The sequence below is a fragment of the Phreatobacter oligotrophus genome, assembly GCF_003046185.1.
Taxonomy (GTDB): Bacteria; Pseudomonadota; Alphaproteobacteria; order Rhizobiales; family Phreatobacteraceae; genus Phreatobacter; species Phreatobacter oligotrophus.
The window spans coordinates 1-54953 of record NZ_PZZL01000011.1 but is presented as its reverse complement, the minus strand read 5'-3'; the positions used below and the strand labels follow the sequence as shown (position 1 = coordinate 54953).

The window sequence follows — 54953 nt, the reverse complement described above, 5'->3', positions numbered from 1 at the left end:
CTCTCCGGCGTGTCCCGGGCCATGATCTCGCGCATCGAGCGGGCCGAGGCCAGCGCCACGGCCGTGCTGCTCGTGAAGCTCGGCGCGGCCCTCGGCGTCACCCTCGGCACCCTGTTCGAGAAACCGCAGCCCAAGCCCGATCCGGTGCGCCGCGCCGCCACGACCGCGGTTCGCACCGATCCCGAGACCGGCTATACCCGCCGCAACGTCGCGCCGCCCAATGCCTCCGGCACCGACATCGTCGAGGTGATGCTTCCCGCGGGCAAGCGCGTCGCCTATGACAATATCGTCGTCATCCCCGTCGAGCAGTTCGTCTGGGTGCTCGAGGGGACGCTCACCCTCTCCTATGACGGGCTCGTCACTGACCTCGGCCCCGGCGACTGCCGGGTGATGCGCCTCGACTACCCCCTCGTTTTCGAGAACCGCACCGAACGGCCGGCGCGCTACTGCGTTGTCCTCGTGCCCAACACCTCCGGAGGGCTGCGCCGATGATCACCATCGACACCCTGGGTCCCGAGGCCGCTGCCCGCCACGTGCCAGGTCTTGCCGCGGTTCTGGTCGATTGCGTCACCAAGGGCGCCTCGGTCAGCTTCATGAACCCCTACACGGTGGCGGATGGCGAGGCCTATTTCCGCAAAGTGGCCACCAGCGTCGCCGCGGGTGACACGGTGCTCCTCGCCGCCTTTCTCGGCGACCGCATCATCGGCACCGCCCAGCTCGGCCTCGACATGCCGCCGAACCAGCCACACCGCGCCGAGGTGAAGAAGATGCTGGTGCACAGCGACGGCCGCCGCCAGGGCATTGCCGGCTCGCTGCTGCGCCGCGTGGAGGAGGAGGCGTTGGCGCATGGCCGCACGCTGCTGATCCTCGACACCGGCAGCGAGGAGGCCCGGCGCGTCTACGAGCGCGGCGGCTGGTCCCGCTTCGGTTTCGTACCCGATTTCGCGCTCTGGCCGGATGGCGGGTTCTGCGACACGACCTTCTACCTGAAGGACCTGACACCGCCGCGCAACGCACCGCCCAGCGGCGCCGTCATCCGCGACGCGGGCGAGGAGGACCTGCCGGCCATCCTCGAGATCATCAACGACGCCATCGTGGCCAGCACCGCCGTCTGGTCCGACGAGCCGGTGGACCTCGACGAGCGCCGCGCCTGGCTCGCAGCCCGCAAGGCCGCCGGCAATCCGGTGCTGGTGGCCGAGGATAGCGGCCGCGTCGTCGGTTTCGGCTCCTACATCCAGTTCCGCGCCTGGTCGGGCTACCGCAACGCCGTGGAGCACTCGATCTACGTGTCCGGCGAGGCGCGCGGCCGCGGCATCGGCCTCACCCTCGTCGAGGCGCTTACAGCGCGCGCGAAGGCGGCTGGCAAGCATGTCATTGTCGGCGGCGTCGAGGGCAGCAACACGCCGTCGCTGAAGCTCCACCGCCGCGCCGGCTTCATCGAGGTCGGTCGGATGCCGGGGATCGGCGAGAAGTTCGGCCGCCGCCTCGACCTCGTCTTCCTGCAGAAGCAGCTCGCCTGAGACGTCAGCCTTCGTAGCGGTGCAGGTTGGCGCCATGCGCCCGCAGCCAGGCCTTGGCCGGCTCCATGCCCGGGCAGAGCTCCTTGACGATGCGCCAGAACCGCGGCGAGTGGTTCATCTCCTTGAGATGTGCCACCTCGTGGGCCGCGAGATAGTCCAGCACGAAGGGCGGCGCGAGAATGAGCCGCCAGGAATAGTTGATCGCGCCGGTCGACGAGGCCGAGCCCCAGCGGCTCGCCTGGTCGCGGATGCCGACGCGGGTCACCTTCACGCCGAGCCGCTCGGCATAGCGGCGCGTCGCCGCCTCCAGGTCCTTGCGCGCCTCACGCTTGAGGAAGTCCCTGACACGCCGCGAGACGAACTCGGCCTCGCCGGCGACCAGGATCGACCCGTTCTCGACCCAGACCGTGCCGCGCCGGTCCGGCCGGTGGGAGATGGCATGCGGCACGCCGCGCAGCGGCACCGATGCGCCGGGCAGGAAGGCGAGGCGCTCGGGAATGCGGTTGAGCCGGGTGGCGATCCAGGCGCCATGGCGCTCGGCAAAGCCGATCGCATCGGCGATGCGCGCCCGCGCCGGCATTGACAGCACGGCGTCGCGGCTGGTCGAGCGCACGCGCAGCGTGAAGCGCCTCGCCTGGCCGAGGCGGCGGATGGCAACCGTGTAGGCGACCCCCTCGTGGGAGACCGTGATGGTCTCCGGGTCGGGTTCTCGCTGGAAGAGCCGACGGATGATGGACATGGCTGGAGAATAGCGAGTCGCGGGCGAGGGGGCCACTGCGGCAGCGCGGCGGAAAGCCGCCCTGCTGCCCGCTGCTGCCATCGATGGAGGTATCTGGATGTGGATCAGCGGCCGCCGCGGATCATCTTCAGGACGGCCGACTTCGCGGAAGGCTTCTCGGCTGCCGGCTTTGCCGCGGTCTTGCCACCCTGCGCCTTGCGATAGGCATGGGTGCGCATGAAATCCATCACGCGCGGAGCAATGTCAGCGCGGAAGCGCGAGCCGTTGAACACGCCATAATGGCCGACCGCCGGCTGCAGATGGTGATGGCGCATGTCCTCGGGGATCGAGGTGGCAAGGCCATGGGCCGCCAGGGTCTGGCCGCCGCCGGTGATGTCGTCCTTCTCGCCCTCGACGGTCAGCAGCGCCACGCGGCGGATCGCCTTCGGGTCCACCGGCCGGTCGCGATGCATCATGATCCCGCGCGGCAGGTGGTGCTCGACGAAGACACGCTCGATGGTCTGCAGGTAGAACTCGGCGGTAAGGTCCATGACCGCCAGATACTCGTCATAGAACTCGCGGTGCTTCTGGGCGCCGTCGCCGTCACCCTTGACGAGATTGCGGAACAGTTCGCGATGGGCGTCGACATGCCGGTCGAGGTTCATCGACATGAAGCCGTTGATCTGCAGGAAGCCCGGATAGACCGGCCGCATCATGCCCGGATGCGGGAAGGGCACGGTGGTGATGACATTGCGGCGGAACCACTCGGTGCCGCGCTCTTCCGCCAGCTTGTTGACGGCCGTGGGGTTCGATCGCGTGTCGATCGGCCCGCCCATGAGGGTCAGCGTCGTCGGGACGTAGGGATCGTCCTCCGCTTCCATGCGGGCAACGGCGGCGAAGACCGGCACGGCCGGCTGGCAGACGGCCATGACATGGGTGTCGGGGCCGAGGAAATGCAGCATCGAGACGACGTAGTCGACATAGTCGTCGAGGTCGAAGCGACCCTCTGCCATCGGCACCATCCGGGCGTCCGCCCAGTCGGTGATGAAGACCTCGTGGTTCGGGAGGAAGCTCTCGACCGTGCCGCGCAGCAGCGTCGCGTAGTGGCCCGACATCGGCGCCACGATCAGCACCTTGGGGTCGGCCTTGCGGCCGCGCGGCAGGGCGCGCTGGAAATGGATGAGATCGCAGAAGGGCCGTTTCCAGACCACCTGCTCGGTCACTGCCACCCGCTCGCCGCCGACGAGCGCGGTCGGCAGGTTGAAGCCGGGCTTGCCGTAACGCCGCGTCGCCCGCTCGAAGAGTTCGGCGGCGGCGGCCATCTGCTTGGCCATGGGCAGGTGGGCGAAGGGATTGACCGGGTTGTTCAGCGCCAGCTTGGTCGCATCGGCCATCGCCCGGTAGGGCGAGAGCATCGCATGGGTGGCTTCATACCAGTGATAGAGCACGCAATGCCTCCGAAGGGTGGGCCTGCGATGGCGTCGACCGGGTCCGGCGGGATCCCGGGCCTTCAGAGCGGAGACGCGTCACCGGCACGCGAGGTTCCCGTGATGCTGCACTGCCGAAATTTGTAACCTGCTGATGACAGCTTGGGCAATCCCCAGCCTGTGGGACACCGGGTTAACCGGCGCTTAACGTGCCTTCAGGGGCACATCAGCCGAAAGTCGAAGCCGGCCAACGATCGGCGGCTCACTCGCCGCTGGAGAGCAGCGAACCGGCCTCGCGCGCCTTCTCCAGGAGCGCGGCGAAGGCGTAGGCCGCGACGCCGATCCACAGGATGTTGAGGACGGTCGCATAGGCGAGGAGGTCGAGGCGCAGCACGCCCTGCGACAGCACCGCGCGCATCCCCTCGAACACATGGGTCGGCGGCAGGGCAAGGGCCAGCGGCTGCATCCAGCCAGGCAGGACGCTCAAGGGGTAATAGACGCAGCAGAGCGGCCAGAACACGAACATGATGGTCCAGGCGAGGCTTTCCGCCCCGAGGCCATGGCGCAGGATGAGGCCGCAGACGACGAGGCCCACCGCCCATCCCGTGATGACCAGCAGGGCGAAGAAGGCGGCAAAGCCGATGCCGAGCCGCGCGAGGTCGAAGCCGAAGAAGGCCACCGCGAGGATCACCGTCGGGATCATGCCGACGGCAAGGCGCAGCAGGCTCATGGTCATCAGTGCCGCGACGAACTCGATGGGCCGCAACGGGCTCATCAGGATATTGCCGAGATTGCGCGACCAGACCTCCTCGAGAAACGACACCGAGAAGCCGATCTGGCCGCGGAACAGCACCTCCCAGAGCAGAAGCCCGGAGACCAGCGCGCCGCCGACGAACAGCGTCTGGTTGGTCGAGCCCATCGCGTAGGTCTGCAGGAAGCCCCAGGTGAGCAGGTTGAGGATCGGCCAGTAGATGAGTTCGAGCAGCCGCGGCCAGCTCGATGCGAGGAGATAGAGGTAGCGCAGGCAGAGCGCTGCGACGCGGTTCACCGAGAAGGTCATGCGGAGGCCACGGCCGCCATGAAGGCGGCGAGCTTGTCGGCGTCGAGCCGCCCGCCCGTGCGCACGCCGGAGCACAGGTCGACGCCGAAGGGGCGCACGGTGCGGATCGCCTCGCCGATATTGGCCGGCGTCAGCCCGCCGGCGAGGAAAACCGGCCGCGAGGAGCGCGCGACGAATTCGCGACTCACGTCCCAGTCATGGGTGCGGCCGGTGCCGCCGAGTTCGGTCATCGTGCCGCCCGACTTGCCGGAATCGAGCAGGAAGGCGTGCACGTAGGGCTCGTAGCGCGGGATCAGGTCGAGGACCTGCGGGCCCTCCACATGGATGACCTGGACGCGGCGGACCAGCGGGGCCGCGACAGCCACCACGGCGAGTTCGGAGGGATCGACATGGTCGACCACCTGGATCGTGTTGATGCCGCAATGGCGGGCATGATCGGCCATCGCCGCACCGGTGAGGTGAGCGGAAAGCAGGAACGTGGCAATCGGCGGCGGCACCTCACTGACGATGGCGCGGATAGCCGCATCGTCGACGAAACCGGGGCCCGACTGCCGTGCGGCGACGAAGCCGAGGGCGTCGGCGCCGGCATCGATCGCCATGCGGGCCTCGTCCGGCGACGAGATGCAGCAGATCTTCACGCGGGTGCGGCGGGCAGGCCGGCTCATGCCGCGGCCTCCTTCCGGCCGCGCGCGACGTCGAGGAAGACCTCCTCGAGATTGCTGCGGCCATACCGGCGGACGAGTTCGCCCGGCGCGGCATCGTCCTCGATCCGCCCCTGCTTCAGCATGATGACGCGGTCGCAGAGCCGCTCGACCTCGCCCATATTGTGGGAGGCGAGCAGGATCGTCGCGCCGCGTGTCGCCCGGTAGCGTTCGAGATGCGAGCGGATCCAGTCAGCCGTGTCCGGGTCGAGCGAGGCCGTCGGCTCGTCGAGCAGCATGACCTCCGGCTCGTTGATCAGGGCCTTGGCAAGGGCCACGCGGGTCTTCTGCCCGGCCGAGAGCTTGCCCGAGGGCCGGTCGAGCAGGTCGGTCAGCTCCAGCGCGGCGGCGAGCGCAACGATCCGCCCGCGAATGTCCCCGACGCCGTAGAGCATCCCGAACACCGTCAGGTTCTGCCGCACGGTGAGCCGGTGCGGCATGTCCACATAGGGGCTCTCGAAGTTCATGCGGTGCAGCACGTCGTGCCGGCGGCGGGCCATGTCCGTGCCCAGCACCGTGACCGTGCCGGAAGTCGGCTTCACCAGGCCCATGATCATGCCGATCGTCGTCGACTTGCCGGCGCCGTTGCCGCCGAGCAGCGCCGTGGTCGAACCGGGGCGCACGGCGAAGGAGATGCCGTCCACGGCGCGGACGGGGCCGTAGTCCTTCACGAGCGCATCGACGGCGATGGTGGCGGGGGTTGTCATGCCGTTCAGATGGAGCGCCTTGGCGTGAAGGGCAAATGAAAACCGCGCAGGGGTCGCATCCCCGCGCAGGGCCGCCCCGCCCCTCCGCGTCTTGACCGGCAGGCAATGGCCGCGCAAGCGTGAGGCTCCTGCCCGCGCTCCTCCTCCATGATCATCGTCTTCGGCTCCATCAACATCGATCTGGTCGCGCGCGTGGGTCGCCTGCCGCGCGCCGGTGAGACTGTTCTGGGGCCCGGTTACGATGTCATCCCCGGCGGCAAGGGAGCCAACCAGGCGCTGGCCGCCCGCCGCGCCGGCGCGGACGTCGTCATGGTCGGCGCGGTGGGTCGCGACGGCTTCGCCGCTGCTGCGCTCGCCGAGCTTGCCGCCGCCGGCATCGACCTCTCCCACGTGTCCCGCGTCGATGCCCCCACCGGCGCCGCCTTCATCGCGGTCGATGCGGCCGGCGAGAACCAGATCATCGTCGCCTCCGGCGCCAATGCCGCTGTCCGGGCCACAGCCCTTGATGCTCTGTCGCCAGCGCCCCGCGATATCCTGATGCTCCAATGGGAGGTGCCGGAGGCCGAGATCCTCGCCGCCGCCCGCTGGGGCCGCGCCCGCGACCTGCGCATTATGCTCAACCGCGCTCCCGCCGGGCCGATCTCGGCCGAGCTCGCCGATCTTCTCGACATGGTCGTGGTCAACGAGCACGAGGTCCTGGCGCTTGGCGCCGGCCTTGGCGTCACCGGCGAGCCCGATGCGGTCGCCGCTGTCCTCTCCGAACGCCACGGCCTCGCCGTCGCCGTGACGCTGGGCCCGGCCGGTGCGCTCTGCTGGGCCGATGGCATCCGCCACGAATCCCCCGCCTATCCCGTCGAGGTGGCCGACACCACGGCGGCCGGCGACACATTCTGCGGCGCGCTTGCCGCCGCCCTCGACCGCCGCCGCGGCTACGAGACCGCGGTGGAATTCGCCGCCGCCGCCGGCTCGCTCGCCTGCACCGCCTTCGGCGCCCAGCCGAGCATCCCCCATCGGTCCGCCATCGAAGCGGCGGCCCAGGTCCTTGCGGACCAGCGCAATCCTGACCACCGGAGACTGACAGAATGATCCGCAACCGCATCAAGCGCCGTGCCCGCGCCGGTGAGAAGCTCCTCGGCGCCTGGGTGTTCACCGGCTCTCCAGCGGCCTGCGAGATCTATGCCCTGGCGGGCTATGACATCGTCCTCATCGACAGCGAGCACACGCCGATCGATGTCAAGGACGTGCTGGAATGCGTGCGGGCTGTGGAGGCTGGCGGCGGCGATGCCATGGTGCGCGTGCCGGGCCATGATTCCAGCCATTTCAAGCGCCTGCTCGATGCCGGCATCCACTCCTTCATGGTTCCCATGGTCGACACGGTCGATCAGGCCCATGCGATCGTGCGCTCCTGCCTCTATCCGCCGCGCGGCCGCCGCGGCTTTGCCGCCACCGCCGCCCGATCCGGCCTTTACGGCTTTCACGAGGACTATGCCGCCGTTGCCCACGACGAGACGTTCCTCGCCCTGCAGGTGGAGAGCGTCGAGGCGGCGCGCGATGCCCATGCCATCGCCTCCATCGACGGGGTCGACTGCCTCTTCATCGGTCCGAACGACCTCGCCGGTTCGATGAACAAGCTCGGCCAGCTCACCGATCCCGCGCTGCTCTCGGTGATCGACGATACGGTCGCGGCCGTCACCAAGGCCGGCAAGGTCACCGGCATCATCCCGCTGCCGACGCGCGACGCCTCCGACTGCGCCGCACGCGGCTTCGGCATCGTCATTGGCGAATGCGACGTGCCCACCCTGAAGGCCGGCGCCATGGCGGACCTTGCCCGCCACCGCAAGGCCTTCCCCGGCCGGCGCTGACCTCAGGCCCTGAGGGCGGCGAGGGCCGTGGCGACGATCTCCTCCGGGGGAGCGTCGATCGACACGGTGATCGCCGCCTCGTCGGGCCCCGGCGGCTCCAGCGTCGCGAACTGGCTCGCCAGAAGGCTCGGCGGCATGAAATGGTTGACGCGCGCCGTCATCCGCGCGTCGATCAGCTCATAGCTCCCGGCGAGATGAACGAAGCGGATGCGCGCGCCGCTGGCGCGCAGCCGGTCGCGATAGGCCCGCTTCAGCGCCGAGCAGGCAATGACGACATGGCCGCCGGCCGCCTCCAGATCCGCTGCATGGGTGGCGATCGCATCGAGCCAGGGCCAGCGATCGTCATCCGTCAGCGGCGCACCGGAGCGCATCTTCGCGACATTGGCGGCGGGGTGGAAAGCATCGCCGTCACGGAAGTCCCAGCCAAGGCAGCTTGCCAGCGCCTGGCCCACCGTGGACTTGCCGCAGCCCGATACGCCCATGACGATGACGGCGGTCGGCATCGGGGCCGCCGCCCGGGATGCAACGCTGGTCATTTCGATTCCTGATGGCCGCCGAAGCCCTTGCGCATGGCGGACAGCACCTTCTCGGCGAAGGTGTGGTCCTGCCGCGACCGGAAGCGGGTATAGAGCGCCGAGGTCAGCACTTCTGCCGGCGTCGCCTGTTCGATGGCGGCCTCGACCGTCCAGCGGCCTTCGCCGGAATCCGACACATGGCCTGAGAATTCGGCGAGCGCCGGATCCTTAGCCAGCGCCTCGGCGGTGAGATCCAGCAGCCACGAGGTCACCACCGACCCGCGCCGCCAGACCTCGGCGACCTCGGCCACGTCGAGGGTGAGCCGCTCCTCTTCGGAAAGGCGCGGCGAGGCGGCATTGCGCAGGATGTCGAAGCCCTCGGCGAAGGCCTGCATCATTCCGTACTCGATGCCGTTGTGGATCATCTTGACGTAGTGGCCGGCCCCGCTCGGTCCGCAGTGGAGATAGCCCTCCTCGGCGGTCGAGGCACGGCCTTCGCGATGGCGCGTCTCGGGGATGTCGCCGCGGCCGGGGGCAAGCGCCCGGAAGATCGGGTCGAGCCGCTCGACGGTCGCCTTGTCGCCGCCGATCATCAGGCAATAGCCGCGCTCCAGCCCCCAAACGCCGCCCGAGGTGCCGACATCGAGATAGGTGAGGCCGCGCTCGGCGAGCGCCTTCGACCTGCGGATGTCGTCCTTCCAGAAGGTATTGCCGCCATCGATCACCGTGTCGCCGGCCGCGAGATGCCCGGCGATTGCGGCGATGGCCGTCTCGGTCACTTGGCCCGCCGGGAGCATGACCCACACCGTACGGGGCGCGGCGAGCTTGCCGCAGAGATCGGCGAGCGACGACGCGCCCTCCGCCCCTTCCGCCGCCAGTTTCGCCGTGGTGGCCGCATCCGCGTCGAAAACCACGCAGGAATGTCCTGCCCGCGTCAGGCGGCGGACGATGTTCGCCCCCATCCGCCCAAGGCCCACCACGCCGATCTGCATTGGACGTCCCTCCTGTGTGGTCTTGTCTTTGGCGTCTTCTCGTTCCGTCCGAACCAACCGAAACGCGCCGATAAGTCAATGGCGCGGCGTTGCCGAAGGCGGTGCCAGCGTGTAGAGGGCCGGCAATCCCTTTCGCCACCAGTGAGCCCTCCATGTCCCAGCCCCGCTACGACGTCGCCGGCATCGGCAACGCCATCGTCGACGTCCTCGCCCGCACCGAGGACGACGTGCTCGCGAAGCTCGGCGTGCCGAAGGGCGGCATGATGCTGATCGATGAGGCGCGTGCCGAAGCGATCTACGCCGCCATGGCCCAGACCGTGGAGATGTCGGGCGGCTCGGCCGCCAACACCATTGCCGGCATCGGCATGCTCGGCCTGAAGCCCGCCTTCATCGGCAAGGTGCGCAACGACCAGCCCGGCGCCTCCTTCACCCATGGCATGAAGGCGGCCGGCATCCACTTCCCGACCGCCGCAGCCACCGAGGGCCCAACGACGGCGCGGTCCTTCATCCTGGTGACGCCGGACGGCGAGCGCACGATGAACACCTATCTCGGCGCGGCGCAGAACCTTGCCCCTGCCGATGTCGATGCCGACACCATCGCCTCGGCCGGCATCACCTATCTCGAGGGCTATCTCTGGGATCCGCCGGAGGCCAAGAAGGCCTTCCTCAAGGCCTCCGAGATCGCCCATGGCGCAGGCCGCAAGGTCGCGCTCACCCTCTCCGACGCCTTCTGCGTCGACCGCTACCGCGACGAGTTCATCGGTCTCATCCGCGCCAAGACCGTCGACATCGTCTTCGCCAACGAGGGCGAGCTGAAGTCGCTCTACCAGACCGCTGATTTCGCCACCGCGCTCGACGCGCTGCGCGCCGATGCGGCTCTCGCGGTCGTCACGCGCTCCGAGCAGGGCGCCATCGCGGTGGAGGGCACGGCGCTCGTTTCCGCCCCGGCCTTCCCGGTCGACAAGGTGGTGGACACGACCGGTGCGGGCGACCTCTTCGCCGCCGGCTTCCTGTCGGGTCTTGCCCGCGGCATGCCGCACGAGACCTCGCTGCGCCTCGGCGCGCTCTGCGCCGCCGAGATCATCAGCCATATGGGCGCCCGCCCCGAGGCGAACCTCAAGGCGCTCGCCGCCGAGAACGGCTTCGTGCTCTGATCTGAGGCCTCAGCCGCCGAGCAGCTTCACCGTCGCGGGATCGGGCGCGCCGCCATAGAAGGCGTCGATCACCGCGACGAAGGGCTCCGGATCGGCGGCAGCCACCGCGAACAGCGTCATGGACGAGTGGAGCTTGGCCGCGTCGATGGCGCCGAGGATCGTCTCGGCGCTCTTCGGCCGCGCGGCCATGACCAGCGACATGACCATCAGCAGCCGCGGGCCGAGAACGGGATGGGCGAGATAGGCCTCCGCCTCCTCGATGCCCGACAGGGCGTAGCGCTGCGACATCGCGCTGGTGCCGAGGCCGGCGAGTTGCGGGAAGACGAACCACATCCAGTGCGAGGTCTTCGCGCCGTTGGCGAGCTCGGCGATGACATCCTCGAAGACCGGGTCCTGCGCCGTGACGAAGCGTTCAAGGTCGAAGGTCATCCCTAGCGCTCCCAGGCCATCTTGCCGCCATAGGCCATCATGATGACGCCGGTACCGATGGCGAGGAGCCGGCCTGCGGCGCCCGGCCGGCGCGCGAAGGGCAGGGTGCGCAGCGCAATGCCGAGGGTGACGTAGTACAGCATGGACATGGCGACCATGATCGCCACACCGGCGAAGCCGATGGTGAGCGGCTGTTCGGCGAGCCGCGTCACGGCGAAGAGCGAGGAGACGAAGACGAGGCTCTTCGGATTGCCCAGCGCTGTCGCGAGCCCGGTCAGGAACGCGCGCCGGGGCGTCAGCATCGCCGCCGGCTCGCGCACCGCTTCCGGCGGCGGAGCGACGTTGCGCCGGATCAGGCTGAGCCCCATCCAGGCGAGGTAGAGCCCGCCGGCGACCTTCACCGCCGCGGCCGCCGCGGGGAACAGCTCGAACAGCCAGAACAGGCCGAAGAGGCCGGCGAGGCCCCAGCAGAGGGCGCCGAGGAGGATGGCGGCCGCCGTCGCGATCACCGACGAGGCCGGCGAGGACAGTCCCACGGCCATGAACAGGATCATGTTCGGCCCGGGGGTCAGGACGGCGATGAACCAGAGGCCGGCGAGAGCGAGCAGCGTGTCCGCGGGGTTCATGTCCCGGCCGCGCTCAGACTGCGATTCCGTCCATGCGCACCGGCAGGCCGGCCGTCTGCATGTGCCGTTTCACCTCGCCGATCGTGAAGGTGCCGAAATGGAAGACCGAGGCCGCCAGCACGCCGGTCGCGCCGCCATCGCGCACGCCCTCGACGAAATGGTCGAGCGTGCCGACGCCGCCCGAGGCGATCACCGGCACTGGCACCGAATCGGCGATGGCGCGTGTGAGCTTCAGGTCGAAACCGGACTTGGTGCCGTCGCGGTCCATGGAGGTGAGCAGGATCTCGCCCGCCCCCAGCGCCACCACCTCGCGCGCGTAGGCGACCGCGTCGATGCCGGTCGGCTTGCGGCCGCCATGGGTGAAGATCTCCCAGCGATCCGCCTCGCCCTCGCCGGACACCTTCTTGGCGTCGATGGCGACGACGATGCACTGGTCGCCGAACTTGTCGGCGGCGCGGCCGACAAAGGCGCGGTCATTCACCGCCGCGGTATTGATCGACACCTTGTCCGCGCCCGACTGCAGCAGGGCGCGGATGTCCTCGACAGTGCGCACGCCGCCGCCGACGGTGAGCGGCATGAAGCAGGCCTCCGCCGTGCGCGTCACCACGTCGAACATGGTGCGGCGATCATCGGAACTCGCGGTGATGTCGAGAAAGGTGAGCTCGTCGGCGCCCGCCGCGTCATAGGCCTTGGCGGCCTCGACCGGATCGCCGGCGTCGATCAGGTCGACGAACTGCACGCCCTTGACGACCCGGCCGTCCTTCACGTCGAGGCAGGGGATGATGCGGATCTTGAAGGTCATGCTGAAGGGGCGTCCGGAATGCCGGCGAAGATGTCCGCCATGGGGAGGGAAAGGGCGAGGGCTGGCACCTCGACCGAGGCCGCGCGGCCCTCGATCATGACAGGGCTCGCCGGGAAGCGGCCATCCTCGCGGAGGAAGAGCCAGGCGCGCGGCTCGTCCTGCGCGCAGATGAGATAGGCCTGGAGGGTACCGATCTGGAGGTATTCGTCCCGTTTCTCGATCATGTCGGTCGCGATCGACGAGGGAGACAGGACCTCGGCAATGAAGATCGGCTCGCGCGCGGCGTAGTCCTTGCCGTTGCCGACGCCGGCATCGACGAGAATGTCGGGATAGCGGATCCCGTGTTCGGTGCGGACACCGAAATCAGCCGTGGTGAGCAGGTGGATCGTCCGGTCAAACTTTTGCAGTAGGACGGCAAGCAGATTGGTGCAAATCCGCGCATGGGCCTGGGATACCTGCACCATCATCATGGTCACCTCCCCATGGGCGAGTTCGACCTTGAAGCCCTCGAGCGCCGGCGTGTTCGCCGCCCATGCGAGGAACCTGTCCGGATCGCGGGGCGCGCCTTCGGCGAGACGCAGGGCAAGGGGTGGCAGGGCGTTCATGGCCCCATGATAGCCGAAAGGCGCCGCTTCCGTCACGCCGCGCGGGCGCCGCGCACCAGCGCGATGGCCTCGGCCGGATCAAGGCGGCCGTCATAGAGCGCCTTGCCGGTGATGGCGCCTTCAAGCTTGCGCGCCCGCGGCGACAGGAGCTGGCGCACGTCGTCGAGCGAGGCGAGGCCGCCCGAGGCGATGACGGGAATGGAGACGGCGTCGGCGAGGGCGATGGTGCCGTCCCAGTCGATGCCGGTCAGCATGCCGTCGCGGGCGATGTTGGTGTAGACGATGGCGGCAACCCCGGCATCCTCGAAGCGGCGGGCGAGATCATGGGCGGCAAGGCTCGACGTCTCGGCCCAGCCCTCCACCGCCACCCAGCCGTCGCGGGCATCGATGCCGACCGCCACCTGGCCGGGGAAGGCCCTGGCCGCGGATTTCACGAAATCCGGATCGCGCACCGCCGCCGTGCCGATGATGACGCGCGACACGCCCTTGCCCAGCCAGCCTTCGACCGTCCGCATGTCCCGGATGCCGCCGCCGAGCTGGACGGGGAAGGAGGTCGCGGCGCGGATCGCCTCCACCGCCGCGGCATTCACCGGCTTGCCGGCAAAGGCGCCGTCAAGGTCGACCACGTGCAGATAGTCGAAGCCCTGAGTCTCGAAAGCGCGCGCCTGGGCGGCCGGATCGTCGGCATAGACGGTCGCCTGGGCCATGTCGCCCTGGCGCAGGCGGACGCAGCGGCCCTCCTTGAGGTCGATGGCGGGAAAGAGCCTCACGGGCGCCACTCCAGGAAATTGCCGATGAGAGACAGGCCGATGGTCTGGCTCTTCTCGGGATGGAACTGCGTGCCGACCATCGTGTCGCGGGCGATCATCGCGGTGACGCGCGTGCCGTAAGCGGCCTCCGCCAGCACCACGTCGGCGGCGGTCGCGGTCAGGTGGTAGGAATGGACGAAATAGGCGTGCAGGCCCTTCGGCCCGGTCGGAATGCCGGCCAGCACGGGGTGGTCGCGCGTCACGTCCAGCGTGTTCCAGCCCATATGCGGGATCTTCAGCGCCGGATCGGCCGGGCGGATCAGGTCGATGTCGCCGGGCACCCAGCCGAGGCCGGCGGAGGTCTCCTTCTCGAGCCCGCGCCCTGCCATGAGTTGCATGCCGACGCAGATGCCGAGGAAGGGCCGGCCACGGCCGCGCACCGCCTCGGTCATGGCCTCGACCATGCCGGGAACGCCGACGAGGCCGCGCTTGCAGTCGGCGAATGCGCCGACGCCGGGCAGGACGATGCGGTCGGCCTTGCGCACCACATCGGGATCGGCAGTGACGAGGACGGGCGCGTTCAGGCCGCGCTCGCGCGCCATCCGCTCGAAGGCCTTCTGCGCGGAATGCAGGTTGCCCGAGCCGTAATCGACGATGGCGACGCTCACCGCGCGCCCCTTGCGGAGGGGTCCGCATCGGGGAAGAGGCCGATGATCGGCAGCGGCGCGGAAGGGGCGGCAGCCGACGTTGCCGGGCGCGTTGCGGCCAGTGCCAGCGACGAGGGGGCGACAGGCGTGTCGCGCTCGGCGAAATAGCGGCGCTCGGCCTCCTCGCGGGAGGCAGCGACAACGACGGCTACCTCGCGCCAGCCCCGGCGGCGGAGCGTCCAGCGCTTCAGGTTGGTGGCCTCGAGCCCGATGAGCAGGCTCAGCGCCGAGGTGATCAGCGTCTGCATCAGCGACGGCAGGCCACTGAATGACAGCGCTACGACAACAGCGACCATGGCGACGAGATAGGCGATGGTCACCAGCCACAGGCGGTGGAAAGGGAACCATGCCCAGGGTGCGACGAAGGCGATGGGCGCGAAGCTGTCCGGAACGAACTGGGCGCCCTCATCGCTGCCCGTCGGCGGGAGGTGAACGGTGTAGCTGGTCTGGCGCGCCATGTCAGAGCACCCCCTTGGTCGAGGGGATCTCGTCGGCGCGGCGCGGGTCGATGGCAAAGGCCGCTCGCAGCGCCCGCGCAAGCCCCTTGAAGCAGCTCTCGGCGACGTGGTGGGCGTTGTCGCCGTAGAGCGTCTCGACATGCAGGGTGATGCCGGCATTCATGGCAAATGCCTGGAAGAACTCGCGCACCAGCTCGGTGTCGAAGGTGCCGATCTTGTGCCGGTCGAATGTCGTGCGGAAGACCAGGAAGGGCCGGCCCGACACGTCGATGCAGACGCGGGTCAGCGTGCCGTCCATCGGCAGGTGCACGTCGGCATAACGGGTGATGCCCTTCAGGTCGCCGAGCGCCTGGCGCACCGCCTGGCCCAGCGCGATGCCGACATCCTCCACCGTGTGATGGTCGTCGATATGCAGGTCGCCCTTGGCCTTCACCGTCAGGTCGATCATGCCGTGACGGGCGATCTGGTCGAGCATGTGGTCGAAGAAGCCGACCCCGGTCGCGACATCGGCGCGGCCCTTGCCGTCGATGTCGACGGCGACCGTGATGTCGGTTTCCCTGGTGGTGCGGGTGATCTGGCCCTTGCGCATGGCACTCTCCGGCGAATGGCCGGTCTTCTATCAGCCGGCCACGGGTTTTGGAAAGGCGAAGCGCGCGGCATGGTTGGGGCGCTGCTTGCGTCCGGCGAGCCACCGCTTACATCTCGTGCTTTCCGGAGGTTCCATGTCCCCTCAGAACGACGCCTTTCCCGGCTGGCACGCCACCACGATCTGCTCCGTCCGCAAGAACGGCAAGGTGGTGATCGGCGGCGACGGGCAGGTCAGCCTCGGCCAGACCGTCATCAAGGCCAATGCCCGCAAGGTCCGCCGCCTCGGCCGCGGCGATGTCATCGCCGGTTTTGCGGGCGCCACCGCCGACGCCTTCACGCTGTTCGAGCGGCTGGAGGCGAAGCTCGAGCAGTTTCCCGGCCAGCTGACCCGCGCTGCGGTGGAGCTCGCCAAGGACTGGCGCACCGACCGCTACCTGCGCCGACTCGAGGCCATGATGATCGTCGCCGACAAGGACGTCTCGCTCATCCTCACCGGCACGGGCGACGTGCTGGAGCCGGAGAAGGGCATCGCCGCCATCGGCTCGGGCGGCAACTACGCCCTGGCCGCGGCCAAGGCACTCGCCGATACCGACCAGGACGCGGAGGCCATCGTCCGCAAGGCCATGGGCATCGCCGCGGAAATCTGCGTCTACACCAACGGCAATCTGGTCATCGAAAGCATCGGCTGAGGCCGGTCCGGGGCGGGGGCCGTCACGGAGACACGCTATGCCGGATTACGCCTTTCGCCCGCTGACACCCGCCGACCTGCCGCTGGTGCGCCACTGGATCCTCCAGCCCCATGTCGCCCGCTGGTGGGGCGACACGGACGAAGAAATGGCGGCGATCGCCACCATTTTCGACGACCCGCATGTCGAGGCCTTCGTCATGCTCCTCGACGGTGCGCCTGTCGGCTATTTCCAGGCCTATGACCCGAATGCCGAGGACGGTCATCCCTTCGCGGGCGAACCCGTCGGCACGCTCGGCCTCGACCTGTCCATCGGCGATCCGGGGCTGGTCGGCCGCGGTCACGGCTCCGCCTTCATCCGCGCCTTTGCGGTCTCTGCCTTCGCCCGCGGCGTGCCACGGCTCGTCACCGATCCGCATCCCGACAATCCCGCCTCGATCCGCGCCTTCGAGAAGGCCGGCTTCGTGCGCCGCGAGGTCCGCGACGTGCCCCAATTCGGCCGCTTCCTCTTCATGACTTGCGACGCTGCCCCGGCTAAACTCGCACCATGGCCATGACATCCAGCCCCTTCCAGCCGATCTCCCCCGTCACCGGTTCCGTCTATCGCGGCGGTGGCGGCGGCGATGGCGGCAGCCGCTGGGGCCTCGCCGTCTGGCAGGCCCTGCCCATCCTCTTGCTGTTGCTCGCCGTCCAGGCCGGCGTGCTCTACGCCATGGGCCGCGTGCCGATCTGCCCCTGCGGCACGGTGAAGCTCTGGCAAGGCGTCGTGCAAAGCTCGGAAAATTCCCAGCACCTCACCGACTGGTACACGCTGAGCCATGTCCTCCACGGCTTCATCTTCTACCTTGTCGCCTGGATCGTCATGCCCCGCTCGTCCATCTGGACGCGGCTCGTCTTCGCCGTGGTGCTGGAGGGGGCCTGGGAGATCGCCGAGAACACGCCGATGATCATCGAGCGGTACCGCATTATCCCGGCATCCTATCAATATACCGGCGATTCCATCCTCAATTCCATCGGCGACACCCTGGCCATGGCGGTCGGTTTCCTCCTGGCGGCGATCCTGCCGGCCTGGGCGACGCTTGGCATCGCCATCGCCGTCGAGGTTGGGCTTGCCGCGGTCATCCGCGACAACCTGACCCTCAACATCATCATGCTGGTCCACCCGGTGGATGCCATCAGGCTGTGGCAGCAGGGCGGGGGCTGATCCCGCTCCTCCCCAGTCCTTGAACGGCGGGCGGCAATCGCCATCTACCGGCACTTCGTCCCGTGTTTTCCAGGGTCCCGATGACCGACTTCTCCCCCCGCGAAATCGTCTCCGAACTCGACCGCCACATCATCGGCCAGAAGGACGCCAAGCGCGCCGTGGCCATCGCGCTCCGCAACCGCTGGCGTCGCCTGCAGCTCGACGAGAGCCTGCGCGAGGAGGTGCTGCCGAAGAACATCCTGATGATCGGCCCGACCGGCGTCGGCAAGACGGAGATCTCGCGCCGCCTCGCCAAGCTCGCCAATGCGCCCTTCCTCAAGGTGGAGGCGACCAAGTTCACCGAGGTCGGCTATGTCGGCCGCGATGTCGAGCAGATCATCCGCGACCTCGTCGAGGTCGGCATCGGCCTGGTGCGCGAGACCAAGCGCAAGGAGGTCCAGGCCAAGGCCCATCTGGCCGCGGAGGAGCGCGTCCTCGACGCCCTCGTCGGCAAGACCGCCTCGCCTGCCACCCGCGAGAGCTTCCGCAAGAAGCTGCGCGACGGCGAGATGGACGACAAGGAAATCGACATCGAGGTGACGGCGGCGCCGCCGCAGGCCATGCCGATGATGGACATTCCCGGCGGCCAGATCGGCATCGCCAACCTCAACGACATGCTCGGCAAGATGATGGGCGGGCGCACCAAGCAGCGCCGCACCACCGTCAAGGAGGCCTATGAGCCGCTGGTGCAGGAGGAGGCCGACAAGCTCGTCGACCAGGACAACCTCGTGCAGGAGGCCATCCGCCTCGTCGAGAACAACGGCATCGTCTTTCTCGACGAGATCGACAAGATCTGCGCCCGCGAAGGCGCGCGTGGCGGCGAGGTCTCCCGCGAGGGCGTGCAGCGCGACCTGCTGCCGTTGATCGAGGGCACGACGGTCGCGACCAAGCATGGGCCGGTGAAGTCGGACCACGTCCTGTTCATCGCCTCAGGCGCCTTTCACGTGGCCAAGCCCTCGGACCTCCTGCCGGAACTCCAGGGCCGCCTGCCGATCCGCGTCGAACTGAAGCCGCTGACCCGCGAGGACTTCCGCTCGATCCTCACCGAGACCGAGGCGAGCCTGACCCGCCAGTCCATCGCCATGATGAAGACGGAAGGCGTCGACCTCGTCCTGACCGAGGACGCCGTGGACGCCATCGCCGACCTCGCCGTGGAGGTGAACGCCTCGGTCGAGAACATCGGTGCACGGCGGCTGCAGACCATCATCGAGCGGGTGCTCGATGACATCTCCTTCACCGCGCCCGACCGGGCAGGCGAGACCGTGACCATCGACGGCGCCTATGTGCGCAAGACGGTCGGCGACCTCGCCCGCAATGCCGACCTCAGCCGGTTCATCCTCTGACGCCCTGAAACGCGAAACGCCGCCGCCCCGAGAGGCGACGGCGTTGTGTTGATGCGGAGATGAGCGCCTCAGCGCGCCGCGTGGGTCGCCTGCGACAGGTGGCCGGCGCCGTTCGAGGCACGGACCGGCACGCGCGTGCCGGCTTCATGGGCGGTGATGAAGGTGGCGATCGCCTGGGTGCGGCGCTCGACGCCGAGCTTCCTGAGGATCGACGAGACGTGCGACTTCACCGTGCCCTCGGAGATGCCGAGGTCATAGGCGATCTGCTTGTTGAGGCGGCCGCGGCTCATCAGGTCCAGAACCTTGAACTGCTGGCCGGACAGGGCGTCCAGCTTGCGCGACGAGGACAGGTCACCCTCCGGATCGGCCGAGGTGATGACCGGCCACCAGGCGCGGCCGGCGGCGACCGCAGCCAGCGCAGCGCGCAGGTGATCGGCCGGCAGATCCAGCGGCAGGGCGCCCACGGCGCCGCGGCTGCGGGCCTCCTGCACCGGGCGGCGGTCGGCATGGTCGATCAGCACGGCGACGCGGGCGTCCGGCGACAGGTCGAGGCCGTCGAGATCGGACAGCGCGGCGATGACGAGCCCGGCCTTGCCGGGGTCGGTGGCGAGCGCACCCGGAAGGGCGGCGCGGACCAGCGCCTCGATCGTCTCGGCGACGATCGGGAACGGGTGGCGGACGGAGAAGGTGAGGGTGTCGCGGACGGCGGTCTGGTCAGTCATGGCCGTTTCCTCCAAAGAGCCAGTGGCGCGTCGATTGATCGATCTTGCTTGGGAGTGGACGCTAGCACCGGAACCCGCCGCGTCAAATTGCGAAAGGTCATGCTGCGAAATTGCAAAATTTTTGCACTTCCTCCATATGACAGAGGCAGTTTAGGCTAGGTCGAAAGGCGAGCCTCCGCCGGTCGGGAGAACCGCATGTCACGCAAGGTCTTCGTCGGGCCCTCGCTGCGCCGTCTGCGCGAGGAAACGCGGCTGACCCAGACCGCCTTCGCCCAGCGCCTCGGGCTGTCCGTCTCCTATCTGAACCAGATCGAGAACAACCAGCGCCCGGTCACCGCGGGCGTGCTCGTGGCGCTCGGCCAGACCTTCGGCGTCGATCTCGCGACCTTTGCCACCGACGATACGGATCGCCTTGTCACCGACCTGCGCGAGGCCTCCGCCGATCCGCTCCTCGCCGATACGGCGCCGAGCCTGCAGGAGCTGAAGCGCGTGGCCTCCGACAGCCCTGCCTTTGCACGGGCTTTCCTGCGCCTGCACCAGACCGCGCGCCGCTTCGGCGAGCGATTGCAGGCGGCCGGCGACACACCGATCCTGCCGCCCTCGGGCGAGGAAACCGCCGGCGCGCTGCTGCCCTACGAGGAGGTGCGCGACTATTTCCACTACGTCGACAATTACGTCGACGACCTCGACCGGGCCGCCGAGGACCTCGCCGAGCGCCTGGGTCTCGCCGCCGCCAGCGACCGCCTGCAGGTGCTCGCCGGCTATCTCGCCGCCCGCCACGGGCTCAACGTCGATGCCAACGCCAATCTCGGCGACGATGTTCTTGAGCGCTACGAGTCGGGCCCGAACGTCATCGCTCTCGACGGTGCGCTGGATTCCTCCACCCGCGCCTTCCTCCTCGCCAACCGCATCGCCCGCCTCGAACAGGCCGACACGCTGGCCACCATCGTGTCCGGCGCCGGCTTCCGCTCGCGGGCGGCGGGCGACATCGCCCGCGTGGCCCTGGCCAACTATTTCGCTGGCGCGCTGCTGCTGCCCTATCGCCGCTTCCTCGCCGCCGCCAAGGACACCCGCCACGACCTCGACCGCCTCGGCCGCATCTTCGGGGCGAGCCTCGAGCAGGTCTGCCACCGCCTGTCGACGCTCCAGCGTCCGGGCCAGCGCGGCATCCCCTTCTACTTCGTCAAGGTCGACCGCGCCGGCAACGTCATCAAGCGCCACTCGGCGACACGCTTCCAGTTTGCCCGCTTTGGCGGTGCCTGCCCGCTCTGGAACGTCCACGAGGCCTTCGAGCAGGCTGGCCGCACCTTCGTCCAGGTGGCCGAGATGCCCGACGGCATCCGCTACCTCTCGCTCGCCCGCGCCGTTACCAAGGGCTCGGCGCACTGGCGCGCGCCGGTTCGCCGCTATGCCTTTGGCCTGGGGTGCGAGATCTCCTATGCCGGCGAGATCGTCTATTCCGAGGGCATCGACCTCAAGGCTGATGCCAACGTGGCGAAGATCGGCGTGTCCTGCCGCATCTGCGAGCGCGCCAATTGCCACCAGCGCGCCGTGCCGCCCATCGATCGGGAGATCCGGGTGCCGGGCGATCGCCGCAAGGTGGTGCCGTTCGATCTGAGCTGAGGAGGCAGGGGGCGGCCGGCCCGTCGCCTTGCCGCACCCTCTCCGCGTCATGCCCGGCCTTGTGCGAGACTTGCATCACGCAACTGCGTCCTGCGAGCCTCCGGAGATGCGTCAGCATCGACCGGTGGCGAGCCTCGAAGGACGCACTCGCGTCGTGCAGGGCATCACCTCAAGCGGCAGCCTCACCGCCGCGTCAGGGTCCGCTCCACAGCATCCTTCCAGCGTGCGAGCTTCAGCCGCCGCGTCTCGCCATCCATCGCCGGCGTGAAACGGTGGTCCAGCGCCCAGCCCTTGGCAAAAACCTCCGGCTCCGGGCAGACGCCTTGCGATAGACCCGCGAGATAGGCCGCGCCCAGCGCTGTCGTCTCCAGCACCTTCGGCCGATCGACCGGCGCGTCGAGCAGGTCGGCGAGGCGCTGCATGGTCCAGTCGGAGGCGACCATGCCGCCATCGACCCGCAACACGGTGCCCGCACCACCCGCTCCCGGCCAGTCCGCCATCATGGCACCGAGGAGGTCGGCGGTCTGGAAGCAGACGCTCTCCAGCGCCGCGCGCGCCATTTCCTTCGGGCCGGTGCCGCGGGTGAGGCCGAAAATGGCGCCGCGGCAGTCGGCGTCCCAGTAGGGTGCGCCGAGACCGACAAAGGCGGGCACCAGGATCACCTCCTGGTTCGGGTCGGAGGCCGCCGCCAGCGCTCCCGTCTCGCCGGCCAGCTTGACGATGCCGAGCCCGTCCCGAAGCCACTGAACGGCTGCGCCGGCGACGAAGATCGACCCCTCCAGCGCATAGGTCCGCTTGCCGCCGAGCTGGTAGGCGATGGTCGTGAGCAGCTTGTTGCGCGAGGCGACGGCCTCGGAGCCGGTATTGAGCAGCGCGAAGCACCCGGTTCCGTAGGTGGATTTCATCATGCCCGGCCGGAAGCAGGCCTGCCCGACGGTCGCCGCCTGCTGGTCGCCGGCCATGCCGCCGATGGTGATGGCGCCGCCGAACAGCGCCGGGTCCGTCGTGCCGAAGGCGCAGGCGCTGTCCTTCACCTCCGGCAGGATCGCCATGGGCACGCGAAGCAGCCGGCAAAGCTCCTCGTCCCAGGCGCCGCGATGGATGTCGAAGAGCATGGTGCGCGAGGCATTGGTCGCATCCGTCGCGTGGACCTTGCTGCCGGTGAGCCGCCACAGCAGGAAGGCGTCGATCGTGCCGAAGGCGAGCTCCCCCGCCTCGGCGCGGGCTCGGGCGCCGGGAACCTCGTCAAGGATCCAGGCGAGCTTGGTCCCCGAGAAATACGGATCGATGACGAGGCCCGTCCGCGCCTGGACCAGCGCCTCGTGGCCCTCCTCGCGCAGCCGCGCACAGGTCGCCGATGTCCGTCGGTCCTGCCAGACGATGGCCCGGTGGATCGGCTTGCCGCTCGCACGATCCCAGACCACCACCGTCTCGCGCTGGTTGGTGATGCCGATGCCGGCGACCTCGGCCGCCGTGCGCCCGGCCTTGGCCAACGCCTCGCGGACCGTCGTGACGACGCCCGTCCAGATGTCCTCCGGGTCGTGCTCCACCCAGCCGGATGCGGGGAAGTGCTGCGGGAATTCCTGCTGGGCCACTGCCAGCACCGCCATGTCGGGAGAGAAGACGATGGCGCGGGAGGAGGTCGTCCCCTGGTCGATCGCGACGATCACCGTCTTGTGTCCAGTCCCGGCCATGCGCGTTGTCCCCATGCGATGCGCGGCGGCGGTGCCGCTCTTTGCCCCTATCATGGCATCGCCCGCCCTTGCGGCGGAAGGCAAAAGGCGTCAGACGGGGGCCTTGACGCGGACAGCGCGGGGAAGGGCATGACGGAGCGGGAATTCGACCTCTTCGTGGTCGGCGGCGGCATCAACGGCGCGGGCATCGCGCGCGATGCCGCGGGGCGGGGCGCATCCGTCATGCTGGTCGAGCAGGACGACCTCGCGAGCGCGACCTCCTCCTGGTCGACCAAGCTCATCCATGGCGGCCTGCGCTATCTCGAATACTACGAGTTCCGCCTCGTCCGCGAGGCGCTGATCGAGCGCGAAGTCCTCTGGGGCATCGCACCCCACATCATCCGGCCGCTGCGCTTCGTCCTGCCGCACCACGAGGGCCTGCGACCTGCATGGATGCTGCGCCTCGGCCTCTTCCTCTACGACCATCTCGGTGGTCGCAAGCGGCTCTGGCCGACCAAGACCCTCGATCTCACCACGGATGTGGCGGGCCGGCCGCTGAAAGCCGGCTATGGAAAGGCCTTCGAGTATTCCGACTGCCGCGTCGACGATGCCCGCCTCGTGGTGCTGAACGCCCGTGATGCCGCCGAGCGTGGCGCCGTCATCCGCACCCGGACCCGCGCGATTGCCGCCGAGCGTGACGGCGCCCGCTGGCGCGTCACGGTGGAGCATGTCCGCACCGGCCTGCGTGAAACCGTCGTCGCAAAGGCGTTGGTCAATGCCGCCGGCCCCTGGGTCGAGAGCTTCCTCACCGGAGCCACGAAGACCACCCCGCCCGCCCGCGTGCGCCTCGTCCAGGGCTCGCACATCGTGGTCCCGAAGCTCTACGACCATGACCGCGCCTATATCTTCCAGAACGCCGACAACCGCATCATTTTCGCCATCCCCTACGAGCGGGAATTCACGCTGATCGGGACGACGGACCAGGACTACCAGGGCGATCCCGGCGCGGTGCGGATCACGCCGTCCGAGATCGACTATCTTTGCGCTGCCGCGAGCGAGTATTTCCGCGCCCCCATCGCCCCCTCTGACGTGGTCTGGACCTATTCGGGCGTGCGGCCGCTGTATGACGACGGCGCCTCGGCCGCGCAGGAGGCGACCCGCGACTACGTGCTGCACAAGGATGGTGGTGGCGCCGTGCCGCCGCTGCTCTCGGTCTTCGGCGGCAAGATCACCACCTATCGCCGGCTCGCCATCAGCGCCCTGGAAGAGCTTGCCACGGACCTTCCGGTGCTCGCGGCCAAGACGAACTGGACGGCCACCGCGCCGCTGCCGGGGGGTGACTTCTCACCGGACGGGCCGGTCTCGCTCGCCGAGAGCCTGTGGCGCAGCCACCCCTTCCTGACGCCGGAACTGGCGGCCCGGCTCGCCGCTGCCTACGGCACCCATGCGCGCCGCATCCTCGACGGCGCCGCCACCATGGCCGATCTCGGCCACGAGTTCGGTGGCGGGCTCACGGAAGCCGAGATCGCCTGGCTGCGCCGGGAGGAATGGGCCGAGACGGCGGAGGACGTTCTCTGGCGCCGATCCAAGCTCGGCCTGCATCTGACGGAGGCGGAGCGCGCAGCCGTCGCCGCCCATCTCGGCGCATGACCGATCGGCCACGCGTCGTCATCGCCGGTGCCGGTCCCGCGGGACTTTTCGCCGCGGACCTGCTGGCGGCGGCGGGCGCCGCGGTCACGGTCTATGACCGCATGCCCTCGCCGGCCCGCAAGCTGCTGCTCGCCGGCCGCGGCGGCCTAAACCTCACCCACAGCGAGCCGCGCCAGGCCTTCCTCTCCCGCTATCCCGACCTGCCGTCCCAGGTGCGCGGGGCCATCGACGCCTTTCCGCCCTCCGCACTCCGGGCATTCGCGGCAGCGCTGGGGCAGCCGACCTTAGTGGGCTCCTCGGGTAGGGTCTTCCCCGAGGCCTTCAAGGCCTCGCCTCTGCTGCGGGCCTGGCTCGCGCGTTTGGCGGGCCTCGGCGTGACGTTGCGCAGCCAGCACCGCCTTGTGGGTTTCGCCGATGACGGCCGTCTGGTCTTCGAAGGTCCCGAAGGGCGCGTCGTCCCGCCCCATGACGTTGCGCTGCTGGCGCTGGGCGGGGCGAGCTGGCCGCGCATGGGTTCGGACGGCGCCTGGAGCGTCATTCTGGCAAAGCGAGGCGTTCCCGTTCGTCCGCTCGTCGCCTCCAACAGCGGCATCGACATCGCCTGGTCGGCGGGCTTTGCCGAGCGTTTCGCCGGCACGCCGCTCAAGGCGATCGCCCTGTCGTTCGGCAAGAACGCCGTGCGGGGCGAGGCCATGGTCACCGCCACCGGGCTCGAGGGCGGCGCCATCTATGCGCTGTCGGCGGCCCTGCGCGACGCGGTCGCGGCCGGTGGCGCGTCCTTGACTGTCGATCTGAAGCCGGACGTTTCGGTGGCCGACCTGGCGGCGCGGCTCGGCCGGGCGCGGTCGGGTGATTCCCTCTCCAATGTCCTGAAGAAGCAGGCGGGACTCGCCCCCGTAGCGGCCGCCATTCTGCGCGAGGGAACCGGCGGCCCGCCGGTGCGGGAGCCCGCCAGGCTCGCCGCGGCGATCAAGAGTCTCGTCCTGCCGGTTGCCGCGATGCGCCCGCTGGAGCGGGCGATCTCCTCCGCCGGTGGCATCGACCGTTCGGCACTCTCCGATACCTTCGAGATTTCCGGCCATCCGGGTCTCTTCGCCGCCGGCGAGATGCTGGACTGGGATGCGCCGACCGGCGGCTACCTGTTGCAGGCGACCTTCGCGACCGCCGCCGCCGCGGCCCGCGGCATGGCGGCCCGGCTCGGCCTGACGCTGCCGGAAGCGCCGTCGCAGGACTGGTAGGTCAGATGCAGGTGGCGCCCTGCTTCGGCGTCCGGCTCACGGTCTCGCCGATGCGCGGACGGGTATAGAGCCGGTCGGACAGCAGCAGCGAACCGGAAATCAGATAGGCGACCGTCGGGGTGTAGCTGTACTTCACCTCGGCGAGCACAAGGAAACCCGTCGTGCCAAGGGTTGGCTTCAGCTCGTTCGGGATGGTCATCACCTGGCCGCAGCTGTAGCGCGTGGCATTGCGCGCATCGCTCCACACGGCGCGGGAGACGCCGAGGATGTCGGTCTGGATACCCGTCACCACCATCTGGGCATTCGACACGTTGAACGGAGCGATGACGTCGGCCGTCGCGTCGAGGATGTTGCTCATGTCCGCATCGGCGATGGTCGTGGCCTGAGAGGCGAGGTCGGACAGGGCGCGTGCGGCGAGCGACACCTTGCGGTCGGCCTGCAGGCCCTGGGTCGTCTCGACGGTGGCGAGGAACAGCGTCACCATCAGCGGCAGGACAAGGGCGAACTCGACGGCGGAGACGCCGCGCTTGTCGTGGGCGAGGACCCGGGCAGCGCGTACCGGGCGAATCGCCAGGTCGATCAGGCGTCGTGCGAAACCCATGCGATCCCCCCTCAGAACGGCTCGTTGCGGAAGGCGGCCGTCGCCATGAGGAGGCGCTTGCCGTTGGACAGGTCGCCGATGGTGAGGCCGAAAGTCGGCATCAGCACCGGCCATTCGTAGACAGCGCGCACCACGACGATGTCGCCGCCCGCGCCCTGGCTGTAGGTCATGCCGGAATAGTTCACCGCGCCGGACGAGACCGGCTTGGAGGCGGAAGCCGAACCGAAGCTGGTGTAGGTGCGCACGTCGACGGCAATGCCGGCGCAGTTCATCAGCGCGCTCGCCTTGGTGCAGATCTCGTTCTTGAAAGCTGCCTGGTCGAAGTTCCGCGTTTGGGCCTGACCGGTCATGATAAGGCGCGAGGCACTGGCGGTGGCCGTCTCCAGCACCTGGCTGGCGAAGAACACCATGGCGAATTCGATGATGGCGAAGAGCAGGAAGAGGAACGGGCCCGCCACCAGCGCGAATTCGACCGCGGCGACGCCATCCTCGTTCTTGCGGAAGCGTGGCAGGATCGTCAGGCGGCGGACACGCGGCCGGGGTGTCACCACCTGCCGCTGCTCAGCTTCACCCGTCCCCGAACCCTCGACACAGCCGGACATGGCCAACTCCGTTCGCGCCGGGCGCAGATGCGCGGCCCCGCAGAAGCCTTTCTATGCGTAAACCCGTTGACGAACCCTTGCGGGAGCTGCGGCGATTTGCCCGATAAACGCGACTACCGGGGCGTAGCTGTACCGGCCGATGCGGCGCCGTCGCGCGAGCGGGAATTGCCGAGGGCCGTCTCGAAGAAGGCCTTGGCGTCGCCCACCGCGATGGTGCGCTCGCAGGTTGGCGAGCAGGAATAGGTCTCGCGATCGACGCCGCGATAGACCTGCACGACGGAGTCGTTCTGCGCGCGCACGCGAACCTGCAGGGTGAGCAGCTGCTCGCCGCGCCCGTCCAGGGCGATGAGGTTGGTCGAGCCGACGCTCTTGCCCGTCAGAACCATGATGCCGCCGCGCTGCACGGTGGCGTCGGCGATGAGCGGATTGCCGATGACCAGCGTTGCAACGTGCGCGGGCAGGCGCATAACGCGGGCCTGATCCATGGTGATGGTCATGCCCTGCGCCATGGCGGCAGCAAGATCGGCCGGGGCACCGGCGAGCTGCGTTTCGGCCGCAGCGGAGACCGGCGCTGCGATCAGGGCCATGGCGGCAAACGCTGCGGCGAGGCGCGGCGCGGGTATCCAGCCCTGGAACCTGTGAGGCGTTGTCATCGAAGCTCTCGCACGGGAGACGAACCTGTCTTCCCTGCACTCCACCAGAAAATGGTGAACGAATTGCCAATTTCCGGCTGGCGCCCCGGCGACCTCCGCTCCCTGGAGATCAAACGCGAACTGGCGAAAAGTCGGAACAAGTTATCGGAAAGATGTGGGTGAAAATGGAGACGAATTGAATGACGCTACGTAATTAGTCCGCAAGATGTTGCCGCTAGGAAAGGAGCGTCAAGGGCGTGACGGGATCGGCCTGCGACGCGGCGCGAAACGCCGCTTCTTCCTTGTTACCAGGAGCTGTTGGATGAAGAGCCTCATTGCCCGCTTCGCCCAGGATCGGTCGGGCGCCACTGCCATCGAATACGGACTGATCGCCGCGGGGATCGCCGCCGTGGTCATCGGCGCCGTCTACAGCCTCGGCAGCAACATCACCGCCAAGTTCACGGCGATCGACACCGCCATGAAATAAAATCGGTCATCGCTCGCTCTTTTTCAGGGACCGGCCGGCGCAGTCGCGCGGCCGGTCTCGTCGTTTTCCAGACAAGTCATGACACGGATGCCCCTTGGGAACGGGGGTCGCCCACCACCGGCCGAGGATAGTTGCGCCCACCGACAGGCCATGAGCCGCCGCAGTCATGTCCAGCCATCGTCCCGCATATCGGTTTTTCTTGACGAGCGCCCACAATAACCAAGCGTAAGGCTGGCAAACTGTCTCGATGGCAACGAAAGAAATAGATGCTTAATGCCAATATGCATCGTATTAGTAGGAAAGAAACCAAGAAATACACGATGAAAGTTGCGTTTAACCACGTTCTAGACATGTGGGAAATCGGGCATTTCTCGGCGTCGATTTAACGAACGGACAAGAGGTGCTTGCTAGGGTCCATCCAGTTCGAACGTGTCAAAACGAATTGGCCGGCGGACAGCGCCCGCAAGGCGCAACGTGGACACCAGGAGTCAATCCAATGAAGACCCTCTTCGCTCGCTTCGCCCGTGACAACTCGGGCGCCACCGCCATCGAGTACGGCCTGATCGCCGCCGGCATCGCCGCCGTCGTCATCACCGCCGTCTACAACCTCGGCTCGAAGGTCAACACCACCTTCACCAACATCAACACCGCCATGAAGTGATCGCGGACTCCATCCGCGATCTCGGTGGCCCGCTCACAGCGGGCCACCAGCATTTCAGGGGGCGGTCATGGCCATCGGGTATCCGCACGAGCCGACGGGCAGGCGCGCCGGGCGCAGAACCGCCGCAGGCGTCGCAATGACATCCACCCTCCTCGCCGAGGCGCGGCGTGACGCGCACCTCGTTGCCGTCGTCCTTCTGACGGCCATCGGCACCGCCCTCGTCGTGCTGGCGCATTCACTGTCCTGAAACCGGTTCCGAGCGACCATCGCTGTCACTTCCGGAGGACGTCATGTTCGAGTTCGCCATCCTGCTGATCTTCCCCGCGATGATGGCCTTCGCCGCCGCGAGCGACCTCTTCACCATGACCATCTCCAACCGGGTCTCGCTGATCCTGGTCGCCGGCTTCATGGTCCTCGCCATCGTCACCGGCATGAGCTGGCCGACCATCGGCATGCATGTCGCCGCCGGTTTCCTCGTGCTCTCCATCGGGTTCGTCTGCTTCGCCTTCGGCTGGATGGGCGGCGGTGATGCCAAGCTTGCAGCCGCGACGGCCTTGTGGCTCGGATGGTCCCAGCTTCTCGACTATGCCATCTGGGCCTCGCTGTTCGGCGGCGTGCTCACACTCGGCCTCCTCGCCCTGCGCGGCGCGCCGCTGCATCCGCCCTTCCTCATGCGCGAGGGCTGGTACGCCCGCATCACCGACGAGAAGACCGGCATTCCCTACGGAATCGCGCTCGCCGCCGCCGGTCTCATCCTCTATCCTTCGAGCTTCTGGATGACCGGCGCCCTCCATTGAGACGGCGGCCCGCGATATTGACGTCTCGTTAAGTCAATTCGCTCATTCCCGATTAACCATAAGTTGACCTTTCCCTGATCGAATCCGGTCTGTGACGAGGCGAGTTGCGCCCCGTCCGCGTCGAGGGTTCGTGGGATGCGTCTGAAGCCTGCACAGATAGTCGTCATCGCCATCGCGCTGGTCTCGGGCGGCATCGCCGCGATGATGCTGGGCGACCGTCGGGCGCCCGAGCCCGTCGCCCAGCCCCAGGTGGCCGCGCCTGCGCCGCAGATCGCGACGGTGGAAGTGCTTGTCGCCTCCAATGATCTCCCGCTCGGCAAGATCATCCTGCCGGCCGATGTCTCATGGCGGCGTTGGCCGGAAGAGGCCGGCACGGGCAGCTTCGTCGTCCGTCGCACCGGCGACGCCGGCACCGCCGCCCTCGACGAGGTCGTTGGCTCCATCGTCCGCACCACTTTCGCCGCCGGCGAGCCGATCCGTCCCGCCCGTCTGGTCAAGGGCAATCGCGGCTTCATGTCGGCGATCCTGACGCCGGGCATGCGCGCCATTGCCGCGCCCATCGACGATCCCTCCCGCGGCGCCGGCGCCTTCATCCTGCCGAACGACCGCGTCGACGTCATCCTCGCCCGCCGCATCAACAACCAGGCCGCCCAGGCCGAGGGCATCACCCACGCGACCTCGACCGTCCTGCGCAACGTGCGCGTCCTCGCGGTCGACCAGACCGTTGAGGAGCGGGGCGGCGAAAAGACCATCGTCGGCCGCACCGCAACCCTCGAGCTGACGTCGGCCCAGGCCGAGACCCTGGCCCTTGCCCGCGAACTCGGCACGCTGTCGCTGTCCCTGCGCAGCCTGGCCGACGCTTCCGCCTCCAATCTTGCCGGAGAGGGCGCCGGCAACGGCGAGGCCCTGTTCGGCGGCGGCGAAGGCCGCATCACCATCGTCCGTCACGGCGTTCGCTCCGCCGGCGGCCAGGGACCGGAGTGAGCCCCATGTCGTTCCCGAACACCAGGCTCCCGATGTCCAGCATGTGGCCCAAGGCAGGCGCGCTTCTCATCGCCTCGATCGTCGCCCTCGTGGCAATGGCGCCGCCGGCTGCCGCGCAGCAAAGCACGGCGGTCCGCCAGCAGCGTCCCCTGACCGCAGGCGCCAGCGCCATCACCCTCGGCGTCGGCAAGTCGCTGCCCGTCGAACTGCCGCGTGACGCCCGCGACGTCATCGTCGCCAACCCTGCCATTGCCAACGCCGTGGTTCGCTCGGCCCGTCGCGCCTTCCTCATCGGCGTCGCCGTTGGCCAGACCAATGTCTTCTTCCTTGATGCCGAGGGCCGGCAGATCGCCGCCTATGACATCGAGGTCGGCCGTGACCTCGTCGGCCTGCGCCAGACCCTGCGCGCCGCCCTGCCGCATGGCGACATCGAGGTTCGTTCGGTCAACGACAGCGTCGTGGTCTCCGGCTCGGTCGCTACCCCGCTGGAGGCACAGCAGGCCATCGACATCGCCACCAAGCTGGTCGGCGACGAGAAGAAGGTGGTCAACGCCATCGCCATCCGCGGTCGCGACCAGGTCCATCTGAAGGTGACCGTCTCCGAGGTGCAGCGCACCGCCATCAAGCAGCTGGGTGTCAACCTCGCGGCCTTCGACCCGACATCCACGCTCACCGGCGCCTCGGGCAACCTCGGCAACGCCGGCGGCTTCGTCTACGGCCTGCTCACCTCCGGCAGCTACAACGCAACCGGCACCGCGCCCGCCAACTCGGGTGTCGTCGGCACCCGCGTCGGCAACAACGTCTTTACCTCGACCATCCGTGCCTTCGAGGAACATGGCCTCGTGCGCACCCTGGCCGAGCCGACGCTGACGGCCATCTCCGGCGAGCAGGCGAAGTTCCTCGCCGGTGGCGAGTTCCCGGTGCCGACCGGCCGCGACCTTACCGGCAACGTGACGATCGAGTTCAAGCCGTTCGGTATCGGCCTGGCCTTCACGCCCGTGGTGCTGTCGGAAGGCCGCATCAGCCTGCGAGTCGGCGTCGAGGTGAGCGAGATCGACAACCAGCTCACCGTCCAGCTCTCCAACGTCACGGTGCGCGGCCTGCGCACCCGCCGCGCCGACACGACGATCGAACTGCCATCGGGCGGCACGATGGTCATGGCCGGCCTCCTCCAGGAGCAGACCCGCCAGAACATCTCGGGCACCCCCGGCCTTCTCAACGTGCCGGTGCTCGGCGCGCTGTTCCGATCCCGCGACTACCAGCGCGGCCAGACAGAACTCGTGGTCATGGTGACGCCCTACATCGTCCGCCCGGCCTCGGCCAACCAGCTCGCCCGCCCCGACGACAACCTGCAGGACGCCTCCGATCCTGCCGGCATTCTCATCGGCCGCCTCAACCGCATCTATGGCTCCGGCCAGCCGCCGGCCCATCGCGGCCGCTTCAACGGTCCCGTGGGGTTCAATCGTGACTGACCGGCCATTCATCCAGAAGGGTTCGCCCATGTCCCTCGCCACCGCCGCCCGGCTGACCCTCGTGGGCCTCGCCGTCGCCCTCGGAGGCTGCCAGTCCATGACGGCGCGCCATGAGCCGCCGCCCTCGGACTACCGCGTCCGCCATCCGATCATCGTCTCGCCGCAGGGCGCCTATGTCGCCTCGCAGTGCGGCCAGTGGCCGGAGGACCTTGGGCCGGCCCCGGGTAATCCGAACACCGAGAACCGGCCGAACTGGAACCACGGTTGCGCGACCCAGCACAACCTGGCGGCCATCGTCGCCAATCCGAACGACCTGCTGCATCCGCGCGCCGAGACCCAGATCGATGCGGCGCGCCGCCAGACGGCGATCGATCGCTACCGCCGCGCCATCGCGCCCGGCCCGCACACCGTTCACACCCCGATGCAGCCGCTCACCGACATCAAGAGCGCAGTCCGGGGCGGAGGCTGAGCCCGTGCAAGACGACGTCATCCCGCAGGGCGAGGCCGGCGACGAGCAGATCGCGCCGGTTCCTCGCATCTCCCTCCAGGCCTTCTGCGAGACGGCCGAGCTTGCCTCGGTCATCGCCGACGCCGCCGAGGACCGGCGCATGGACAAGGCCCATGTGCGGGTGCAGATGGGCGGTGCCCCCGGCGCGGTCGAGGCCTATCGCTCGGCCCCGACGCCCAATGTCGTCATTCTCGAGACCACCGGCCGCAAGGGCGAAATCCTCGGCCACCTCGACGAACTCGCCGAGGTTTGCGACGCCACGACCAAGGTGATCGTCGTCGGCCAGGTCAACGACATCCTGCTCTATCGCGAGCTGATGGCGCGCGGCGTCAGCGAATATCTGATCGGCCCGGTCGGCGTCCTCGCCGTCATCCGCGCCGTATCGGGCCTCTATGCCGCCGAGGGCGCCAAGCCCGTCGGTCGCAGCATCGCGATCATCGGGGCCAAGGGGGGCGTCGGCTCCTCCACCATCGCCCACAATCTCGCCTGGGCCATTTCGCGCGACATCGGCACCGACACCTGCATTGCCGACATGGACCTCGCCTTCGGCACCGGCGGCCTCGACTTCAACCAGGACCCGCCGCAGGGCATCGCCGATGCCATCTTCTCGCCGGACCGCGTCGACACCGCCTTCGTCGACCGCCTGCTGTCGCGCTGCGCCGACAACCTGTCGCTGCTCGCCGCGCCGGCAACGCTGGACCGCGTCAGCGATCTCGGCCCGGAGGCCTTCGATCCGCTGCTCGACATCCTGAAGTCGACCATGCCCTCCATCGTGCTCGACCTGCCGCATACCTGGACCGGCTGGACGAAGCGTGCGCTGGTCACCGCCGACGAGATCCTCATCGTCGCGAACCCTGACCTGGCCAACCTGCGCAATGCCAAGAACCTGATGGATCTGCTGCGCGCGAGCCGTCCCAATGACACGCCGCCGCGCTACATCCTCAACCAGATCGGCGTTGCCAAGCGGCCCGAGATCAAGCCCGCCGACTTCGCCAAGGCCCTCGAGGCCGAACCAATTGCTGTGATCCCCTTCGAGCCGCAGCTGTTCGGCACGGCCGCCAACAACGGCCAGATGATTGCCGAAATGGAGCCGGGTCACCGTATTGCCGTTCAGTTCACCGACCTGGCCCTCGCCGTGACCGGCCGTCACGACACCCGCAAGGCCCGGCCCGGCTTGCTGGGACCGCTCTCGCCTCTCCTGGAGAAGCTCGGCCAGCTTCGCAAGAAGGCCTGACGGTAAACCGAGGACGATCGAGGCAGCATGTTCGGCAAACGCGGCAATTCAGGTTCCGGCTTCGGGCGCCCGCCTTCTTCGGGGGCGCCGACGCTCGACCGTGCGCCGCCGGCCGCGGCTCCCGTCGCCCGCGCGCCCGAGCCGGCGCGCGTCCCCTCGGTGTCTTCGCCGCCCCTCGCGCCATCGGCGCCGGCGGAGGACCGCCAGCGCTCGTCCAGCTTCTACGAGACAAAGAGCCAGGTCTTCGGTGCCCTGATCGAGGCCATCGACCTCTCCCAGCTCGCCAAGCTCGACGCCCAGTCGGCGCGCGAGGAAATCCGCGACATCGTCAACGAGATCATCACGATCAAGAACATCGTGATGTCCATTGCCGAGCAGGAGGACCTGCTCGAGGACATCTGCAACGATGTTCTCGGCTATGGCCCGCTTGAGCCGCTGCTCGCCCGCGACGACATCGCCGATATCATGGTCAACGGCCCCAGCACGGTCTATATCGAGGTCAACGGCAAGATCTCCAAGACCGGCGTGCGCTTCCGCGACGGCGCGCAGCTGATGAACATCTGCCAGCGCATCGTCAGCCAGGTCGGCCGCCGCGTCGACGAATCCTCGCCCATCTGCGACGCCCGCCTGCCCGACGGTTCCCGCGTCAACGTCATCGCTCCGCCGCTGGCCATCGATGGCGCCGCGCTCACCATCCGTAAGTTCAAGAAGGACAAGCTCACCCTCGAGCAGTTGGTGAAGTTTGGTTCCATCTCTCCGGAAGGCGCCGAGATCCTGCGCATCATCGGCCGCGTCCGCTGCAACGTCGTCGTCTCCGGCGGCACCGGCTCCGGCAAGACGACGCTGCTGAACTGCCTGACGCGCTACATCGATTCCGACGAGCGCATCATCACTTGCGAGGACGCCGCCGAACTCCAGCTGCAGCAGCCGCACGTGGTGCGCCTCGAAACCCGTCCGCCCAACCTCGAGGGCGAGGGTCGCGTCACCATGACCGACCTCGTCAAGAACTGCCTGCGTATGCGTCCTGAACGCATCATCGTCGGCGAGGTCCGCGGCCCGGAGGTGTTCGACCTCCTCCAGGCCATGAACACCGGCCACGACGGCTCGATGGGCACCATTCACGCCAACTCACCGCGCGAGTGCCTGTCGCGTATGGAATCGATGATCGCCATGGGCGGCTATTCGCTTCCCGCCAAGACCGTGCGCGAGATCATCGTCGGCTCGGTCGATGTCATCGTCCAGGCCGCGCGCCTGCGCGATGGTTCCCGCCGCATCACCCACATCACCGAGGTGCTCGGCCTCGAAGGTGACACGCCGATCACCCAGGACCTTTTCGTCTATGAGATGCTGGGCGAGGACGAGAACGGCAAGATCATCGGCCGTCACCGCTCCACCGGCATCGGCCGGCCGAAATTCTGGGATCGCGCCCGCTACTACAACGAGGACAAGCGCCTGGCTGCGGCCCTCGACGCCGCAGATGCCGGCGAGCCGATGAGGTGAGGCGATGATCCCGCTCGACACCCTCGCCATCTTCGTGCTGGCCACCATCTGTGCCGGTGGCCTCGCCTATGCGCTGATCTATCCGTTCCTCTCCGGCGAGGTGAAGGCAGAGGCACGCCGCGATGCCGTCGCCGGCACGCTCGCCCGCCCCACCCGCGCCCCGACCAAGTCCGAGGAGGCGAGCGCCAAGCGCGTCAGCGTCGAGGACACGCTGAAGGAGCTGGAGCGCAAGCAGAAGAATTCGGCCAAGCCACCGCTCAACATCCGCATTTCCCAGGCAGGTCTGACCTGGACCGTGCGCCAGTTCTACATCTTCTCCGCCGTTCTCGCCGTGATCGGCGCGCTGATCCCGGTCTTCATGGGCATGCCGCTCTACATGCCGGCGGCCTTCGCCATCGCCTTCGGCCTCGGCTTTCCCCAATGGTTCCTGAACTTCAAGAAGAAGCGCCGCATGATGGCCTTCCTCAACGAGCTCGCGAACTCGGTCGACGTCATCGTCCGCGGCGTCAAGGCGGGCCTGCCGCTCGGCGACTGCCTGCGCATCGTGGCGACCGAATCCCAGGAGCCGGTCCGCACCGAGTTCCGCCACATCGTCGAGCAGACGGCCCTTGGCATCCCGCTCCACGAGGCGGTGATGAAGCTCTACGAGCGCATGCCCGTCCCTGAGGCCAACTTCTTCTGCATCGTCGTCTCCATCCAGCAGAAGGCCGGCGGCAACCTCTCCGAGACCCTCGGCAACCTCTCCAAGGTGTTGCGCGACCGCAAGAAGATGAAGGCGAAGATCGTCGCCCTGTCGCAGGAGGCCAAGTCCTCCGCCGCGATCATCGCCTCTCTGCCGCCCGCCGTGATGTTCTTCGTCTACCTGTCCACACCGCAGTACATCTCGCTGCTGTGGACGACCGACATGGGCCGCTTGCTGCTGGCCGTCTGCCTGTTCTGGATGTTCACGGGCGTGATGGTCATGCGCAAGATGATCAATTTCGACTTCTGAGGGGGCGGAAGCCATGCTGAAGCTCGCCATCGAGAAGCTCCACGACCGCGATTTCATCGTGCAGATGCTGATCGCCATTGCGGTTTTCGCGACGGTGCTGACCTTCGCCATGCCGCTGCTCGCCGGCGACAATCTCGGCAAGCGCATGAAGGCGGTCTCGGTCGAGCGCAACCGCATCCGCGAGCGCGAGCGCGCCCGTCTCGCCGGTGGAGAGCGCATCTCGGTGCGCCACACGCCCAAGGCCTGGATGACGCGCATCGTCGATGGCCTGCAGCTCGGCAAGCATCTCGCCCAGGAAGAGGCTCGCGAGAAGCTCATTCAGGCCGGCTATCGCGGCCAGGCGCCCTATATCGTGTTCCTGCTGTTTCGCCTCATCGTGCCGATCGTCACGGTGCTCGCGGCGCTTGTCTATCTCTTCGCCGTCAACGACCTGGGCCAGCCGGCGGTCGTCCGGGTGCTGCTGTCGCTCTTTGCCGCCTATATCGGCCTGCAGCTGCCGATGCTGTTCCTCAAGAACAAGATCGACAAGCGCAAGCTCTCGATCCGCCGCGCCTTCCCCGATGCGCTCGACCTGCTGCTGATCTGCGTCGAGAGCGGCATGTCCATCGAAATGGCCTTCAAGCGCGTCGGCGTCGAGGTTGGCACCCAGTCCATCGAACTGGCCGAGGAACTGGCGCTCACCACCGCCGAGCTCAGCTACCTGCAGGACCGGCGCATGGCCTACGAGAACCTCGCCAAGCGCACCGACCTCGATGGCGTACGCGCCGTGACCATGGCGCTCATCCAGGCGGAGCGCTATGGCACGCCGCTCGCCAACACCCTGCGCGTCATGGCGCAGGAAAACCGCGACATGCGCATGTCCGAGGCCGAGAAGAAGGCGGCCGCGCTGCCGCCGAAGCTCACCGTGCCGATGATCGTCTTCTTCCTGCCCTGCCTCTTCGTGGTCATCATGGGCCCGGCGGCGATCCGCCTTACCGGCGCCAACTGACCCCTCAGGTCGGCCCCGCCTCGATCGGCATCGTGTCGAGGGGGGCGACGGCGTCCGCCTCCGCGGTCCGCTTGCCCGGAGCTCCCGCCACAACCTTGGCGTCCGCCAGCCGGCGATAGATGTTCCGCACCCGCCGCACAGGCCACCAGTCATAGAAAAGGATCTGGGCCGGCCGCCAGTTCGCCACCCAGCCGAAGACCGAGATGCCGTCGCGCAGGCCCTCGCGCCAGCCGTCGGGGAGCGACGAGTTGTCGATGCCGCGCGACAGCACCGTGCAGAAGGCGAGGACGCACAGGCCGATGGCCAGCGAGATCGCGCCGGTGCGAAGGAGTTGCTTGAAATTCTGGTCCTCGCTGATGGCGAGGCGGGTGAAATGGGCGTGGACCACCTCCTGAAGCCGCGCCACAGCCTCCGCCGGGGCCGGTTTGCTGCGAATGCTCAGGGCGATCTCCAGCCTGGCGTCTCGCTTCGCGTACCAGGCCTGCGAGGAGATGTACTGCGCAGCCGTCGAGTTGAGGCTGAATTCGTGGAAGGGGGATGGGTCGAAGGTCGAGAAAAGCTGCTTGACGTCGTGGACGTCGAGACCGATCCGTGCCGTGACGCTCATGAGCTGCCCCTGCCGCCTGCGCCGCCCGCTGCTGCGCTTTGCTGCGGCTGGGCGCCGCGGGATCAGGCCCGCGCCAGCCGCTCCCGCCGCATCAGAAGCCATCCAACGATGGCGAGGTTGATGAGGTTCCACAAGATGCCGTTGATGAACGCGGCCTGGTAGGACCGGGTCAGGTCATAGATCACGCCGGAGATCCAGCCGCCGAAGGCCATGCCGAGAAGCGTGGCCATGAGGGCGATGCCGACCCGCGTCCCCGCCTCGGCCGGCGAGAAATACTCGCGGACGATGATGGCATAGCTCGGCACGATGCCGCCTTGGAACAGGCCGAACAGGATCGAGAAGATGTAGAGCGGCGTCAGGGCGTCCGACGTCAGGAACAACAGCAGCGCCACGCCCTGCAGGGTCGAGCCGAGCAGCAGGGTGGCGAGGCCGCCGATCCGGTCGGCGACGAAGCCGGAGGCGACGCGGCTGATGATGCCGAAGGCGAGCATCAGGGACAGCATCTCCGAGCCGCGGGCGACGCCGTAGCCGAGGTCCGCGCAATAGGCGACGATGTGGACCTGCGGCATCGACATGGCGACGCAGCAGGCGATTCCCGCGACGGCCAGCAGCGCCATCAGCACATTGGGTGAAAGGCCCAGCGCCGCCGGCGAGGCGCTGCGCGCCAGGCCCGCACCGGCGGCCAGCGCCACCGGCGGCTTCTGGCGCAGGAGCAGGGCGAGAGGCACCATCAGCGTCACTGTCGTCACGGCGATGATGATGTGGGTCATCCGCCAGCCCACCGCGTCGAGGGCGAAGCGCACCACCTGCGGCCAGACCGCGCCGGCGAGATAATTGCCGGAGGCCGCGATGGCCACGGCGATGCCGCGGCGGCGGTCGAACCAGAACGAGACATGGGCGAGCAGCGGTCCGAACACCGCCGCCGAGCCGAGGCCGATGAGCAGACCATGGGCGAGGGCGAAGACCCAGATCGACGGGGCAAGGCCGGCGACGAGATAGCCTGTGCCGAGCAGCAGGCTGCCGCCGATCACCGGCGCCATGATGCCGAAACGGTCGGAGAGCCGTCCCATCAGCACGCCGCCGCCGGCGAAACCAAGCATGGCCAGCGTGTATGGCAGCGAGGCTGCGCCGCGCCCGGTGCCGAAATCGGCCTGTACCGCCGGCATGACCACCACGACCGACCACATGCCAACGCCGCCGATCGTGCCGAGCGCCAGTGCGATCGTCAGGCGGATCCAGGCCGGCCGGCCGTCAAGGGCGGAAGCAGGGGCCTGGTCAGGCGAAGCGGATAGGGACAAGGGGACCTGCCAGCAGGAAGGGGGACGCGGACGCTATCACCCTGCCGCTGCCCAAGACAGCGGCGGCATTGCGCAACGGATGTGCAGCCGCGCGAGGTCTCGCCTCAGCCGGACTGGCGTCCGCCGAGCGCACCGGCGACGGCCGCGCCGAGCCAGGCGGCGATCATCGCCATGCCCCCGACCGGGGCGGCCATGGGAAAGAGCGCTTGCCCCGTGAAGGTGCGCATGGCGAGGTCCCCGGCGAAGACCGCCGTTCCGGCCACCAGCGCCCAGGCGGCGATGCGGGCGACGGCGTCGTGCAGCAGGCCGGCCTTGCGACCGAGGGCGATGGCCAGCACCGCAGGCGCCTGCAGCGACAGCATGGAGGCGGCCACCTGCAGGCTGGTGCCGGCATAGGCGTGGCTGGCCATGGCCGCGAGGGCGACGCCGGCCGCACCCATGAGGCCGGCGCAGAGGACGAGAAGACGGGTGGCGGTCATGGCGGCCTCCGGGTCGGGCGAAGACCCGTCACCTCGCAGGCGGGAACCGGCTGGTCAATTCACTGGCGCGTCAATCGACCGAGACCGCGACGGTCGGCGGCAGGGGCATCGGCATGGCGGCAACCGGCCGCACGAAGGACGATGACTTCGGTGCCTGGCGCAGGGCGGCCAGCTCGATGTCGATCTGCTTGTCGGTGAGGGTGCGGTAGCGGCGCAGCAGGGCCCGCGGGTCGGGCGGCGTGCGACGCCAGCGCCGGCAGAACGAGGAGACGAGCGAGACGAAGATGTTCTCGTCCAGCGCCACCGCTTTGGACATGGCCTCGAAGGGTTCGATCTTGCCCCGGGCGAGGGCAGCGATCAGCAGCGCGCGATCGATCCCGAGCGTTTCGCCGAGCAGTTCCACCGCCGGGATCACCTGATCGGTGGCGGCGAAGACGGTCATCGCCTCGGCCAGCGACCGAGCGCCCGTTTTCACATCCCGCCGCAGGTCATTCGCGCTGTCCTTGCAGTCCTGGTGCAGGCGCATCCGGCGGATCTTGTCGGGAATGGCCTCCGAGGCGATGCGCTGGGCTTCCTTCACCGCCTCATGGTCCAGCCGCTCGTAAAGCGTCGCCTTCAGGTGGTCGGGCACGACGAGGGCGAGGCGTCTGGCGTCCTCCGCCTCCAGCTCGGGCCGGTTGCACAGCTGGATCTGCAAGGGCAGGTCGTGGGAGGCGCGGGTGACGAGCCGCGAGAAGGCCTTGCGCGACAGGGTGACGTAGCGGTTCGAGGCAAGGGTGCGCACTGTGCGCGCGTCGCCGGCATCGGCCAGCGCGTCGGCGGCCTCCGGGGTCAGGTCCTCGCGCTCGGCCATGATCCGCGTGTCGATGAAGCGTCGCTGCTTGCCGAGATTGGTGATGACCGCCGCGTCGGGGGTCGCATGACCGAGCGAGATCTCGGCCACCAGTTCGGCATCCTTGTCGATGACCGCGAAGGTGCGCGGCAGGTCGAGGTCGAGGGCGCCGAAGGCGCGGGCGAAATAGACCCGCTTGTCGATCGGCATGGGGGGCAGCAGATGCGCCACGATGCGGTCCAGGCGTTCCTGGGCCTTCGGGGAGGGGCGCGGACGGTCCGGTCCGAACTGGCCGAGAATGCCCGTGACGAGGGCCTGCTGCGCCGCCGGGGGCAATTGCTCCACCGCGGCAAGGACCTGTTCGACGGGATTTTCGAGCGAGGGAAGCATGCAAACCCCTAGGGGAACGGGAGGTACAACCATGCCGTCCAGATCCATAACGTTGCGTAAATGCGAGCGGTCCTCGTGGGATTATCCACATGCCGGCAGGAGGCGGTTCGCGAGGATAATAAACCAATCGGTTGACAAATGTTGGTGAGGCCAATATTAAACCGTATGGTTGAACGAAATCCCGCCGATCTTGACGCCGTCTTCCACGCCCTCGGGGACCGCACCCGTCGCGCCATGCTGCGGCAGCTTGCGGACGGTGCGTGCCGCGTCGGCGACCTCGCGGCGCCCTGCGCCATGTCGCTGGCCGCCGCTTCCAAGCACATCCGCGTTCTTGAGGCCGCAGGTCTCGTCGCCCGGGAGATCCGCGGCCGCACCCATCTGTGCCGTCTCGCGCCGGGACCGCTCGCTAGCGCCCATGCCTGGATCGGCTTCTACGAGCGGCTCTGGATCGGCCGGCTCGGCATCCTCGAAGACCTGCTGCGGCAGGAACTCCCGCAGACCCCGCCACCCGGAGAAACGTCATGACTGCCGCCACCAAAGCCGCCCCTGACGCCTATGCCGCCGTCACCGAGCCCGCGACCCTGACCATCCGCCGGCTGCTGCCGGCGCCGGTAGAGCGGGTGTGGGCCTATCTGACGGAGGCGGAGTTGCGCCGCCGCTGGCTGGCCGACGGTGTGATGGACCTGTCGCAAGACGCCCGTTTCGAACTGGTGTGGCGCAACGATTCCTTGAGTACGCCGACCGATCCGCGGCCCGAGGGCTTTCCGGTCGAGCACCGGATGGAAAGCCGGATCCTTGAAGTGCGGCCACCGGTCCGCCTCGTCTTCAGCTGGGGCGCAGCGGGCGGCAGCGTCGCCTTCGACCTGACGCCGATGGAAGGCGGCACGCTGCTCACCGTCACCCATCGCCGCCTCGCCGAACGCGATGCCATGCTCAGCGTCTCCGCCGGCTGGCACATCCACCTCGATGTCCTTGCTGCACGGCTGTCCGAGACGCCGATGCCATCGTTCTGGTCGGGCTGGAAGCGGCTGAAGGACGAGTATGCCGGCCGCCTGCCGGACTGACCGGTCCTAGAACCGGATGGACGTCGCCCGACTGCGCAGGGTGACGATGCGCGTGGCGCCGAGGCGGCGGGTCAGGCGGCTCGCCGTGCCGGCTCCCGCGGCATGGCCGCCGAGCGCCCGATAATGCCCGGCGGAGATCAGCAGGCCCTGGTCGGGGTCGGTGCCGAGCCCGAGCCAGAGGGCGAGCCGGGCCCGTGCCTGGCGCAGGGTTGCACCCATGCCGTAATCGTCGGTGCCGAGAGAGAACACGGCGGCGCGCCGGTCTGTCTCGCCGCGCCGCGTCACCTGATCGAGGAACGCCCGCACATCGCGGATCCAGCCCTCGTCGAGGACCACGCCTGGCGGCAGGAACAGCAGCCACGGCGCCTTGGCGCCCGCAGCTGCCGCGGCAAGGCGTCGGCCCGCATCGGCCTCGCCGGCGACAAATCGGCACCCCGCAACATCGGCGACCGTCTCGGTGTCGTCGCGAGAACCACCATCGGCGACGATCGCCTCGATGACGAGGCCATCCGCCGCCCCGGACACCAGCGAAGCGAGCGTCGGCAGCAGTCGGCGTTCATCGTCGAGAGTGGGGATGATGACGGTGATCACGGGCGGGGAACATTCCTGTTGCAGCGCAGTATTACCGTTCCGCGCTGCATTCATCCAGTCTTCATCGGGACGTCATGAAAAGGCCCGTCGGCGTTGATGAATCGGGCCGTTGTTGATATCGCACCGCAAAAGCGCCAAAAGAGACGCGCCGCAGCATCGGGGCCTCAAGGCTCTCGGGCGACAGCGTGACGGGATCGGGACATCGACCATGGCACAGTGGGTCTACACCTTCGGCGACGGCAAGGCCGAGGGGCAGTCGAGCATGCGTAACCTTCTCGGCGGCAAGGGAGCAAATCTCGCCGAGATGTCGAATATGGGGCTGCCCGTGCCCCCCGGTTTCACCATCACCACCGAAGTCTGCACCTGGTATTACGCCAACGGTCGCAGCTATCCCGAGGCACTGGCCTCGCAGGTCGAGACGGGCCTCGCCCAGATCGGCAAGCTCACCGGCAAGGTCTTTGGCGACGCGGCCAATCCGCTGCTCGTCTCGGTGCGCTCCGGTGCCCGCGCCTCCATGCCCGGCATGATGGACACGATCCTCAACCTGGGCCTCAACGACGTCACCGTCGCGGCGCTCGCCCTGGGGTCGGGCGACGAGCGCTTCGCCTATGACAGCTACCGCCGCTTCATCCAGATGTACTCGAACGTCGTGCTTGAGGTGGACCACCACAATTTCGAGGAGATCCTCGAGGTCTACAAGGAGCGCAAGGGCTTCACCCTCGACACCGACCTCTCCGCCGATGACTGGAAGCACCTTGTCGGCGAGTACAAGCGTCGCGTCGAGGAAGAGACCGGCAAGCCCTTCCCGCAGGATCCGCGCGAGCAGCTCTGGGGCGCTGTCGGCGCGGTGTTCTCATCCTGGATGAACCAGCGCGCCATCACCTATCGCCGCCTCCACGCCATCCCCGAGAGCTGGGGCACGGCGGTGAACGTGCAGGCCATGGTCTTCGGCAATATGGGCGAGACCTCGGCCACCGGCGTCGCTTTCACCCGCAACCCCTCGACCGGCGCCAAGGAGCTCTACGGCGAGTTCCTCATCAACGCCCAGGGCGAGGATGTGGTGGCGGGCATCCGCACGCCGCAGAACATCACCGAGGTCGCCCGCACCGCCGCCGGCTCCGACAAGCCCTCGATGGAGAAGGCGCTTCCCGAGGTCTACGACCAGTTCATCGCCGTCGCGGCGACGCTCGAGAAGCACTACCGCGACATGCAGGACCTCGAGTTCACCGTCGAGCGCGGCAAGCTCTGGATGCTGCAGACCCGCAACGGCAAGCGCACGGCCAAGGCGAGCCTCAAGATCGCCGTCGACCTCGCCAATGAGGGCCTGCTCACCCGCGAGGAGGCCGTCGCCCGCGTCGAGCCGGCTTCCCTCGACCAGCTGCTCCACCCGACCATCGACCCCAAGGCCGAGCGCCGCGTGCTCGCCACCGGCCTGCCGGCCTCGCCCGGCGCCGCCCAGGGCGAGATCGTCTTCAGCTCCGATGAGGCCGAGGCGCTGAAGGCAGCGGGCCACAAGGTCATCCTGGTGCGCGTCGAGACGAGCCCGGAGGACATCCACGGCATGCACGCCGCCGAGGGCATCCTCACCACCCGCGGCGGCATGACCAGCCACGCGGCGGTCGTCGCCCGCGGCATGGGCAAACCCTGCGTCTCCGGTGCCGGCTCGCTGCGCGTCGACTACGCCACGCAGACCATGGCGGTGGCCGGCAAGGTGCTGAAGAAGGGCGAGGTCGTCACCATCGACGGCTCGACCGGCCAGGTCCTGCTTGGCGAGGTCGCCATGCTGCAGCCGGAACTCTCCGGCGAATTCGCCACCCTCATGGGCTGGGCCGATCAGGTGCGCCGCCTGAAGGTGCGCACCAATGCGGAAACGCCCGCCGATGCGCGGGTCGCGGTGACCTTCGGCGCCGAGGGCATCGGCCTCTGCCGCACCGAGCACATGTTCTTCGACGAGGAGCGCATCGTCGCGGTGCGCGAGATGATCCTCGCCGATGACGAGAAGGGCCGCCGCGCGGCGCTGGCCAAGCTCCTGCCGATGCAGCGCTCGGATTTCGTCGAGCTGTTCGAGATCATGGCCGGCCTGCCCGTCACCATCCGCCTGCTCGACCCGCCGCTGCACGAGTTCCTGCCCCATACCGATGCCGAGATCGCCGAGGTCGCGGCCGCCATGGGCGCCGATCCGCGCAAGCTGAAGGCCCGGGCCGAGGAACTGCACGAGGTCAACCCGATGCTCGGCTTCCGCGGCTGCCGCCTTGCGGTCGCATACCCCGAGATCGCCGAGATGCAGGCCCGCGCCATCTTCGAGGCGGCGGTGATCGCCGGACAGAAGAGCGGCCGTCCCGTCGTCCCCGAGGTCATGGTGCCGCTGGTCGCCACCAAGGCGGAGCTCGACCTCGTCAAGGCGCGGATCGTCGCCATGGCCGAAGCCGTCATGAAGGAGACTGGCGCCAGCCTCGACTACATCGTCGGCACCATGATCGAGCTGCCGCGCGCCGCGCTGCAGGCGGGCAAGATCGCCGAATCCGCCGAGTTCTTCTCCTTCGGCACCAACGACCTGACCCAGACCACCTTCGGCATCTCGCGGGACGACGCCGCCAGCTTCCTCAACCCCTATCTCGCCAAGGGCATCATCGAGATCGATCCCTTCGTCTCCCTCGACCAGGACGGCGTCGGCGAACTCGTCTCCATCGCCGCCGAGCGTGGCCGCAAGACGCGGCCCGGCATCAAGCTCGGCATCTGCGGCGAGCACGGCGGCGATCCCGCCTCCATCCACTTCTGCGAGAAGGTCGGGCTCGACTACGTGTCCTGCTCGCCCTTCCGCGTGCCGATCGCCCGCCTCGCGGCCGCCCAGGCGGCCCTCGGCAAGGCTGCGGCAAGCCAGGCCTGACGCGACCCTCCGGCGGCCCGCCCTGAGGGCGGGTCGTAACCTTTGTCGCGGTTGGCGGCGCGCGGCCTCTGTGCGAGGCTGCGCACTCCTGTCCCTGGCGTTGCACGAGTGCCGATGACCGACGAGACCCGTCCATCCTTGCCGCTGCCCGGCCTCGTCTTCGTCGCGGCCATGCTGGTGGCCGGGCTCGCTCTCGCCTTCCTGCTCAAGGCCTATCCGGGCCTCGGCCAGGCCATTCCCGGCCTGATGTGGCTGCTCGGCGTTGCCCTTGTCGTCGACATCGTCATCAACACGCTCGCGATGCAGGGCCGGATCGATGCGCCGCTCGCCATGCCCTGGCGCTTCGGCGGCTATTTCGCGGGCGCGATCCTGCATACGCTCGCCGCCGCCCAGCTCGGCTGAGCCCATGGTGCCTGCCTCCATCGCGGCGGTTCGCGCCGGTGGCAAGCGGGCGGTGGCGGCCGCCCTCGCCGCCATCGAGACCGCGGCTGGAACCGCCGAACTGGCAGCCTTTCTCGACGCAGCGACGGCCGAAGCCCGGGGCGACACGCTCGGCCTCACCGGACCGCCCGGCGTCGGCAAATCGACCCTGACCAACGCCCTCGTCGCAGCCTGGCGCAAGGCGGGCGAGAGCGTCGGCGTGATCGCCGTCGATCCCTCCTCGCGCCGCACCGGCGGCGCCTTGCTCGGCGACCGCGCCCGCATCTCCACCGATCCCGCCGATCGCGGCGTCTTCGTGCGCTCCATGGCGGCGCGCGACCGGCTCGGCGGCCTCTCCGACCAGACGGTGGCGGCCATGGTGGTGATGCGCGCCGTCTACGACCACGTTCTCGTCGAGAGCGTCGGCATCGGCCAGTCGGAAGCCGATGTGGCCATGGTGGCCGACACGGTCGTGCTCTGCATCCAGCCGGGCTCCGGGGACAGCCTGCAGTTCATGAAGGCCGGGGTGATGGAACTCCCCGACGTCATCGCCGTCACCAAGGCCGACATGGGCCCGCCCGCCCAGCGCGCCAAGGCGGATGTGGAGGGCGCGCTGACCCTGGTGGCGCGCGAGGCCGGCGGCTGGGTCGCTCCCGTCGTGCTGGTCTCCTCGGCCACGGGGGAGGGACTGGACGCGCTCGCCGCGGCCATCGCGGGCCATCACGCCCACCTCGCCGAGGGCCGCCGCATCGCCCGCCGCGCCGCCCAGCAGCGTCACTGGGTGGAGGAGGCGCTGCGCACCCGTTTCGGCCATCAGGGCCTCGCGGCGGTTGCCGCCCGAATCGATGGCGGTGCCCCCTTCGCCAGCGAGCACGCTTTGGCCAAAGACCTCGCGGCCCGGCTCGGCTGACGCCATTAACGCCGCCTCAACCTTACCTCGGCGATAACCTTAGCAGGTGGTGACCGCGCTGTTCGACGCGGGATGCCGGTGGTGTGTGGCGTTTGCGTGGAGTGCGTGGGGTATGCGTGCGTTGCGTCGGCGTTCGTCGCCAGTGTCCCGGACCGCTGTGCTTGTGCCCGGTCTCGCGGCGTCTTTCCTTCTCGTCTCCGTCCAGCCTGTCGCCTATCAGGACCTCGTGAGCCATCTGGCGCGGAAATCCGGCGTCGACCAGACCTGGCGCCGCCACGTGGCGAGCCTCGTGCGGCCCTCCACCACTGTCGCCGGCTTCGTCTTCAGCCGTCCCGCCATCGCCCGCGAATTCGAGGCGCCGCGCCCGGTCCTCGCCAGCCTTTCGGCCGGCCCGGTGCCGGATCTGCGCCGCGATGGCCATCGCCCCGGCCCGGCCCTCGGCTCCGGCATGGACCGCGCCGTGATCTATCCGGTGCCGAACCGCGAGGCGAAGGGCGACCTTCTGCTCGAGCGGCCGCAGCTGCGCCTCAGCATCGGACAGCTCGAGACCGATCCCTCGATCTTCGTGCCGCCGGCCGACGCCAGCTACGCCTCACGCTTCGTGCCGGCCCCGGCGGATGATCGCGGCGATGCCGAGCATTCCGCCCTCTCCCTTGGCGGCCTGCAGCTGGCCGCCGTCTCGCCGGGGATGGTGCTCGACGACCGTCCGGCTGGCGCCATGCTTGGCCTCGGCATGGGCCCGCTCGCCTCCACCCTGCAGGAGGACACCGAGGAGGCCGCGACCCCGCCCGCCGACGTCCGCCGCTTCGCCGAGGAACTGGATGGCGAGAAGGCCGGTATCGCGATTGCGGGCAATGGCCCCATCGCACGTTCCGGCGCCGGGTTTGGCGCCCCCTCCATGCCGCTGGAGAGTGCTCCGTTCCGCGTCACCACGACCCACGAGGCCGTACCGGGCTTCGATCCCATCCTCGGCCCCTTCGCCACGGATAGCCGCGGCGATCGCCCGGATACGCTCCTTGCCCGCCTCCTCGGCCGCAACGAGCCTCGCCCGAGCGACGCGCAGGCTCTCGCCCGCCCGCCGGTTGCGAGCGGTCCCAGCGTTCATCCGGCCCTCGCCCTCGGCCTGGCCGGCCCCGCCCATGCCCGCGCCGAGCGCTGCCTTGCCGAGGCCGTCTATTGGGAGGCACGGTCCGAGCCCGAGCGCGGCCAGATGGCTGTCGCCCAGGTCGTGCTGAACCGCGCAGTTTCCGGCTTCTATCCGCGGGACGTCTGCGGCGTCGTCTATCAGAACGCCCACCGTTACCTCGCCTGCCAGTTCACCTTTGCCTGCGAGGGGCGCCGCAGCCTGGTGCCGACCGAGGCGGGCCCCTGGACCCGCGCCACCCAGATCGCCAGGGACATGATGGCGGGCCGCACCTGGCTGCCCGAAGTGGGTCACGCGACCCATTACCACGCGACCTATGTCCGCCCCTGGTGGGCACGGTCGATGAACCGCCTGCAGCAGATCGGCATCCACGTCTTCTACCGGCCGCGCAACTGGGGCACCGGCCCGCGGATCGAGGTCGCCCGCGCCGCCGCCGACGAGAGCTGAGCCGGGAGCAGGCCGCGCCGCTTCGATCGGCCTCCGCCAGTTGACGGTTGCACAAGCGATCTGCAGCCCATCGCTCGTCGGTCACCACCGCCGCCCCGGCATGTCTCCCTCATGGCGCGAGAGGGGCTGAGCGTTCCTGCTGACTCCCGCTGTCATCCGGAAATGGCATGGTTGGCATCACGGCTTTTCGCTGTTCGCGATCGGTGTTCGCCCCTACAAGAGCCAATCGTGTAGCTGCACGACGTCCGGAGCTCCCCCATGACTGCCTCCGCCCCCTCCGATCGCCCGGCTTCCGATGCTGCGTGGCGCACGCCTTTCGTCATCGTCCTCTGCGGTTGCCTCATCGGCCTCCTGTCCTTCGGGCCGCGCTCGGTCGTCGGCATGTTCCTCATGCCGATCTCCACCGACAACGGCTGGACCCGCGACATCCTCTCGCTGACCATCGCCATCCAGAACCTGATGTGGGGCGTCGGCCAGCCCTTTGCCGGCGCGGTGGCTGACCGTTTCGGTACGCTGCGCGTCTTCTGGGCCGGCGCCATCATGTACGGCCTCGGCCTCGCCTGCATGGTGCTGCCGCTTCCCCCGCTCGCCATGCACGTGCTGTCCGGCACGCTGGTCGGTCTCGGCCTTGCCGGCGTCTCGTTCAACCTGGTGCTGGCCTGCTTCGCCAAGCTGCTTCCCGAGTCGAAGCGCGCCCAGGCCATGGGCCTCGGCACCGCGGCCTCCTCCTTCGGCCAGTTCGTCTTCGCGCCGCTCACCCCCTTCCTCGTCGACCTGCTGGGGTGGAAGGCGGCGCTGCTGATCTTCTCCTGCGTGCCGCTGGTCATCATCCCGCTGTCCTTCGCCCTCGCCACCAGCCCGTCATCCGGGCAGGGCCAGGGCACGGGTGCCGAGATGAGCATCGCCGCGACGCTCAAGCAGGCCTTCGCCCATCCGAGCTACGTCTTCCTGGTGATCGGCTTCTTCACCTGCGGCTTCCAGCTCGCCTTCATCACCACCCACTACCCGACCTACCTGAAGGACCTGAACATGCCGGCCTGGGTCGCCGGTTCGGCGCTCGCCCTCATCGGGCTGTTCAACATCGTGGGGTCGCTGGGGGCCGGCTGGCTCGCCGCCCGCATGTCGAAGCGCTGGCTGCTCGCCTATATCTATTTCGCCCGCGGCGCGGCGGTGATCCTGCTTTTCGTCTTCCCGCCCTCGACGGCGCTGGCTCTCGTCTTCGCCGCGCTGATGGGGTTGCTCTGGCTCTCCACCGTGCCGCCGACCTCGGGCCTCGTCGCCCTGATGTTCGGCACCCGCTACATGGCGATGCTCTACGGCTTCGTGTTCTTCTCCCACCAGGTCGGCGGGTTCCTCGGTGCCTGGCTCGGTGGCGTCATGTACGAGCGCACCGGCTCCTACGAGGTCATGTGGTACCTGAGCATCCTCTTCTGCATCGGCTCGGGCCTCATCAACCTGCCGATCAAGGAACGACCTGTGGCCCAGCCGGCCCCCGTTCCTGCGGAGTAACGGCAGCGCGCTGCCTCAGCGCGCGACCAGCACCTGCTGACAGGCGTCCGGCAGTCCTGCCATGGTGATCGGCGGCGGCGGCCGCCAGTTCGGGTTCGGACGGGGGTTCAGCACTTCTTCAGTGAACCACCAGTCGAGCTCGGCGCCACAGCCGTCTCCCGTCGGCGGCGGATCCTGCGGCCGGCATCCGGGACTGCCCGCCGGGCAGCGGATCCGGATATGCATGTGGTAGTTGTGGCCCGGCACGGGTCGCACGCGCGACAGCCAGGAGCGGTCGCTTCCAGCCTCGCGGCACAGGGCCTTCTTGATCGCCGCATTGACCAGCACCCGCTCCACCGCCGGATCGGTGGCGGCGGCGCGGATGACCTGCAGGTGGTCGCGCGTCCAGGTGGCCGGGTCGATGTCGCGCCGGTCGGCGCGCACCATGTTCACGGCCGAGGTCATCTCCCGTTCCTCCCGCGACAGTTCGCGACGTGGCATGGGCGTGAGCCAGATGTCGGCGTCGAGGCCGATCTGGTGTGAGGCATGGCCGGTGAGCATCGGCCCGCCACGCGGCTGCGAGATGTCGCCGACGAGGATTCCGGGCCAGCGCGACACCTGCGGCACCTTCCGGGCGAAGCGTTCAAGGAAGCCGATCATGTCCGGATGGCCCCACATGCGGTTGCGGGAGAGCCGCATGACCTGCCAGGTCTCGCCATTGACCGGCAGCGCCACGGCGCCGGCGAGGCATCCCCGCGAATAGAAGCCGAAGCTGCGCGCCTCCATCGGCGCGCCGGTCGTGGCGCGGCCGAACAGTTCCTTGGCCGGCAGGTTCGGGTCGTTGGGATTGGCGAGCGGCGGCAGGGGCCGCGGCGTGACCGTGCCGCGCTCCTGCGCGGCGGCCGCGGAACCGAGGACAGTCAGTGCTGCGAGGGCAAGGGCGAGCGGGCGCGGCATGGCGGGGAACCGGGGGATCGCGGGGGGCTTTCCGCCACCCTAGTCACAAGTCGTTAACCATTCCTCACGCCGCTGCAATCGTCTGGACTGCCGCAGCCGGCCCTTAAGGTGAATCCCGCATCCGCCTTTACAGGCCCCTTCCGCTGCGGAATCACTGGAAGTGCAAGGCCCGCAAGGGACCGTCTGCTGGTATCGCGTCGGAGGGGAATCCATGCGCGTCGTTCATGGCCTGGCCGCCCTGATTGTTGGCCTTCTCGTCTGGTCCGCCGAGGCCGCTGCCGCCATCGTGGTGCGGGTCGACAAGAGCACCCAGACCATGCGCGTCATCGTCGATGGCGAGCACCGCTACACCTGGGCCGTCTCCACCGGCCGCGCCGGCTACAACACGCCCAACGGCACCTATGCGCCGCAGCGGCTCGAGCGCAGCTGGTACTCCCGCAAGTACGGCATGGCGCCGATGCCCCATTCCATTAGGAGCTAGCGACAAACTGTTCCCGATCATTCAAAATAAGCTAACAGAATCAATGCCAGCCTCCGGCCGCACTTGCTCTGACTCGATTCTCCTAGATCCGTGAAAATCACCGACGTGTTCCCTGTCCGGACGTTTAATGCGCCCGACGCTTGCCATTTGCCTCCGAACAGCCTTCCTATTCCTAGAATAGGGAACAGGGGACACTTGGATGGGATATCGGATAGCAAAGCCGAGGGCCCTCCTTCGGCCCGTGGATATTCCATCCGGCCCTAGGCTGGTTGGAGTCGGCGAGGGCTTCCCTTACATAGTCGACACGGCACTGCAGTCCCCTCACCGGGAATCTTTCGCTTTCCTCGCCGCATACTGGAGGTGTAGAAAACCTTCCCCAAAGACGATGACCACGCGCTGTGAGCATCTATTGGACTGGTTGCGGTTCCGCGGAGAATGTTTGATCGACCCGACGCGTGTGGAAGGCCTTCTGTACAAATACCGAGCAGACTTAGAAGAACGGGTCTCCGCCAAAAACAAAGACTACCTCGCCCAGGCCACCATAGCCGCCCGGCTCGATACCGCCATACAGTATCAGTTTTGGCTGGCACACAAGGACCCCAAGCCAGCGCCATTTTCCCATCAGCCGCGAGGGCTCGCTAGTCAACGACGACACACGACCCGGAAGGTTGTGCCGTTCACCCTCTCGGAAATGACAAGCTTCCTCCAGTATCTTGCACCAAAAACGGCAACGGAGAGTTGGAGAAATTGGCTAATATGTTACGCCGGATTTGCGACCGGGGCTCGGCTGGATGAGGTCCTGAGCATCGAGGCAAGTCAGATCGCCAAGTGGGATCGAACGACCTCTTCACAAGTTCTTACTCTCAGACGGTCGAAAGGGCGCCGAACAGGGGCGACGGGTCGCGATGTACATATACCCGCGCGACTAAAAGAGAAACTACAACAATACTATTTTGATGAAAGGAAATCAATAATCGCTCAAGCGAAGGCGGCAAACTGTAGGTATGCCGAGCCACCCGAATTATTTATCAATGGATCGAAGGCAACAGCCACCTCGATTGGAGCCGCGCACAAACAGCGGAGGGTTGCGGAAATGTTTTCCGCGGCGCAACTGGCCTGTGGGCAAGTCCGAACCATAACACAATTCGACCCTTTGACAGCAAGGTCGCGAGAATCGCGGAAAGCGAAGCATACGTTTCATCATACGAGGCACACTTATGTTGTGCACGCTTATCGCTACTACATTTCGGCCGGCCTATCACGCGACCAAGCGTGGATGGCGATCAAAGAGGCCCTGGGGCATCGCAGGGTGTCCACAACCATCGAGTTATATGGTGCCGCAATTGCCGACGAAGAAATAGCGCAACGGAATGCGCAATTCGACCTCATGAACGAAATGATGAGGCTATCGGGTGGACCCCATGAGCAATAATTGTGTTTCGCTGAACGCCTTACTGCATCGAATTCGGCATTGCGGTACTTTGGGTCATTACATATTCAGGGTCGTTGGGTGTGAAGGTATCAAGGCCAACAGTATAAGTGCGAGCCAAAGGTATAGATGCGTACATTTTGTTAAATACATTATCGATGCGCATGAAAATAATCTTGAGCCGAAAATTAGTGGCGATATAACCCTCCGAGAATACGTGTACTATTTAGCCGAAACGTCGCTCCCGAAGTCTATTCAAAGATCCTATCGGTCGGGATGCTACGCGGTCATGTTGAGGGCGTGGGAGGCGGCAACCGCCGACGGCCAACCGGTTGGAGCGAAGCCCGTGGTTCGGCCAAAATCCGACAAACGTGCGGGAGCGAGCGCTAGCACGTTGTCCCGACTTCGCGACCGAGGCGAAATGGGAAGCTACCTTGCGACCGCACTTAACGAGCAAACACAGGAAGGCAGGTATAAATTTCCGCCCCACGCAATTGCGTTGGTTAGACCATTCGTTAAGTATCTCGACCTGATTGATCCTGAACGTGAGTTGCGAAGCACCGACTGCCTTGGGAAAAATTTGCGCCAGAGTTACGTGCATTATATGATGGAAACACAAAATGATGTGGTTTACAGGCAGCGATGTATAAGGGCTGTAGATCGACTACTCAGATCTGCGATGGCTCGCGCGGCATTCGATGGTTTGGACGTAGGGGACGAATGGCGAACGTCAAATTCACATTCAGCCCTCACGACAAGACCGGGGATAATCGCGCTTGAGCGAAAACTTTCAGCGGTGGAGGAAAAAGGGCCACTTTATAAGCAGTTGGTAGAGACAATTCGCGGCCAGGGACTTAAGCTCAGATCAGCAAGCCTCTCTTCTACATTGCGAGATTTAAGGATTTTGTTCGAGTATGTGGGCCAAAATGAACGACTGCAGAGCTTTGCGGATTTTCAGCGAGAGGAGTTGGTGCAGCTACTTGAGAAAATCCGCCACGAGTATAATAACGAATACACAGCAAGAAGAATATGGCGGACCACGAAACGAATATTCGAAGCCGCTTGCCGGCAGCAGGGTGCCGAATGTATACCGTGGCCAAGAGCACGATGGATTGGTGGTTTCCAGCGTCGCGGCAATAGCGACCAAGGCCTGGGTCCATCTGAATGCGCCAAAGTCGAACGATTAGCGCGGCAGGAAGTCGAGGAAGTTCTTGCGAGACGAGATGCCCTAGGTAAAATTTTTCCGGGCCCATTTATCGAAGATATTCAGCCATTTGAGATCCTCCTTGCATTTCGCACAGGTTTCAATCCTAGCACGCTGCGCACTCTCAAACTCGCGGACATCGATTGGCACGAGGACGTGGTAGAAATAAGGGGACATAAGGCGCGGTCCACAATTCAGCCCTTGGCCGTGTTTCCGCGCGATGACAGGCAGTTCAGCGGAAAATGGTTGGTGGAGAAGATACTATCGCTCACGCTATACGCTCGATCCCGCGCGGCGCCCCACGATCGAGATGCGTTGTTCCTCTACGAGCCCAAGGGGGGTGCCTACCGCGGGTCCGTCCTTAAGTTTCGCGCATTGAAAACTGGCCCTGAGAACGCGATGCTCGCCGATTTCGGAAGGCGTGCGGGGGTGGGAAAGATGACGCTAAAAACTATGAGGGCGAGTTTTTCCAACCTTGCGTTTGTTACCTCGGGTGATGACCCCCGGGTGGTTCAACGAATGTTGGGTCACCGCAGCACCGAGACGACCGAGGAGTATAGTCGGTCTCACAATGTGGCGCCCCGACAAGAGTTGCTCGCGGTGGCGATGGAGCGTCGCTTGCGGGATGCGCGCACGCAACTGCGACAGGACAGCCGCGATCGACCAACAGCAACCACCGCCGCAGCTACGCCGGGCTTCTCGTGCTTAGATCCATTTTCACCGCCGGTCGACCTGCATCAACAACCTGGCATGTGCGCTGCGTACGGGGCATGCCCTGCTTGTCCGCTCGCTGCCGTCGACACAACGTTGTCTTCCTCCGCGTGCGATTTGGTTCTGTTGGCCGCGGCGATTGCCAAGCTATTGGGGACGCAACAACTCGATCCAAGACGCGTAGGATTCTGGCGCGAGCAGCTTGCTGCGTTAGAGTCGGTGTGGTTACCGAAGTTTGCGGACAATACGATCGCGCAGGCGATGCTAGGGTCCGGACCCATAAATCGGTTGGCATGAGCGAGGGATTGTGATTCACGGCTTCCGGAAGGAAGTCTCTGATGAATTGCGATCTTTTCTGGC

58 protein-coding genes and 1 pseudogene (1 of these 59 running past the window's edge) are annotated in these 54953 nt (G+C 67.7%); 33 read left to right on the top strand and 26 right to left on the bottom strand.

The window, feature by feature from the left end; all coding sequences use genetic code 11:
• The 3 genes and pseudogenes from C8P69_RS20125 to C8P69_RS20120 form a co-directional block, all read left to right on the top strand.
• On the top strand, window positions 1-492 hold the 3' portion of the coding sequence (locus C8P69_RS20125) for a helix-turn-helix domain-containing protein (RefSeq protein ID WP_108179246.1). The gene continues 102 nt to the left of window position 1, outside the view; 492 of the gene's 594 nt are visible here — the last part of the coding sequence; the start codon falls outside the window, past its left edge; it ends in the stop codon at window positions 490-492.
• A pseudogene (locus C8P69_RS24085) lies at window positions 489-998 on the top strand (N-acetyltransferase family protein); the annotation flags it as partial. The gene C8P69_RS20125 and the pseudogene C8P69_RS24085, both read left to right, overlap by 4 nt.
• Complete coding sequence (locus C8P69_RS20120) at window positions 987-1520, top strand: GNAT family N-acetyltransferase (RefSeq protein ID WP_425440775.1); 534 nt, start codon at window positions 987-989, stop codon at window positions 1518-1520. The pseudogene C8P69_RS24085 and the gene C8P69_RS20120, both read left to right, overlap by 12 nt.
• A 4-nt stretch (window positions 1521-1524) precedes the next feature.
• On the opposite strand, the gene C8P69_RS20115 is transcribed toward C8P69_RS20120, so the two are convergent.
• From C8P69_RS20115 to C8P69_RS20095, 5 genes are all read right to left on the bottom strand, one after another.
• Window positions 1525-2259, bottom strand: a complete 735-nt coding sequence (locus C8P69_RS20115) for a M48 family metallopeptidase (protein ID WP_108179245.1) — start codon at window positions 2257-2259, stop codon at window positions 1525-1527.
• A 104-nt stretch (window positions 2260-2363) separates the two neighbouring features.
• The gene (locus C8P69_RS20110; protein WP_108179244.1) at window positions 2364-3686 is read right to left on the bottom strand and encodes a polyhydroxyalkanoate depolymerase; all 1323 of its coding nucleotides are present in this window, start codon (window positions 3684-3686) and stop codon (window positions 2364-2366) included.
• Between the two features lie 241 nt (window positions 3687-3927).
• Window positions 3928-4725 (bottom strand): ABC transporter permease, encoded by a 798-nt coding sequence (locus C8P69_RS20105; protein ID WP_108179243.1) that lies wholly within the window; start codon window positions 4723-4725, stop codon window positions 3928-3930.
• Window positions 4722-5390, bottom strand: coding sequence for a phosphoribosylanthranilate isomerase (locus tag C8P69_RS20100; protein WP_108179242.1), 669 nt, complete (start codon window positions 5388-5390; stop codon window positions 4722-4724). The genes C8P69_RS20105 and C8P69_RS20100 overlap by 4 nt, the downstream gene beginning before the upstream one ends.
• On the bottom strand, window positions 5387-6133 hold the full coding sequence (locus C8P69_RS20095; protein WP_108179263.1) for an ABC transporter ATP-binding protein: 747 nt from the start codon (window positions 6131-6133) through the stop codon (window positions 5387-5389). Before C8P69_RS20095 ends, C8P69_RS20100 begins: the two co-directional genes overlap by 4 nt.
• Window positions 6134-6280: 147 nt before the next feature.
• Here C8P69_RS20095 and C8P69_RS20090 point away from each other — a divergent pair, with 147 nt between their 5' ends.
• Together C8P69_RS20090 and C8P69_RS20085 are read left to right on the top strand one after the other, a co-directional pair.
• Window positions 6281-7219, top strand: coding sequence for a ribokinase (locus tag C8P69_RS20090; RefSeq protein ID WP_108179241.1), 939 nt, complete (start codon window positions 6281-6283; stop codon window positions 7217-7219).
• Window positions 7216-7995 (top strand): HpcH/HpaI aldolase family protein, encoded by a 780-nt coding sequence (locus C8P69_RS20085; RefSeq protein ID WP_108179240.1) that lies wholly within the window; start codon window positions 7216-7218, stop codon window positions 7993-7995. The genes C8P69_RS20090 and C8P69_RS20085 overlap by 4 nt, the downstream gene beginning before the upstream one ends.
• Window positions 7996-7997: 2 nt before the next feature.
• On the opposite strand, the gene C8P69_RS20080 is transcribed toward C8P69_RS20085, so the two are convergent.
• Both C8P69_RS20080 and gnd read right to left on the bottom strand, forming a co-directional pair.
• Entirely contained in the window at window positions 7998-8498 is a 501-nt protein-coding gene (locus C8P69_RS20080) for a gluconokinase (protein WP_245902155.1), read from the bottom strand.
• 29 nt (window positions 8499-8527) lie between these two features.
• On the bottom strand, window positions 8528-9502 hold the full coding sequence (gnd, locus tag C8P69_RS20075; protein WP_108179238.1) for a phosphogluconate dehydrogenase (NAD(+)-dependent, decarboxylating): 975 nt from the start codon (window positions 9500-9502) through the stop codon (window positions 8528-8530).
• 152 nt (window positions 9503-9654) lie between these two features.
• Here gnd and C8P69_RS20070 point away from each other — a divergent pair, with 152 nt between their 5' ends.
• Window positions 9655-10656: an adenosine kinase gene (locus tag C8P69_RS20070; protein WP_108179237.1), complete on the top strand. Its 1002-nt coding sequence runs from the start codon at window positions 9655-9657 to the stop codon at window positions 10654-10656.
• A 9-nt stretch (window positions 10657-10665) separates the two neighbouring features.
• Here the strand turns inward: C8P69_RS20070 and C8P69_RS20065 are convergent, their stop codons facing one another.
• Genes C8P69_RS20065 through hisB form a run of 8 tightly spaced genes read right to left on the bottom strand, consistent with a single transcriptional unit; the run spans window position 10666 to window position 15621 of the window.
• On the bottom strand, window positions 10666-11085 hold the full coding sequence (locus C8P69_RS20065) for a DUF1810 domain-containing protein (protein WP_108179236.1): 420 nt from the start codon (window positions 11083-11085) through the stop codon (window positions 10666-10668).
• A gap of 2 nt (window positions 11086-11087) precedes the next feature.
• Window positions 11088-11711 carry a LysE family translocator gene (locus C8P69_RS20060; RefSeq protein WP_108179235.1) on the bottom strand — a complete coding sequence of 208 codons (624 nt, stop codon included), beginning with the start codon at window positions 11709-11711 and terminating at the stop codon, window positions 11088-11090.
• A gap of 13 nt (window positions 11712-11724) precedes the next feature.
• On the bottom strand, window positions 11725-12513 hold the full coding sequence (gene hisF / locus C8P69_RS20055) for an imidazole glycerol phosphate synthase subunit HisF (RefSeq protein ID WP_108179234.1): 789 nt from the start codon (window positions 12511-12513) through the stop codon (window positions 11725-11727).
• Window positions 12510-13118, bottom strand: coding sequence for a Uma2 family endonuclease (locus C8P69_RS20050; protein ID WP_108179233.1), 609 nt, complete (start codon window positions 13116-13118; stop codon window positions 12510-12512). Before C8P69_RS20050 ends, hisF begins: the two co-directional genes overlap by 4 nt.
• A gap of 32 nt (window positions 13119-13150) precedes the next feature.
• Entirely contained in the window at window positions 13151-13897 is a 747-nt protein-coding gene (gene hisA / locus C8P69_RS20045; RefSeq protein WP_211353850.1) for a 1-(5-phosphoribosyl)-5-[(5-phosphoribosylamino)methylideneamino]imidazole-4-carboxamide isomerase, read from the bottom strand.
• Window positions 13885-14535 carry an imidazole glycerol phosphate synthase subunit HisH gene (hisH, locus tag C8P69_RS20040; protein ID WP_108179231.1) on the bottom strand — a complete coding sequence of 217 codons (651 nt, stop codon included), beginning with the start codon at window positions 14533-14535 and terminating at the stop codon, window positions 13885-13887. Before hisH ends, hisA begins: the two co-directional genes overlap by 13 nt.
• Window positions 14532-15032, bottom strand: a complete 501-nt coding sequence (locus C8P69_RS20035) for a DUF2628 domain-containing protein (protein WP_108179230.1) — start codon at window positions 15030-15032, stop codon at window positions 14532-14534. The genes hisH and C8P69_RS20035 overlap by 4 nt, the downstream gene beginning before the upstream one ends.
• A 1-nt stretch (window position 15033) precedes the next feature.
• Entirely contained in the window at window positions 15034-15621 is a 588-nt protein-coding gene (hisB, locus tag C8P69_RS20030; RefSeq protein ID WP_108179229.1) for an imidazoleglycerol-phosphate dehydratase HisB, read from the bottom strand.
• Window positions 15622-15754: 133 nt separating this feature from the next.
• On the opposite strand from hisB, the gene hslV reads away from it, so the two are divergent.
• The 4 genes from hslV to hslU all read left to right on the top strand — a co-directional run bounded on the left by hslV (window position 15755) and on the right by hslU (window position 18891).
• Window positions 15755-16309, top strand: coding sequence for an ATP-dependent protease subunit HslV (hslV, locus tag C8P69_RS20025; protein WP_108179228.1), 555 nt, complete (start codon window positions 15755-15757; stop codon window positions 16307-16309).
• 37 nt (window positions 16310-16346) lie between these two features.
• Complete coding sequence (locus tag C8P69_RS20020; RefSeq protein WP_108179227.1) at window positions 16347-16862, top strand: GNAT family N-acetyltransferase; 516 nt, start codon at window positions 16347-16349, stop codon at window positions 16860-16862.
• Window positions 16859-17509, top strand: coding sequence for a DUF2585 domain-containing protein (locus C8P69_RS20015; protein WP_108179262.1), 651 nt, complete (start codon window positions 16859-16861; stop codon window positions 17507-17509). Before C8P69_RS20020 ends, C8P69_RS20015 begins: the two co-directional genes overlap by 4 nt.
• An 80-nt stretch (window positions 17510-17589) precedes the next feature.
• On the top strand, window positions 17590-18891 hold the full coding sequence (gene hslU / locus C8P69_RS20010; RefSeq protein ID WP_108179226.1) for an ATP-dependent protease ATPase subunit HslU: 1302 nt from the start codon (window positions 17590-17592) through the stop codon (window positions 18889-18891).
• A gap of 68 nt (window positions 18892-18959) precedes the next feature.
• Here the strand turns inward: hslU and C8P69_RS20005 are convergent, their stop codons facing one another.
• On the bottom strand, window positions 18960-19613 hold the full coding sequence (locus tag C8P69_RS20005; protein ID WP_108179225.1) for a response regulator transcription factor: 654 nt from the start codon (window positions 19611-19613) through the stop codon (window positions 18960-18962).
• A gap of 195 nt (window positions 19614-19808) precedes the next feature.
• On the opposite strand from C8P69_RS20005, the gene C8P69_RS20000 reads away from it, so the two are divergent.
• Window positions 19809-21236, top strand: coding sequence for a helix-turn-helix domain-containing protein (locus C8P69_RS20000; protein WP_108179224.1), 1428 nt, complete (start codon window positions 19809-19811; stop codon window positions 21234-21236).
• Between the two features lie 182 nt (window positions 21237-21418).
• Here the strand turns inward: C8P69_RS20000 and glpK are convergent, their stop codons facing one another.
• Window positions 21419-22930, bottom strand: a complete 1512-nt coding sequence (glpK, locus tag C8P69_RS19995; protein WP_108179223.1) for a glycerol kinase GlpK — start codon at window positions 22928-22930, stop codon at window positions 21419-21421.
• 129 nt (window positions 22931-23059) lie between these two features.
• Between glpK and glpD the strand changes: the two genes are divergently transcribed.
• Window positions 23060-24559, top strand: a complete 1500-nt coding sequence (glpD, locus tag C8P69_RS19990) for a glycerol-3-phosphate dehydrogenase (RefSeq protein WP_108179222.1) — start codon at window positions 23060-23062, stop codon at window positions 24557-24559.
• Window positions 24556-25797: a TIGR03862 family flavoprotein gene (locus tag C8P69_RS19985; protein ID WP_108179221.1), complete on the top strand. Its 1242-nt coding sequence runs from the start codon at window positions 24556-24558 to the stop codon at window positions 25795-25797. The genes glpD and C8P69_RS19985 overlap by 4 nt, the downstream gene beginning before the upstream one ends.
• A gap of 1 nt (window position 25798) precedes the next feature.
• Here the strand turns inward: C8P69_RS19985 and C8P69_RS19980 are convergent, their stop codons facing one another.
• The 3 genes from C8P69_RS19980 to C8P69_RS19970 form a co-directional block, all read right to left on the bottom strand.
• Window positions 25799-26398: a TadE/TadG family type IV pilus assembly protein gene (locus C8P69_RS19980; RefSeq protein WP_170118318.1), complete on the bottom strand. Its 600-nt coding sequence runs from the start codon at window positions 26396-26398 to the stop codon at window positions 25799-25801.
• Between the two features lie 11 nt (window positions 26399-26409).
• Entirely contained in the window at window positions 26410-27000 is a 591-nt protein-coding gene (locus C8P69_RS19975; protein ID WP_108179219.1) for a TadE/TadG family type IV pilus assembly protein, read from the bottom strand.
• 113 nt (window positions 27001-27113) lie between these two features.
• Complete coding sequence (locus C8P69_RS19970) at window positions 27114-27653, bottom strand: pilus assembly protein N-terminal domain-containing protein (protein ID WP_108179218.1); 540 nt, start codon at window positions 27651-27653, stop codon at window positions 27114-27116.
• A gap of 301 nt (window positions 27654-27954) precedes the next feature.
• On the opposite strand from C8P69_RS19970, the gene C8P69_RS19965 reads away from it, so the two are divergent.
• The 10 genes from C8P69_RS19965 (at window position 27955) to C8P69_RS19920 (ending at window position 37254) form a co-directional block, all read left to right on the top strand.
• A complete protein-coding gene (locus C8P69_RS19965; protein ID WP_108179217.1) occupies window positions 27955-28119 on the top strand; it encodes a Flp family type IVb pilin in 165 nt (54 codons plus the stop codon).
• 496 nt (window positions 28120-28615) lie between these two features.
• Window positions 28616-28780 carry a Flp family type IVb pilin gene (locus tag C8P69_RS19960; RefSeq protein ID WP_108179216.1) on the top strand — a complete coding sequence of 55 codons (165 nt, stop codon included), beginning with the start codon at window positions 28616-28618 and terminating at the stop codon, window positions 28778-28780.
• A 290-nt stretch (window positions 28781-29070) separates the two neighbouring features.
• Complete coding sequence (locus C8P69_RS19955; RefSeq protein WP_108179215.1) at window positions 29071-29577, top strand: A24 family peptidase; 507 nt, start codon at window positions 29071-29073, stop codon at window positions 29575-29577.
• A 135-nt stretch (window positions 29578-29712) separates the two neighbouring features.
• Entirely contained in the window at window positions 29713-30561 is an 849-nt protein-coding gene (gene cpaB, locus C8P69_RS19950) for a Flp pilus assembly protein CpaB (RefSeq protein ID WP_108179214.1), read from the top strand.
• Between the two features lie 41 nt (window positions 30562-30602).
• Complete coding sequence (locus C8P69_RS19945; protein ID WP_170118317.1) at window positions 30603-32033, top strand: type II and III secretion system protein family protein; 1431 nt, start codon at window positions 30603-30605, stop codon at window positions 32031-32033.
• 28 nt (window positions 32034-32061) lie between these two features.
• Window positions 32062-32502, top strand: a complete 441-nt coding sequence (locus tag C8P69_RS19940; RefSeq protein WP_245902154.1) for a CpaD family pilus assembly lipoprotein — start codon at window positions 32062-32064, stop codon at window positions 32500-32502.
• Between the two features lie 4 nt (window positions 32503-32506).
• Window positions 32507-33775: a CpaE/TadZ family protein gene (locus tag C8P69_RS19935; protein ID WP_170118314.1), complete on the top strand. Its 1269-nt coding sequence runs from the start codon at window positions 32507-32509 to the stop codon at window positions 33773-33775.
• Window positions 33776-33802: 27 nt separating this feature from the next.
• Window positions 33803-35275, top strand: coding sequence for a TadA family conjugal transfer-associated ATPase (locus tag C8P69_RS19930; protein WP_108179210.1), 1473 nt, complete (start codon window positions 33803-33805; stop codon window positions 35273-35275).
• 7 nt (window positions 35276-35282) lie between these two features.
• Window positions 35283-36266, top strand: a complete 984-nt coding sequence (locus C8P69_RS19925; protein ID WP_108179261.1) for a type II secretion system F family protein — start codon at window positions 35283-35285, stop codon at window positions 36264-36266.
• A gap of 13 nt (window positions 36267-36279) precedes the next feature.
• A complete protein-coding gene (locus tag C8P69_RS19920) occupies window positions 36280-37254 on the top strand; it encodes a type II secretion system F family protein (RefSeq protein WP_108179209.1) in 975 nt (324 codons plus the stop codon).
• Between the two features lie 4 nt (window positions 37255-37258).
• Here the strand turns inward: C8P69_RS19920 and C8P69_RS19915 are convergent, their stop codons facing one another.
• From C8P69_RS19915 to C8P69_RS19900, 4 genes are all read right to left on the bottom strand, one after another.
• A complete protein-coding gene (locus tag C8P69_RS19915; RefSeq protein ID WP_108179208.1) occupies window positions 37259-37861 on the bottom strand; it encodes a hypothetical protein in 603 nt (200 codons plus the stop codon).
• 62 nt (window positions 37862-37923) lie between these two features.
• Complete coding sequence (locus C8P69_RS19910; protein WP_245902153.1) at window positions 37924-39159, bottom strand: MFS transporter; 1236 nt, start codon at window positions 39157-39159, stop codon at window positions 37924-37926.
• 104 nt (window positions 39160-39263) lie between these two features.
• Window positions 39264-39638 (bottom strand): DUF423 domain-containing protein, encoded by a 375-nt coding sequence (locus C8P69_RS19905; RefSeq protein WP_108179207.1) that lies wholly within the window; start codon window positions 39636-39638, stop codon window positions 39264-39266.
• Window positions 39639-39708: 70 nt separating this feature from the next.
• The gene (locus C8P69_RS19900; protein ID WP_170118316.1) at window positions 39709-40860 is read right to left on the bottom strand and encodes a DUF2336 domain-containing protein; all 1152 of its coding nucleotides are present in this window, start codon (window positions 40858-40860) and stop codon (window positions 39709-39711) included.
• Window positions 40861-41025: 165 nt separating this feature from the next.
• On the opposite strand from C8P69_RS19900, the gene C8P69_RS19895 reads away from it, so the two are divergent.
• Both C8P69_RS19895 and C8P69_RS19890 read left to right on the top strand, forming a co-directional pair.
• Window positions 41026-41385: an ArsR/SmtB family transcription factor gene (locus tag C8P69_RS19895; RefSeq protein WP_108179205.1), complete on the top strand. Its 360-nt coding sequence runs from the start codon at window positions 41026-41028 to the stop codon at window positions 41383-41385.
• Complete coding sequence (locus tag C8P69_RS19890) at window positions 41382-41924, top strand: SRPBCC family protein (RefSeq protein ID WP_108179204.1); 543 nt, start codon at window positions 41382-41384, stop codon at window positions 41922-41924. The genes C8P69_RS19895 and C8P69_RS19890 overlap by 4 nt, the downstream gene beginning before the upstream one ends.
• Window positions 41925-41930: 6 nt before the next feature.
• Here C8P69_RS19890 and C8P69_RS19885 read toward each other — a convergent pair whose 3' ends face one another.
• On the bottom strand, window positions 41931-42515 hold the full coding sequence (locus tag C8P69_RS19885; RefSeq protein WP_108179203.1) for a glycosyltransferase: 585 nt from the start codon (window positions 42513-42515) through the stop codon (window positions 41931-41933).
• 208 nt (window positions 42516-42723) lie between these two features.
• Between C8P69_RS19885 and ppdK the strand changes: the two genes are divergently transcribed.
• From ppdK to C8P69_RS19860, 5 genes are all read left to right on the top strand, one after another.
• The gene (gene ppdK, locus C8P69_RS19880; RefSeq protein ID WP_108179202.1) at window positions 42724-45402 is read left to right on the top strand and encodes a pyruvate, phosphate dikinase; all 2679 of its coding nucleotides are present in this window, start codon (window positions 42724-42726) and stop codon (window positions 45400-45402) included.
• A gap of 114 nt (window positions 45403-45516) precedes the next feature.
• Window positions 45517-45804 carry a hypothetical protein gene (locus C8P69_RS19875; protein ID WP_108179201.1) on the top strand — a complete coding sequence of 96 codons (288 nt, stop codon included), beginning with the start codon at window positions 45517-45519 and terminating at the stop codon, window positions 45802-45804.
• A 4-nt stretch (window positions 45805-45808) separates the two neighbouring features.
• Entirely contained in the window at window positions 45809-46732 is a 924-nt protein-coding gene (locus C8P69_RS19870) for an ArgK/MeaB family GTPase (RefSeq protein ID WP_108179200.1), read from the top strand.
• Between the two features lie 163 nt (window positions 46733-46895).
• Window positions 46896-48323 (top strand): cell wall hydrolase, encoded by a 1428-nt coding sequence (locus C8P69_RS19865; RefSeq protein WP_245902152.1) that lies wholly within the window; start codon window positions 46896-46898, stop codon window positions 48321-48323.
• A 258-nt stretch (window positions 48324-48581) separates the two neighbouring features.
• The gene (locus C8P69_RS19860) at window positions 48582-49832 is read left to right on the top strand and encodes an MFS transporter (protein WP_108179199.1); all 1251 of its coding nucleotides are present in this window, start codon (window positions 48582-48584) and stop codon (window positions 49830-49832) included.
• Window positions 49833-49847: 15 nt separating this feature from the next.
• Here C8P69_RS19860 and mepA read toward each other — a convergent pair whose 3' ends face one another.
• A complete protein-coding gene (gene mepA / locus C8P69_RS19855) occupies window positions 49848-50768 on the bottom strand; it encodes a penicillin-insensitive murein endopeptidase (RefSeq protein WP_108179198.1) in 921 nt (306 codons plus the stop codon).
• 211 nt (window positions 50769-50979) lie between these two features.
• Here mepA and C8P69_RS19850 point away from each other — a divergent pair, with 211 nt between their 5' ends.
• The 3 genes from C8P69_RS19850 to C8P69_RS19845 all read left to right on the top strand — a co-directional run bounded on the left by C8P69_RS19850 (window position 50980) and on the right by C8P69_RS19845 (window position 54890).
• Window positions 50980-51249: a L,D-transpeptidase gene (locus tag C8P69_RS19850; protein WP_108179197.1), complete on the top strand. Its 270-nt coding sequence runs from the start codon at window positions 50980-50982 to the stop codon at window positions 51247-51249.
• A gap of 439 nt (window positions 51250-51688) precedes the next feature.
• Entirely contained in the window at window positions 51689-52681 is a 993-nt protein-coding gene (locus C8P69_RS23600) for a site-specific integrase (RefSeq protein WP_146167389.1), read from the top strand.
• Between the two features lie 418 nt (window positions 52682-53099).
• A complete protein-coding gene (locus tag C8P69_RS19845; RefSeq protein ID WP_170118315.1) occupies window positions 53100-54890 on the top strand; it encodes a tyrosine-type recombinase/integrase in 1791 nt (596 codons plus the stop codon).
• The last annotated feature ends 63 nt before the right edge of the window (window positions 54891-54953 follow it).

Excerpts from the sequence above, each read along its gene's own strand:
- C8P69_RS20115 (WP_108179245.1), bottom strand. The coding sequence starts at position 2,259 with ATGTCCATCATCCGTCGGCTCTTCCAGCGAGAACCCGACCCGGAGACC.
- C8P69_RS20105 (WP_108179243.1), bottom strand. The coding sequence starts at position 4,725 with ATGACCTTCTCGGTGAACCGCGTCGCAGCGCTCTGCCTGCGCTACCTC.
- C8P69_RS20100 (WP_108179242.1), bottom strand. The coding sequence starts at position 5,390 with ATGAGCCGGCCTGCCCGCCGCACCCGCGTGAAGATCTGCTGCATCTCG.
- C8P69_RS20095 (WP_108179263.1), bottom strand. The coding sequence starts at position 6,133 with ATGACAACCCCCGCCACCATCGCCGTCGATGCGCTCGTGAAGGACTAC.
- C8P69_RS20090 (WP_108179241.1), top strand. The coding sequence starts at position 6,281 with ATGATCATCGTCTTCGGCTCCATCAACATCGATCTGGTCGCGCGCGTG.
- C8P69_RS20085 (WP_108179240.1), top strand. The coding sequence starts at position 7,216 with ATGATCCGCAACCGCATCAAGCGCCGTGCCCGCGCCGGTGAGAAGCTC.
- C8P69_RS20080 (WP_245902155.1), bottom strand. The coding sequence starts at position 8,498 with ATGCCGACCGCCGTCATCGTCATGGGCGTATCGGGCTGCGGCAAGTCC.
- gnd (WP_108179238.1), bottom strand. The coding sequence starts at position 9,502 with ATGCAGATCGGCGTGGTGGGCCTTGGGCGGATGGGGGCGAACATCGTC.
- C8P69_RS20070 (WP_108179237.1), top strand. The coding sequence starts at position 9,655 with ATGTCCCAGCCCCGCTACGACGTCGCCGGCATCGGCAACGCCATCGTC.
- C8P69_RS20065 (WP_108179236.1), bottom strand. The coding sequence starts at position 11,085 with ATGACCTTCGACCTTGAACGCTTCGTCACGGCGCAGGACCCGGTCTTC.
- C8P69_RS20060 (WP_108179235.1), bottom strand. The coding sequence starts at position 11,711 with ATGAACCCCGCGGACACGCTGCTCGCTCTCGCCGGCCTCTGGTTCATC.
- hisF (WP_108179234.1), bottom strand. The coding sequence starts at position 12,513 with ATGACCTTCAAGATCCGCATCATCCCCTGCCTCGACGTGAAGGACGGC.
- C8P69_RS20050 (WP_108179233.1), bottom strand. The coding sequence starts at position 13,118 with ATGAACGCCCTGCCACCCCTTGCCCTGCGTCTCGCCGAAGGCGCGCCC.
- C8P69_RS20035 (WP_108179230.1), bottom strand. The coding sequence starts at position 15,032 with ATGGCGCGCCAGACCAGCTACACCGTTCACCTCCCGCCGACGGGCAGC.
- hisB (WP_108179229.1), bottom strand. The coding sequence starts at position 15,621 with ATGCGCAAGGGCCAGATCACCCGCACCACCAGGGAAACCGACATCACG.
- hslV (WP_108179228.1), top strand. The coding sequence starts at position 15,755 with ATGTCCCCTCAGAACGACGCCTTTCCCGGCTGGCACGCCACCACGATC.
- C8P69_RS20020 (WP_108179227.1), top strand. The coding sequence starts at position 16,347 with ATGCCGGATTACGCCTTTCGCCCGCTGACACCCGCCGACCTGCCGCTG.
- C8P69_RS20015 (WP_108179262.1), top strand. The coding sequence starts at position 16,859 with ATGACATCCAGCCCCTTCCAGCCGATCTCCCCCGTCACCGGTTCCGTC.
- hslU (WP_108179226.1), top strand. The coding sequence starts at position 17,590 with ATGACCGACTTCTCCCCCCGCGAAATCGTCTCCGAACTCGACCGCCAC.
- C8P69_RS20005 (WP_108179225.1), bottom strand. The coding sequence starts at position 19,613 with ATGACTGACCAGACCGCCGTCCGCGACACCCTCACCTTCTCCGTCCGC.
- C8P69_RS20000 (WP_108179224.1), top strand. The coding sequence starts at position 19,809 with ATGTCACGCAAGGTCTTCGTCGGGCCCTCGCTGCGCCGTCTGCGCGAG.
- glpK (WP_108179223.1), bottom strand. The coding sequence starts at position 22,930 with ATGGCCGGGACTGGACACAAGACGGTGATCGTCGCGATCGACCAGGGG.
- glpD (WP_108179222.1), top strand. The coding sequence starts at position 23,060 with ATGACGGAGCGGGAATTCGACCTCTTCGTGGTCGGCGGCGGCATCAAC.
- C8P69_RS19985 (WP_108179221.1), top strand. The coding sequence starts at position 24,556 with ATGACCGATCGGCCACGCGTCGTCATCGCCGGTGCCGGTCCCGCGGGA.
- C8P69_RS19980 (WP_170118318.1), bottom strand. The coding sequence starts at position 26,398 with ATGGGTTTCGCACGACGCCTGATCGACCTGGCGATTCGCCCGGTACGC.
- C8P69_RS19975 (WP_108179219.1), bottom strand. The coding sequence starts at position 27,000 with ATGTCCGGCTGTGTCGAGGGTTCGGGGACGGGTGAAGCTGAGCAGCGG.
- C8P69_RS19970 (WP_108179218.1), bottom strand. The coding sequence starts at position 27,653 with ATGACAACGCCTCACAGGTTCCAGGGCTGGATACCCGCGCCGCGCCTC.
- C8P69_RS19965 (WP_108179217.1), top strand. The coding sequence starts at position 27,955 with ATGAAGAGCCTCATTGCCCGCTTCGCCCAGGATCGGTCGGGCGCCACT.
- C8P69_RS19960 (WP_108179216.1), top strand. The coding sequence starts at position 28,616 with ATGAAGACCCTCTTCGCTCGCTTCGCCCGTGACAACTCGGGCGCCACC.
- C8P69_RS19955 (WP_108179215.1), top strand. The coding sequence starts at position 29,071 with ATGTTCGAGTTCGCCATCCTGCTGATCTTCCCCGCGATGATGGCCTTC.
- cpaB (WP_108179214.1), top strand. The coding sequence starts at position 29,713 with ATGCGTCTGAAGCCTGCACAGATAGTCGTCATCGCCATCGCGCTGGTC.
- C8P69_RS19945 (WP_170118317.1), top strand. The coding sequence starts at position 30,603 with ATGTGGCCCAAGGCAGGCGCGCTTCTCATCGCCTCGATCGTCGCCCTC.
- C8P69_RS19940 (WP_245902154.1), top strand. The coding sequence starts at position 32,062 with ATGTCCCTCGCCACCGCCGCCCGGCTGACCCTCGTGGGCCTCGCCGTC.
- C8P69_RS19930 (WP_108179210.1), top strand. The coding sequence starts at position 33,803 with ATGTTCGGCAAACGCGGCAATTCAGGTTCCGGCTTCGGGCGCCCGCCT.
- C8P69_RS19920 (WP_108179209.1), top strand. The coding sequence starts at position 36,280 with ATGCTGAAGCTCGCCATCGAGAAGCTCCACGACCGCGATTTCATCGTG.
- C8P69_RS19915 (WP_108179208.1), bottom strand. The coding sequence starts at position 37,861 with ATGAGCGTCACGGCACGGATCGGTCTCGACGTCCACGACGTCAAGCAG.
- C8P69_RS19905 (WP_108179207.1), bottom strand. The coding sequence starts at position 39,638 with ATGACCGCCACCCGTCTTCTCGTCCTCTGCGCCGGCCTCATGGGTGCG.
- C8P69_RS19900 (WP_170118316.1), bottom strand. The coding sequence starts at position 40,860 with ATGCTTCCCTCGCTCGAAAATCCCGTCGAACAGGTCCTTGCCGCGGTG.
- C8P69_RS19895 (WP_108179205.1), top strand. The coding sequence starts at position 41,026 with ATGGTTGAACGAAATCCCGCCGATCTTGACGCCGTCTTCCACGCCCTC.
- C8P69_RS19890 (WP_108179204.1), top strand. The coding sequence starts at position 41,382 with ATGACTGCCGCCACCAAAGCCGCCCCTGACGCCTATGCCGCCGTCACC.
- ppdK (WP_108179202.1), top strand. The coding sequence starts at position 42,724 with ATGGCACAGTGGGTCTACACCTTCGGCGACGGCAAGGCCGAGGGGCAG.
- C8P69_RS19875 (WP_108179201.1), top strand. The coding sequence starts at position 45,517 with ATGACCGACGAGACCCGTCCATCCTTGCCGCTGCCCGGCCTCGTCTTC.
- C8P69_RS19870 (WP_108179200.1), top strand. The coding sequence starts at position 45,809 with ATGGTGCCTGCCTCCATCGCGGCGGTTCGCGCCGGTGGCAAGCGGGCG.
- C8P69_RS19860 (WP_108179199.1), top strand. The coding sequence starts at position 48,582 with ATGACTGCCTCCGCCCCCTCCGATCGCCCGGCTTCCGATGCTGCGTGG.
- mepA (WP_108179198.1), bottom strand. The coding sequence starts at position 50,768 with ATGCCGCGCCCGCTCGCCCTTGCCCTCGCAGCACTGACTGTCCTCGGT.
- C8P69_RS19850 (WP_108179197.1), top strand. The coding sequence starts at position 50,980 with ATGCGCGTCGTTCATGGCCTGGCCGCCCTGATTGTTGGCCTTCTCGTC.
- C8P69_RS19845 (WP_170118315.1), top strand. The coding sequence starts at position 53,100 with ATGGGAAGCTACCTTGCGACCGCACTTAACGAGCAAACACAGGAAGGC.